The organism is Pseudoalteromonas sp. 23_GOM-1509m (assembly GCF_000518425.1).
Taxonomy (GTDB): Bacteria; Pseudomonadota; Gammaproteobacteria; order Enterobacterales; family Alteromonadaceae; genus Pseudoalteromonas; species Pseudoalteromonas tetraodonis.
The window spans coordinates 348,385-406,055 of sequence record NZ_JADO01000008.1; the positions used below are offsets into that span (position 1 = coordinate 348,385).

The 57,671-nt window shown below is 41.1% G+C and carries 53 protein-coding genes (2 of these 53 only partly in view); 32 read left to right on the forward strand and 21 right to left on the reverse strand.

Features of this window, described 5'->3' with window-relative positions:
* From N523_RS0101580 to N523_RS0101600, 5 genes are all read left to right on the forward strand, one after another.
* A protein-coding gene (locus N523_RS0101580) for an iron-containing alcohol dehydrogenase (RefSeq protein WP_028835704.1) crosses the window boundary here: on the forward strand, positions 1-333 show its end. Its footprint begins 813 nt before the window's first position; the window shows 333 of its 1,146 coding nt (coding positions 814-1,146); its start codon lies off the left edge, out of view; its stop codon occupies positions 331-333.
* Positions 334-523: 190 nt separating this feature from the next.
* The gene (locus tag N523_RS0101585) at positions 524-850 is read left to right on the forward strand and encodes a hypothetical protein (RefSeq protein WP_028835705.1); all 327 of its coding nucleotides are present in this window, start codon (positions 524-526) and stop codon (positions 848-850) included.
* Positions 851-1,023: 173 nt separating this feature from the next.
* Positions 1,024-2,277, forward strand: coding sequence for a TolC family protein (locus N523_RS0101590; protein ID WP_028835706.1), 1,254 nt, complete (start codon positions 1,024-1,026; stop codon positions 2,275-2,277).
* A complete protein-coding gene (locus N523_RS0101595) occupies positions 2,274-3,503 on the forward strand; it encodes an efflux RND transporter periplasmic adaptor subunit (protein ID WP_028835707.1) in 1,230 nt (409 codons plus the stop codon). The genes N523_RS0101590 and N523_RS0101595 overlap by 4 nt, the downstream gene beginning before the upstream one ends.
* 8 nt (positions 3,504-3,511) lie before the next feature.
* Positions 3,512-6,649 carry an efflux RND transporter permease subunit gene (locus N523_RS0101600; protein WP_028835708.1) on the forward strand — a complete coding sequence of 1,046 codons (3,138 nt, stop codon included), beginning with the start codon at positions 3,512-3,514 and terminating at the stop codon, positions 6,647-6,649.
* A gap of 347 nt (positions 6,650-6,996) precedes the next feature.
* On the opposite strand, the gene N523_RS0101605 is transcribed toward N523_RS0101600, so the two are convergent.
* Complete coding sequence (locus tag N523_RS0101605) at positions 6,997-8,232, reverse strand: TMEM143 family protein (protein WP_013465759.1); 1,236 nt, start codon at positions 8,230-8,232, stop codon at positions 6,997-6,999.
* A gap of 188 nt (positions 8,233-8,420) precedes the next feature.
* On the opposite strand from N523_RS0101605, the gene N523_RS0101610 reads away from it, so the two are divergent.
* From N523_RS0101610 to N523_RS0101620, 3 genes are all read left to right on the forward strand, one after another.
* Positions 8,421-9,005: a YqaA family protein gene (locus tag N523_RS0101610; protein ID WP_013465758.1), complete on the forward strand. Its 585-nt coding sequence runs from the start codon at positions 8,421-8,423 to the stop codon at positions 9,003-9,005.
* A gap of 71 nt (positions 9,006-9,076) precedes the next feature.
* Entirely contained in the window at positions 9,077-9,976 is a 900-nt protein-coding gene (locus N523_RS0101615; protein WP_024602348.1) for a GGDEF domain-containing protein, read from the forward strand.
* A gap of 76 nt (positions 9,977-10,052) precedes the next feature.
* Entirely contained in the window at positions 10,053-12,656 is a 2,604-nt protein-coding gene (locus N523_RS0101620) for a DUF2339 domain-containing protein (RefSeq protein ID WP_028835709.1), read from the forward strand.
* Between the two features lie 49 nt (positions 12,657-12,705).
* Here N523_RS0101620 and N523_RS0101625 read toward each other — a convergent pair whose 3' ends face one another.
* Entirely contained in the window at positions 12,706-16,146 is a 3,441-nt protein-coding gene (locus N523_RS0101625; protein WP_028835710.1) for a hybrid sensor histidine kinase/response regulator, read from the reverse strand.
* Between the two features lie 462 nt (positions 16,147-16,608).
* On the opposite strand from N523_RS0101625, the gene N523_RS0101630 reads away from it, so the two are divergent.
* The 11 genes from N523_RS0101630 (at position 16,609) to N523_RS0101680 (ending at position 29,559) form a co-directional block, all read left to right on the forward strand.
* Positions 16,609-16,872 carry a DUF4212 domain-containing protein gene (locus N523_RS0101630; protein ID WP_008464847.1) on the forward strand — a complete coding sequence of 88 codons (264 nt, stop codon included), beginning with the start codon at positions 16,609-16,611 and terminating at the stop codon, positions 16,870-16,872.
* A gap of 10 nt (positions 16,873-16,882) precedes the next feature.
* Positions 16,883-18,607 (forward strand): sodium:solute symporter family protein, encoded by a 1,725-nt coding sequence (locus N523_RS0101635; RefSeq protein WP_016900488.1) that lies wholly within the window; start codon positions 16,883-16,885, stop codon positions 18,605-18,607.
* A 110-nt stretch (positions 18,608-18,717) separates the two neighbouring features.
* Positions 18,718-20,556 carry a DUF294 nucleotidyltransferase-like domain-containing protein gene (locus tag N523_RS0101640; protein WP_013465753.1) on the forward strand — a complete coding sequence of 613 codons (1,839 nt, stop codon included), beginning with the start codon at positions 18,718-18,720 and terminating at the stop codon, positions 20,554-20,556.
* Between the two features lie 5 nt (positions 20,557-20,561).
* Entirely contained in the window at positions 20,562-21,185 is a 624-nt protein-coding gene (locus N523_RS0101645) for a 3'-5' exonuclease (RefSeq protein WP_028835711.1), read from the forward strand.
* Positions 21,186-21,315: 130 nt separating this feature from the next.
* Entirely contained in the window at positions 21,316-22,062 is a 747-nt protein-coding gene (locus N523_RS0101650) for an SIMPL domain-containing protein (RefSeq protein WP_028835712.1), read from the forward strand.
* Positions 22,063-22,245: 183 nt separating this feature from the next.
* Entirely contained in the window at positions 22,246-23,259 is a 1,014-nt protein-coding gene (epd, locus tag N523_RS0101655) for an erythrose-4-phosphate dehydrogenase (protein ID WP_028835713.1), read from the forward strand.
* Between the two features lie 50 nt (positions 23,260-23,309).
* Entirely contained in the window at positions 23,310-24,485 is a 1,176-nt protein-coding gene (locus N523_RS0101660; protein ID WP_016900480.1) for a phosphoglycerate kinase, read from the forward strand.
* A 211-nt stretch (positions 24,486-24,696) separates the two neighbouring features.
* Positions 24,697-25,761 carry a class II fructose-bisphosphate aldolase gene (gene fba / locus N523_RS0101665; protein ID WP_008111197.1) on the forward strand — a complete coding sequence of 355 codons (1,065 nt, stop codon included), beginning with the start codon at positions 24,697-24,699 and terminating at the stop codon, positions 25,759-25,761.
* Positions 25,762-26,381: 620 nt separating this feature from the next.
* Positions 26,382-27,071 carry a phosphate regulon transcriptional regulator PhoB gene (gene phoB, locus N523_RS0101670; RefSeq protein ID WP_013465747.1) on the forward strand — a complete coding sequence of 230 codons (690 nt, stop codon included), beginning with the start codon at positions 26,382-26,384 and terminating at the stop codon, positions 27,069-27,071.
* 93 nt (positions 27,072-27,164) lie between these two features.
* On the forward strand, positions 27,165-28,511 hold the full coding sequence (gene phoR, locus N523_RS0101675; protein ID WP_016900478.1) for a phosphate regulon sensor histidine kinase PhoR: 1,347 nt from the start codon (positions 27,165-27,167) through the stop codon (positions 28,509-28,511).
* Positions 28,512-28,590: 79 nt separating this feature from the next.
* Positions 28,591-29,559, forward strand: a complete 969-nt coding sequence (locus N523_RS0101680) for a PstS family phosphate ABC transporter substrate-binding protein (RefSeq protein ID WP_013465745.1) — start codon at positions 28,591-28,593, stop codon at positions 29,557-29,559.
* Positions 29,560-29,627: 68 nt separating this feature from the next.
* On the opposite strand, the gene N523_RS0101685 is transcribed toward N523_RS0101680, so the two are convergent.
* From N523_RS0101685 to sfsA, 8 genes are all read right to left on the reverse strand, one after another.
* The gene (locus N523_RS0101685) at positions 29,628-29,867 is read right to left on the reverse strand and encodes a hypothetical protein (protein WP_013465744.1); all 240 of its coding nucleotides are present in this window, start codon (positions 29,865-29,867) and stop codon (positions 29,628-29,630) included.
* A gap of 30 nt (positions 29,868-29,897) precedes the next feature.
* Positions 29,898-30,746, reverse strand: coding sequence for a pantoate--beta-alanine ligase (panC, locus tag N523_RS0101690; RefSeq protein ID WP_016900475.1), 849 nt, complete (start codon positions 30,744-30,746; stop codon positions 29,898-29,900).
* Positions 30,746-31,540, reverse strand: a complete 795-nt coding sequence (gene panB, locus N523_RS0101695; RefSeq protein ID WP_016900473.1) for a 3-methyl-2-oxobutanoate hydroxymethyltransferase — start codon at positions 31,538-31,540, stop codon at positions 30,746-30,748. Before panB ends, panC begins: the two co-directional genes overlap by 1 nt.
* A 30-nt stretch (positions 31,541-31,570) precedes the next feature.
* Complete coding sequence (gene folK, locus N523_RS0101700) at positions 31,571-32,056, reverse strand: 2-amino-4-hydroxy-6-hydroxymethyldihydropteridine diphosphokinase (protein ID WP_028835714.1); 486 nt, start codon at positions 32,054-32,056, stop codon at positions 31,571-31,573.
* Between the two features lie 3 nt (positions 32,057-32,059).
* Positions 32,060-33,358 carry a polynucleotide adenylyltransferase PcnB gene (gene pcnB / locus N523_RS0101705; RefSeq protein WP_028835715.1) on the reverse strand — a complete coding sequence of 433 codons (1,299 nt, stop codon included), beginning with the start codon at positions 33,356-33,358 and terminating at the stop codon, positions 32,060-32,062.
* Between the two features lie 305 nt (positions 33,359-33,663).
* Positions 33,664-34,560 carry a tRNA glutamyl-Q(34) synthetase GluQRS gene (gene gluQRS / locus N523_RS0101710; protein WP_028835716.1) on the reverse strand — a complete coding sequence of 299 codons (897 nt, stop codon included), beginning with the start codon at positions 34,558-34,560 and terminating at the stop codon, positions 33,664-33,666.
* A gap of 13 nt (positions 34,561-34,573) precedes the next feature.
* Complete coding sequence (gene dksA / locus N523_RS0101715; RefSeq protein ID WP_013465738.1) at positions 34,574-35,017, reverse strand: RNA polymerase-binding protein DksA; 444 nt, start codon at positions 35,015-35,017, stop codon at positions 34,574-34,576.
* A gap of 401 nt (positions 35,018-35,418) precedes the next feature.
* Positions 35,419-36,147, reverse strand: a complete 729-nt coding sequence (gene sfsA / locus N523_RS0101720) for a DNA/RNA nuclease SfsA (RefSeq protein WP_028835717.1) — start codon at positions 36,145-36,147, stop codon at positions 35,419-35,421.
* A 269-nt stretch (positions 36,148-36,416) separates the two neighbouring features.
* On the opposite strand from sfsA, the gene pepB reads away from it, so the two are divergent.
* Both pepB and N523_RS0101730 read left to right on the forward strand, forming a co-directional pair.
* Positions 36,417-37,715, forward strand: a complete 1,299-nt coding sequence (gene pepB / locus N523_RS0101725; RefSeq protein ID WP_028835718.1) for an aminopeptidase PepB — start codon at positions 36,417-36,419, stop codon at positions 37,713-37,715.
* 175 nt (positions 37,716-37,890) lie between these two features.
* Positions 37,891-38,457 carry a phosphoribosyltransferase gene (locus tag N523_RS0101730; RefSeq protein WP_008111161.1) on the forward strand — a complete coding sequence of 189 codons (567 nt, stop codon included), beginning with the start codon at positions 37,891-37,893 and terminating at the stop codon, positions 38,455-38,457.
* Positions 38,458-38,506: 49 nt separating this feature from the next.
* On the opposite strand, the gene N523_RS0101735 is transcribed toward N523_RS0101730, so the two are convergent.
* Positions 38,507-39,163 carry a Crp/Fnr family transcriptional regulator gene (locus N523_RS0101735; RefSeq protein ID WP_013465733.1) on the reverse strand — a complete coding sequence of 219 codons (657 nt, stop codon included), beginning with the start codon at positions 39,161-39,163 and terminating at the stop codon, positions 38,507-38,509.
* A 278-nt stretch (positions 39,164-39,441) separates the two neighbouring features.
* Between N523_RS0101735 and N523_RS0101740 the strand changes: the two genes are divergently transcribed.
* Complete coding sequence (locus N523_RS0101740; RefSeq protein WP_024602364.1) at positions 39,442-39,678, forward strand: YgjV family protein; 237 nt, start codon at positions 39,442-39,444, stop codon at positions 39,676-39,678.
* A 27-nt stretch (positions 39,679-39,705) separates the two neighbouring features.
* Here the strand turns inward: N523_RS0101740 and N523_RS0101745 are convergent, their stop codons facing one another.
* The 5 genes from N523_RS0101745 to N523_RS0101765 form a co-directional block, all read right to left on the reverse strand.
* Positions 39,706-41,394: an amidohydrolase gene (locus tag N523_RS0101745; RefSeq protein WP_028835719.1), complete on the reverse strand. Its 1,689-nt coding sequence runs from the start codon at positions 41,392-41,394 to the stop codon at positions 39,706-39,708.
* A 208-nt stretch (positions 41,395-41,602) separates the two neighbouring features.
* Positions 41,603-41,839 (reverse strand): calcium-binding protein, encoded by a 237-nt coding sequence (locus N523_RS0101750; RefSeq protein WP_028835720.1) that lies wholly within the window; start codon positions 41,837-41,839, stop codon positions 41,603-41,605.
* 8 nt (positions 41,840-41,847) lie between these two features.
* Entirely contained in the window at positions 41,848-42,084 is a 237-nt protein-coding gene (locus N523_RS0101755) for an EF-hand domain-containing protein (RefSeq protein ID WP_016900452.1), read from the reverse strand.
* A gap of 156 nt (positions 42,085-42,240) precedes the next feature.
* Positions 42,241-42,468, reverse strand: a complete 228-nt coding sequence (locus N523_RS0101760; protein ID WP_024602367.1) for a hypothetical protein — start codon at positions 42,466-42,468, stop codon at positions 42,241-42,243.
* 12 nt (positions 42,469-42,480) lie between these two features.
* Entirely contained in the window at positions 42,481-42,714 is a 234-nt protein-coding gene (locus tag N523_RS0101765) for a cag pathogenicity island protein Cag25 (RefSeq protein WP_028835721.1), read from the reverse strand.
* Positions 42,715-43,010: 296 nt separating this feature from the next.
* Here N523_RS0101765 and N523_RS0101770 point away from each other — a divergent pair, with 296 nt between their 5' ends.
* The 5 genes from N523_RS0101770 to N523_RS0101790 are packed head-to-tail and all read left to right on the forward strand — an operon-like array spanning position 43,011 to position 48,055.
* A complete protein-coding gene (locus N523_RS0101770) occupies positions 43,011-44,465 on the forward strand; it encodes a HAMP domain-containing sensor histidine kinase (protein ID WP_028835722.1) in 1,455 nt (484 codons plus the stop codon).
* Between the two features lies 1 nt (position 44,466).
* Positions 44,467-45,000 carry a hypothetical protein gene (locus N523_RS0101775; protein ID WP_028835723.1) on the forward strand — a complete coding sequence of 178 codons (534 nt, stop codon included), beginning with the start codon at positions 44,467-44,469 and terminating at the stop codon, positions 44,998-45,000.
* 2 nt (positions 45,001-45,002) lie between these two features.
* Entirely contained in the window at positions 45,003-46,352 is a 1,350-nt protein-coding gene (locus N523_RS0101780) for a sigma 54-interacting transcriptional regulator (protein ID WP_013465725.1), read from the forward strand.
* A gap of 24 nt (positions 46,353-46,376) precedes the next feature.
* Positions 46,377-46,877, forward strand: coding sequence for a DUF1543 domain-containing protein (locus N523_RS0101785; protein WP_028835724.1), 501 nt, complete (start codon positions 46,377-46,379; stop codon positions 46,875-46,877).
* Positions 46,878-46,903: 26 nt separating this feature from the next.
* On the forward strand, positions 46,904-48,055 hold the full coding sequence (locus tag N523_RS0101790; RefSeq protein ID WP_028835725.1) for a murein transglycosylase domain-containing protein: 1,152 nt from the start codon (positions 46,904-46,906) through the stop codon (positions 48,053-48,055).
* Positions 48,056-48,060: 5 nt separating this feature from the next.
* Here N523_RS0101790 and N523_RS0101795 read toward each other — a convergent pair whose 3' ends face one another.
* Positions 48,061-48,279, reverse strand: a complete 219-nt coding sequence (locus N523_RS0101795; RefSeq protein WP_024602373.1) for a hypothetical protein — start codon at positions 48,277-48,279, stop codon at positions 48,061-48,063.
* A 143-nt stretch (positions 48,280-48,422) separates the two neighbouring features.
* Here N523_RS0101795 and N523_RS0101805 point away from each other — a divergent pair, with 143 nt between their 5' ends.
* Positions 48,423-49,664, forward strand: a complete 1,242-nt coding sequence (locus N523_RS0101805) for a multifunctional CCA addition/repair protein (RefSeq protein ID WP_028835726.1) — start codon at positions 48,423-48,425, stop codon at positions 49,662-49,664.
* A gap of 18 nt (positions 49,665-49,682) precedes the next feature.
* Here the strand turns inward: N523_RS0101805 and N523_RS19505 are convergent, their stop codons facing one another.
* The 3 genes from N523_RS19505 to pdsR form a co-directional block, all read right to left on the reverse strand.
* A complete protein-coding gene (locus N523_RS19505; RefSeq protein ID WP_010387666.1) occupies positions 49,683-49,838 on the reverse strand; it encodes a hypothetical protein in 156 nt (51 codons plus the stop codon).
* Positions 49,839-49,970: 132 nt separating this feature from the next.
* Complete coding sequence (gene pdsS / locus N523_RS0101815) at positions 49,971-52,106, reverse strand: proteobacterial dedicated sortase system histidine kinase (protein ID WP_028835727.1); 2,136 nt, start codon at positions 52,104-52,106, stop codon at positions 49,971-49,973.
* Complete coding sequence (gene pdsR / locus N523_RS0101820) at positions 52,100-52,795, reverse strand: proteobacterial dedicated sortase system response regulator (RefSeq protein WP_028835728.1); 696 nt, start codon at positions 52,793-52,795, stop codon at positions 52,100-52,102. The genes pdsS and pdsR overlap by 7 nt, the downstream gene beginning before the upstream one ends.
* A 229-nt stretch (positions 52,796-53,024) precedes the next feature.
* Between pdsR and pdsO the strand changes: the two genes are divergently transcribed.
* Genes pdsO through N523_RS0101840 form a run of 3 tightly spaced genes read left to right on the forward strand, consistent with a single transcriptional unit; the run spans position 53,025 to position 56,378 of the window.
* On the forward strand, positions 53,025-53,750 hold the full coding sequence (gene pdsO / locus N523_RS0101830; RefSeq protein ID WP_016900447.1) for a sortase-associated OmpA-like protein PdsO: 726 nt from the start codon (positions 53,025-53,027) through the stop codon (positions 53,748-53,750).
* Positions 53,751-53,775: 25 nt separating this feature from the next.
* Entirely contained in the window at positions 53,776-55,776 is a 2,001-nt protein-coding gene (locus tag N523_RS0101835; protein ID WP_028835729.1) for a marine proteobacterial sortase target protein, read from the forward strand.
* A complete protein-coding gene (locus tag N523_RS0101840; protein WP_028835730.1) occupies positions 55,773-56,378 on the forward strand; it encodes a class GN sortase in 606 nt (201 codons plus the stop codon). The genes N523_RS0101835 and N523_RS0101840 overlap by 4 nt, the downstream gene beginning before the upstream one ends.
* Here N523_RS0101840 and N523_RS0101845 read toward each other — a convergent pair.
* Positions 56,273-57,232: a DMT family transporter gene (locus tag N523_RS0101845; protein ID WP_028835731.1), complete on the reverse strand. Its 960-nt coding sequence runs from the start codon at positions 57,230-57,232 to the stop codon at positions 56,273-56,275. The genes N523_RS0101840 and N523_RS0101845 overlap by 106 nt on opposite strands.
* Positions 57,233-57,363: 131 nt before the next feature.
* Between N523_RS0101845 and proB the strand changes: the two genes are divergently transcribed.
* Positions 57,364-57,671: the start of a glutamate 5-kinase gene (proB, locus tag N523_RS0101850; protein WP_028835732.1), read on the forward strand. The gene runs 796 nt beyond the window's last position; only the first 308 of its 1,104 coding nucleotides appear in the window; its start codon is at positions 57,364-57,366; the stop codon falls past the right edge of the window.

The window sequence follows — 57,671 nt, forward strand, 5'->3', positions numbered from 1 at the left end:
GGTGTTGACCATGCGCGTTCGCTTGCTATTGTTCAGCCTTCTTTATTGCGCAATCAATTTGCAGTTAAAAAAGCGAAACTAGAGCAAATGGGTAAAAACGTATTTGGCCTTGAGCAAACAGACGATTTAGCAGAGCAAACAATTCAAGCGATTGAATCATTTTACCACAGCCTTGAGGTTGCAACACAGCTAACTGAACATGGTGATGATAAAGCGGCTGCCATTGATAACATTATTGGCAAACTAGAAGCACATGGCATGGTTGCCCTTGGTGAAAACCAAGCGATTACGCTAAAAGAAAGCCGTGAAATTTTAGAACACGCGGTTGCTTAAGCGTTAATTTTAAAAAAACCACCGGCTATTAAAGCCGGTGGTTTTTTGTTTTATAGTTAACCTCAGTAAACGCAATTGGCGCCATTAATTGATAAAAAGCCCTTTATTGTCGTTTGCCGCTAATATACTATGTGGCTTCAATTGGTTAGGTTTATTTAAGTCAATTTTAGGCTGAGAAGATAGCTAAATTATGCGCTCAAATCGTTTGTTAATGGTCATGTTACTCGTGCTTGTGCACAGCTTTATAAGTTGTGATGGCGCTGCATACCATTTACAAGAAGACGTTGAGCATGTAAGTAACGCATCATCACAAAACACTATAACCGCTGATAATGATCAAGGACAAAGCGATAATCAGCCACCGGTTGAGATTCATGCACACCAACATTGTCACTGTGGCTATTACAGCACACTTAGTCACGCTATTATTCCTCAACAAAGTAAACCCTCAGTACTTGTGTATTACCATGGTTTAAATTATCCACCTGATGTACCCCCACCGAATTCATTTAGCTAGTTTTTAATTTAATTTCAATTAATTATTGTGCTTTTAGCTGCCTGCGCGTAAGCGTTCTATGGGCTGTTATAGGCATGTTTAAATTGCTAACTATTTTACACTGTCGCTATTTTTAGCGTAGGTTGTGAATGGTTTGCAAGTGAACTCTGTTTATTAAAAAATGGACAAGCTATATGAATAAAAAACCAATTATGCTGGTGGTGATGCTGTGCGCGCTACCTGCTTTTAGTGCGTTTGCAAATGTTAAAACGTTAACCCTAAAACAAGCGTTGATAAATACCGAGCAACAAAATCCGCTATTAAAGCGCTATCCTTATCATCAAAAAATACTCAGCGCGCTTAAATCTCAAGCGGCGCTTTCGCCTAACCCTGTAATAAATGTAGAAGCCGAAAACCTATTAGGAACTAACGATGCGCGTGGTGTGCAAGGGGCTGAAATAACCTTGGCATTTAGCCAGCTTATAGAGCTTGGAGATAAACGCCAAAGCCGTATAAATTACGCAACGGCGAACATTAAAGCCCAAGCAATACAATATCAAAATACTCGGTTAGCTTTATTAGCAACCACTGGTGAGCGATATTACGAGGCGCTTAAATTTCAAACCTTACTTACGCTTAACAGTGAGCGACAACACGTGGTGAGCCAAGCTCTCAAAGCAATAAAGCAACGGGCTAACGCCGGCGCTGTATCGCAAGCCGATGTAACCCGTATGCGTTATGCACTAAGCCAAGTTGAGCTTGAGACAGCTAAGCTAAATAGCGAATTTGAGCGAGCGCGTTTATCGCTCAATCAGCTGTGGAATGAGCAACATGACTACACGAATTTCGCAGGGAATATGGCTACCTTAATACCGCTTAAATCTGAGCAAGCGTTACTCAATGCAGTTAACCAAGCGCCTGAGTTTGCCATGTTGCAGCAACAATACTTACAGCAAGCGGCCAACTTAACGCTGCAAAAAGCTAACGGGCAAAGCGACATTAATGTAGGTGCGGGCCTGCGCTACAATCAGCAAAGCGATACCAGTTCGTTGCTGTTTTCGTTTTCTATGCCATTGCAATTGAGTAACCCAAATAGCGGTAATTTTGAAGCGGCTAACAGTCAGTTGGCATTGTTACGTGAGCAGCAAGGGCAATTACGGGTTCAGTTACGCCAACAAGTTCGTACCTTGTACGCCTATTACCAAGGCAAAACGTTACAGGCGCAGTTGTTATCAGGGCAGGTTATTCCACAAGCCCAAACACTCATTGAGCAAAGTTTAAAAAGCTATCAACGCGGACAAATTTCGGTGTTGCAATTGCTTGATGCCCAACAAGCCCTTTTTGATTCTAAACGCGCGCTTATCAATACCTATGCAGCGTTATATCAAACGCACCTTACTCTTGAGCGTTTAACTGGCCAATCTTTAACTGAGACTTTTCAATCATGAACAACACGTTTATCGCACTATTAATATTTCTTTCGTTTACAACGAGCGTTATAAGTACACATGTATTTGCCTCAGCAGAGCATGGGCAAATGCAGCAATCCCAAAAACAAGGTGCCCATGGCGGCTTTTTATTAACCAACGCAAAGCTCACTCTTGAGTTAAAGCTGCGAGAATTGGCAGGTAAAGTTGAGCTGCGCGTATATGGTTATGAGCAAAATCAGCCGATAGATATAAACGATTTAAGCATCGAAATGAACTTAAAACGATTAGTAGAAGCGCCGCAAAAAATACAATTTACGCGTGAGAATGAGTACCTTGTTAGCACGCAACCCATAAATGAGCCACATTCGTTTGCGCTTTTCATTACTGCCAATTATAAAGGTGAACACGTTAGTTTTGAGTACACCCAACACGAAGGCCGCACTATGCTTAGTGAGCGAGCCATTAAAGGTGCGGGTATTAAAACGCAGATAGCACAAAGTGGCGAAGTTGATATTTATGACACGCTGTTTGGTGTTATTGCACCGACACAGCACGGCACAGTAGAAGTGATGGCGCCATATACCGGATTGATCAGCGATATTTTTGTCAGCATTGGTCAAACGGTTCAAAAAGGTGAGGTACTGGCCAGTGTCACCAACCGTGAAACATTACAAAACTACAGTATTAAAAGCCCCATTAGCGGTGTGGTAACCGAGCAATATTTAAAGCGTGGCGAACTGGCAAGTACTCGCGCGCTTATGCAAGTCGTGAACCTTGATAAAGTATGGGTTGAGCTCTCAGCCTTTCCTGAAAACATCGAAAACCTAGCCATTGGTCAAAGCGCCACGGTGTACGATTTACATCATCATTTAACCGCCCAAGGTAAGGTGTTTTTTATAGCGCCTATGATGACCGGCGGGCACATTGCACGTGCCCGTATAGCGCTTAATAACCCTGATGGTCATTGGCGTCCGGGCATGCATGTTAATACTGATGTCAGTATCGATAAGGTTAATGCTAACGTGCGTGTAAAGCCTGAGGCTATTCAAGAGTTTAACGGCATGGCGAGTGTATTTGTGCGTAAAAATAATGTGTTTGAAGTACGCCCAGTTACTTTAGGCGCAAAAAATAGCGAGTGGGTTGAAGTCATCGCAGGTTTAAGCCCAGGTAGCGAGTACGTCACTGCCAATAGCTATGTGATCAAAGCCGATATTTTAAAAAGCGGCGCAAGTCACGCTCACTAGGAGGTACCATGATTAACTGGATTGTTTCTTTTGCGGTTAAACGCCGCATGATGGTGCTTGCGCTAACATTTTTATTTGCTGGGTTTGGTGTGTATAACATCCAAAACTTAGCGGTAGATGCTGTCCCCGATATTACCAACGTGCAAGTGCAAATTAATACTAAAGCGCCTGGTTTTACACCGCTTGAAGTCGAACAGCGTATCACTTACTTAGTCGAAACGGCGATGGCGGGTATTCCTAAGCTTGATTACACCCGTTCGCTTTCTCGCTATGGGCTTTCTCAAGTAACTGTTATTTTTGATGAAGGCACCGATATTTATTGGGCGCGTCAGCAAATTGGTGAACGTATTCAAAGTATTCGCGCCGATTTACCTAATAATATTGAGCCAAACCTTGGACCTATTGCCAGTGGTTTAGGTGAAATATTTACCTATAGCGTGCATGCAAAACCCGATGCGTTAAAAAGTGATGGTACGGCGTATAACGCCGAAGACTTACGTACTTTGCAAGACTGGGTTATTCGTCCGCAGCTTTTAAAAGTAAAAGGCGTAACCGAAATAAACAGCCAAGGTGGCTTTGAGCGCCAATACCAGGTTGCGCCTATGCCAGAAAAGCTTATTGCTTATAAGCTGACAATCAAGGATGTTATTAGTGCGCTTGAGCTTAATAACAGCAACCGTGGCGCTGGTTATATAGAGCGCTTTGACGGCCAATATTTAGTGCGCTCGCCTGGGCAATTAAAAACCTTAGCCGATATAGCAAACACCGTTATCGCTAAGCGTGATGATGCTCCTGTGCGAATTAAAGATGTGGCAAATGTGTATTTAGGAAAAGAACTCAGAACCGGCGCGGCTACCTATAATGGCGAAGAAACCGTACTAGGCACGGCAATGATGCTAATAGGTGAAAACAGCCGTGTGGTCGCCAAAGCCATGGCTGATAAGTTGATAGAGGTACAAAAAAGCTTACCTGCAGGGGTTATCGTTGAGCCTGTCTATGACCGTACCAACCTGGTTGATAAAACCATTGCCACAGTTCAAAAAAATCTGTTTGAAGGGGCGGTATTAGTTATCGTCATTTTACTGTTATTGCTCGGGAACATCACTGGTGCGCTTATTACCGCCATGGTTATTCCGCTGAGTATGCTATTTGCTATTACTGGTATGGTGGGCAATCGAGTCTCGGGTAACTTAATGAGCTTAGGCGCAATCGATTTTGGATTAATTGTAGATGGCGCGGTGATTGTGGTTGAAAACTGCCTTCGTCAATTAGGGATGGCTCAACATAAACATGGGCGCTTACTTACACTCAGTGAGCGTTTAAAGGTTGTCACTTCAGCCACCAAAGAAGTGTTTAGCCCCGCCGTATTTGGTATTTTAATTATTATGTTGGTGTATTTACCGCTATTTGCGCTCAGTGGTGTTGAGGGCAAAATGTTTCAGCCTATGGCGTTTACTGTTATTGCTGCGTTAATAGGTGCACTTATTTTTGCTGTTACCTTTGTGCCGGCGGCAATTGCCGTATTTGTGCGTGGTAAAGTAGATGAAAGCGAAAATGCAGTAATGCGTGGTGTTAAAAAAATCTACAAGCCACTGCTTAACTTATCGCTTAAATTACCGTGGGTGATGGTGAGCATTGCCACGGTTTTAGTACTAGTACTTGGCTTTAAAGTTAAAAATATGGGCGCCGAATTTTTACCCCAGCTAGATGAAGGTGATATTGCAATGCATGCGCTGCGTATTACTGGCACCGGTATTGAACAATCGGTGCAAATGCAAAAGCAGTTGGAGCAGGCTTTATTAGCACAACCCGAAATTGCGAACGTATTTTCGAAGATTGGTACTGCGGATGTAGCCAGCGATCCTATGCCGCCAAATGTTGCCGACACCTTTTTAATGTTAAAGCCGTCCGAGCAATGGCCAAACCCATCACTGAGTAAAGACGCGTTAGTGCAGCAAATTCGTCATCGCGTGAATGAGGTACCGGGTAATAACTATGAATTTACCCAGCCTATAGAAATGCGCTTTAATGAGTTAATTGCTGGTGTGCGTGCCGATGTAGCGCTGCGTATTTACGGTGACGATTTAGCCATACTTAAGCAGTTTGGCGAAAAAGCCACTGGTTTAATGCGAAATATTACCGGTGCTACCGATGTTCGTTTAGAGCAAATACAGGGGCTGCCTACACTTTCTGTTACTCCAATGCGAGACCACATGGCGCTATTAGGATTAACTGTAAACGACATTCAACAAACGCTTGCCGCTGCCGTTGGTGGAGTGCAAACAGGGCTCATTTATGAGGGCGATAAGCGCTTTTCGTTATTAGTACGCTTAGATAAGCGTTGGTCTGATGATGTCTCTGCGCTTGCGCGTTTACCTATTGCATTACCTAAAAGTAGTAACCCTGAGCTTGCATTTGTACCGCTTGGAGAAGTGGCTACAATCAGCATTGAAAAAGGGCCGAATCAAATAAACCGCGAAAGTGGTAAGCGTAATGTGGTAGTAACGGCCAATGTAGCGGGGCGCGATTTAGCAAGCTTTGTCAGTGATGCCCAAGCGAAAATGAACGCACAACTTAACCTACCTAGCGGTTACTGGCTTGAATACGGCGGTACGTTTGAGCAATTACAATCGGCGAGTAAACGTTTGTCGTTGGTTGTGCCTGTGACTTTATTGCTTATTTTTGGCTTACTTTATAGTGCTTTTGGCTCGCTGCGTGATTCACTCATTATATTCAGCGGTGTACCTCTGGCACTGACCGGTGGGGTATTGGCGTTATTGCTACGAGATATGCCGCTTTCTATTTCAGCGGGTGTGGGGTTTATTGCCCTAAGTGGTGTTGCGGTATTAAACGGTGTAGTGATGTTGTCGTTTATTAAGCAGTTACGAAACGAAGGGTTAAGTTTATACCATGCAATACACAGCGGCGCATTACAGCGATTACGCCCCGTGCTGATGACCGCGCTTGTGGCAAGTTTAGGCTTTATACCTATGGCGCTCAATACCGGTACCGGCTCTGAGGTGCAAAGGCCATTAGCAACCGTGGTTGTAGGCGGTATTATGTCATCTACCTTACTAACGCTATTAATTTTGCCAGCACTTTATAAGTTAGTGCATACAAAATTTAAAAAGCCGCAAACAGCTTAGGGTCTGTTGATCTTTGCGGATTAAAATTTGTTCAAACTAGGGGCTGTTTAATCGCGGCGCGAGGTTTGTAACCTAGTGGGCTAAGTAAAAACCGAGCAACAAAGAGTAAATCGCCCCTAGGCAGAACCCTTAGGGCAGCGCCTGTTTGGCATTGATGCTACGTTATCGCCTATTTATGGGGAATAACCACACCACATAGGCTCCGCCTTGCCTAAATACCAAACAAACTGCTGCAAATTCAACCTTGAAAGATCAACAGACCCTAGCTAATTACTAATTAGGTAATAACGTAAAAAGCAGCTTAAGTGTCAGCTGCTTTTTCGTTTTTATTAAGTAAAGCGTGCAGTTTAATTATATTGAAACAGGTTATCCCAGCGTTCATCTAATATGGCTTTTGCGTGCTCTAGATTTATCGCGTTATATAGGGTGTTTGTGCAGGTTACTAAATGCATACGTTCAAGTTTTTCAAGCGCATCACTAATTTCAAAATCTAGCTCGCATTGATACTTAGTTTTAAACCACGTCTCTATTTGCTCATCAAGCGCGTGTGCGCTTAAGCCATTTTTAGATTTTAGTAAAAACGTATACGCAAGCAGAGCTTCTTTAATGTCTTCTTCTTCGGCAGCGTCTATCAGAGTGTGGAATACACCGGCGTTGTTATCTAGGTTTTTAAAGTAGAGATTATCGCTCAACGCTTTCATAAATTTAATTTTGCGGTTTTTAAATTTACTCCACTCTTTAAAAACAAAACTACCAAATACCCCAATACCAATCGCTAATGTAATAAAGTGCTGCTGAGTCATGGTAACGGCTTCATCTCTAAACCCTCCCCAAAATGCAAACAAAGCAAACAATAAAAGTAATGAAGCGCCCAGTTTGGTAACTAACACCACCGCACCGCCAATAAGTGCAGATGAGCCAATAATAATTTTATCAATCGGGCGCATCCGCACTTCGCTATTCGGAAACAGCATTTCTAAGTCAGCTTTTGGCACATTTTGAAATAGTTTTACTATGGTAGAACTTGGCTCAAACCCCATAGGTAGTTTATTTTTTGATTCAAAATAGGCTTTATCTTTAAAGCGAATAAATACCGCTACGCGGTCGTAGTTGGTAAAATGCAGTGGCTTTTTACGTAAGCCCCAAAAGCTGGTTATGGTTTCGGTGAGTTGCGATTCGCCTCTGCGATAAAAGACCACTTCTTCAAAGTCGTCAAACTCTACCTCTAGGCGTACCTTAAAAAGCGATTCTTCGTTGAGTGCATCTTGTAGGTCTTCATTGGTGATCACTTCAAAATTAGCCGCATTTAATACGTTGGCAAAATCTTTAGCAAAATCGCGTTGGCACTGGGCTTTTTGCTCCTTCGAGACAGGAGCTAACGAGCGAGTGTCGCTATTAGGATCAAACGGTGCGTAATTGTTTTTTAGTGACTCAAGGGTTGAGTGGTAATTATAATGAATCAGGCTGGCGAGCACGTCGCAAAACTGTTTGAAAGAGGTTTGTTGTGCACTATCGGCAAGCTCTTGGCTGCACATGCCTATGATATCTTGCTTTCTAAAAGGAATAAAACGCGCAGTTTGCATAATTAATAATTGTCAGAAAAGTATAATGGCATTGAGCAATAATAAAGTACTCTGGGAAGTATTACTATTTTGCCAATGTTAAATCTATAAATAATAAGGCGTTATATTTTCAGGTTAGATTAACCTAACTGTGCGATGATGCCAGTACCCGCTAAAAATATTAATCTCAGTAGTTAAAAGGATGTTTAATGGCTATACAAAAAAAGCTCAAGCAAAAAACACGTCAGTTTATTGAGTCTAAAAATATGCTCAGCGGTATTACGTTTGCCTCATTTTTAGAATCCACCATAGTGCCCATTCCACTTGAAGCAGTACTGGTGCCATTAATGCAGGCAAGGCGTGAAAAACTGTGGCAAATTGCCCTTATGGCCACAATCGGCTGTGTTATTGGGGCGTTGTTTGGTTATGCGTTGGGTTATTATTTATTTGATGTAGTGGGCGATTGGATCATTAATACCTTTTCTAGTCCTGAACAGTTTGAAAACGTTAAGCAAAAAATGCAGGCACAAGGTTTTTGGTTTGTATTAAGCTTAGGTATTGTGCCTATTCCGTTTCAAATTGCGATGTTGGCCGCTGGTGCAACTAAGTATTCGCTGGCACTGTTTTTAGTGGCATCTGCGATTGCGCGCTCTATACGCTATTTTGGATTAGCGTTAGTGGTATATTATGCAGGCAATCAAGCTGAGCGACTTATCAGTAAACATAAAACTAAAACCATGATTGGGTTAACTATTTTAGTTGCTATTGGCTGGGTTGTTAGCACACTAATATAAATCAATCCGTTTTATAATTTGTGGTATAGTTTTTAATAGTAATTATAAAAATAATGTAAATATCGCCTATGATGAACCCGGAAAAAGTGAGTTTAAAGTTAAGCCATTTTGTTAAAATTACCAGATTAAATAAGCTGTTAATTTTGATGACGCTGGCGTTTATTATCGCTTTCTCAATTTTTTCGTTGATGTACTTTCCCCGATTAGACATAACCCAAAACCTCTATGGCTTTACCACTGACTTTATTAATTTAGTGGTGATTTTTGCTATTTTTTTTGTAGTGCAATGTTCACGGTTAGCTAAAAAAGCGTATTTATATGTCAGTATCGGTTTAATGCTATGGATTGTAGGCTCTACTGCCGATGTGCTTGATGAAGTAATACGTCAGCCTTTTTGGATAAGCAATTACGTAGAAGACTTATGTCGCACATTAGGTATGCTAATTACCGCTTATGGTTTATTTAAAACCATGCACTTTATGCAGCGAATGCACAACCGGTTAGCGCAAGAGTTTATTATGGATGATTTAACCAAAGTGTATAACCGTCGCTGCTTTTATCAGCATGTGAAGGGGGTTGTTAATAATCCTTACACTGTTTTAATTATAGATCTCGACCACTTTAAACGTATTAATGACGATTATGGCCACGATGTGGGCGATAAGGTGCTTAAACAGTTTGCTGATAAAGTGAACCGTCTTTTTAAAGATGAAAATATTTTTGCTCGTATAGGTGGTGAGGAGTTTGCCGCTTACCTGCCTAGTTATGAGCTTGATGAAGTACTTAACTTTTCGCAGACTATTCTAGAGACGGCTCGTACTATTACAGTACAAAATCAGCGTTCTTTAACGGTCAGTATCGGTATTGCACATCGTACAAGCGACCAGACCTTTGATAATGTAATGAAACGTGCTGATCAAGCATTATACCGCGCTAAAAAAGCAGGCCGTGATCGCCTTGAGGTTGCTTAACCATCGTAATTTTATGGTATAAGCTTTGTTTGAAATTTTTTTGGGTACTTGTTTTGTAAAATAAAAAAGGGACTGTATGGATGAGTTAATCGGATTAGCAATCATTATATCTATTGCGATTGTTGCAGGAGGCGTATGTGGTTTAGTTGCCTTAGTGCAATTAAACGGCTTAAAACAAGAGATTGCAGTATTAAAATTCAAGCTATCACAGTATGAGTTAAACCCAAATACAGTCCCTAGCGAATCCCCTGTAAACACACAACCAGATAACGCAAAATCTTTAAACCGCGCAGACATTCCTGATTCTGATTATAAACCTGCGAGCATTAAACATACGCCACTACCTAAAGTAGCAATTAAAAAGCCATCGAGTATTGAACTGCTTTTTAAACAATTACGTGCAGGCTTTGAACAAAACTGGATGACCTGGATTGGTGCTATTGCTTTGGCTTTAGGTGGCGTGTTTTTAGCCAAATACAGTTTAGAGGCGGGGCTACTTTCACCTGCAATGAGGCTCAGTGCCGGTGGATTATTTGGCATTGGCTTAATCGCAGCAGCGTATTATTTACATTATAAACGTATTGTTTTTGAAGGCTTTAATAATTACATTCCTGCAGCCCTTGCCAGTGGCGGCTTTATGACTTGCTTTGCCTTAATGTTTTTGGCCTATAACAGCTTTACCATGCTAAGTGCTGAGTGGGCATTTATTGGCTTAGCAGTGATTGCTCTTTGCGCCAGTGCAATGGCGATTAAGTTAGGTCCTTTACTTGCTGTAATTGGCATTATAGGCGCATACAGTGTTCCTATTTGGGTAAATACGGGCAGTGGTCAGTTATTTTCTTTACTTATTTATGTTGCACTTGTGAGTGTTGCCGCAGCGGTTGTGGCACATAAAGTACAGCGAGTGTGGTTGTGGTATTTACTATGGGTAGGGCATATAGGCTGGTACTTGGTTGGACTCACTCTATTTAACTACGACACAGTGTGGTTAATAGGCGCTTATGCGTTACTAAGTATTTTAGGCTTAATCGCTATTGCACGTTTAGGTTTGGGCTTTAATACCCTTGAAGTGCGCCCGCACAGCTTCAAACGATTAGTTAACTTATTTCCAGATCACGGATTATTACTGGCCTTTATGGCGCCTTTAATGATTGCCATGCTATTGAGTTTGTTTAATTTACAATGGCAAATCGTGGCGTTGTTAAGCATCGCTTTGTTACTCTTTTTAGTGTTAAAAAATAGCCGTTGGGATGCATGGCAAGGGGTTTCTTTAGTGATTGCGCTGTTACTAGTGATCAGTGCTAAACAAACTTATGCCTTTGATGATGCGTTATTTATTTTTAAAAACGAATATGGGCTAGGCTTATTACTTGCTCTGGGGTTAAGTGGCTATGGACTCTATTTTGGTAATAAATACTCAAAACGATTAGCTTTTCATTTGCTTGCTTCATTAAGTGTGTTTGCATTAGTTGGCACTTTGTATGCGATGATCCCAAATACGGCTTTAGCAACCGCTTATCCACTTTGGGCGGTATTGTTATGTTTAATGAGTGCGGTGTTAATTAAATTTACGCAAAATAATACAACCTTATGGCAGCGTTTTAGTTATTGGGTGGGAGCAAACGCCAATATCACTTTAGCAATTACTATGCTACTGAGCGATAGCGGCCTTACCATTGCACTGGCTGTTCAAGTATTACTGCTGAGCTTATTAATAAAAAAATACAGTGTGGCTATGCCACACTGGCCAATAAAAGCCCTTGTGGCGGCATTACTTTTACGCCTTACCTTATCGCCGTGGACGCCTAGTTATGATTCTCTAACTATCTTTGGTTTGCATTGGAGCTTAGTTGTTTACCCGCTGTGTATTGGGTTATTTTTTGCAGCGGCTAAATGTTTTAATACTTCAAAACTAAAAATATGGTTAGAGGGGGCAGCACTGCATTGTTTAGCGTTATTTGTGACAACCGAAACCAGTTATCAACTGGTAGGGCACTACCCTCAGTTGTTTTCTTTAAGTTTTTATGAGCAAGTTTTGCTCAGCTGTAACTTGCTTGCTTTAGGCTGCGTTTATTTATATCGCGCGCAAAGTGCAGGGCAGCTGGGTAAGTTATACCGCACTGCAGGTTTGATTTTATCAGCGTTAGCTGGCTTATTATTAATCAATACAACGTTGGATGATAATCCGTTATTAATGCGTCTTTATGTTGGTGAAACGCCAATATTTAACTGGGTGCTTTTAATCTGGTTTATTCCGAGCCTGCTGGCGTTATGGTTAGCGAGTTTAGTTAAATCGTTAAATGCTAAATTGAGTCAAATTACACTCGGTGTGTCTGGTTTATTAGCGGTATTAGCTATCAACACCTTGATCCGCCAATATTGGCAAGGCGGCTTTATTTACCTTGATAAGGCAACCAGTGACGCCGAGCTATATAGCTATTCGGTTATTTGGTTATTACTTGGCGCAATGGTGGTGATCGCCGGACATTTAAAACAGCTGCGGTTATTACAAAATGTCGGTTTGGGGATTCTTGGTGCGGTAATCGTTAAAGTATTTTTAATTGATATGGCTAATTTAACTGGGCTTTTAAAGGCATTATCGTTTATTGGCTTAGGGCTTTCGTTAGTCGGGCTTAGTTGGTTGTTCCAAAAACTAAGAAAGCGTAATTATAGCAATTAAGCATAGCTTTAAGCCCAGTATTTTACTGGGCTTAAGCGTTTATTGGTGGTTAAGTACTATGATTAAGCAGGGCCTTAAGTTTACCTGGTTTTACTGGTTTACTTAGGTAATGAATATTTTCAGCTTTGGTTGTTTGTTTTAGCTCGGTGTCACGCACCGCGGTAATTAAAATTGCCGGAATGTCGCTTTGCCAAGTCTCTCGCAGTGTTTTAATTAAAGTAATGCCATCCCAATCATTACCTAATTGATAATCCATTAAAATAACATCGGGCGCTGCATGCGCTTTAGCATACGCTAACACAGCATCAACTTTGTCGAATAAGGTGTAATTTGCCCGCCATTTTTTCAATAAGCTGGCCATCGCGGCTAAGTTTTCAGGATCGTCGTCAACGGCAACAATATTAATCGCAGCGCGGTTGTCTACGATATTTTGATTTGTTTGTTTTTGTTGCACTAATTGCGCATCACCATAAGGCACTTCTATACTAAATCGACTGCCTTTATTAGGTAAAGAAACCACATCAATCGGCAGGCTCAGTAAATCAGCCATACGTTTAACTACCCCTAGACCAAGGCCTACGCCTTTATTGTCGCCCGCTTCAATTCGGTAAAAGTCGTTAAATATTTTTGCCTGTTCAATATCGCTAATGCCTGGGCCTGTATCCCATACCTCTATGCGTAAACTGTGTTTACGATTTCTGCAGGCAATTAGCACTCGGCCATTTTCGGTGTATTTAATCGCATTAGACAGCAAGTTTTGTAGTATTCGGCGCAAGTAGGTAATGTCACTATGCACTATTTGCTTATTTGAGCGCACTGTAAATGACAGTCCTTTATCGCTTGATAAAATGGCATATTCACTTTTGAGAGGGTCTAAAATATCGTCAATACAAAAGTGACGTGGGCTTGGGGTCATTGCGCCTTGTTCTAATTTTGCAATTTCGAGTAAGGCCGACATTAAATGCACAGTTGAATCTAAACTGTCGCCAAGCTTATTAAAATTATTTTTATTCGTGGTGTCTAGTTGTGTTTCGTCAATCGCGGCAAGGTATAAACGTGCAGCATTTAATGGCTGTAAAATATCGTGACTGGCCAATGCTAAAAAGCGAGTTTTACTATCATTAGCTTGTTCTGCCTCACGCTTGGCTAAAGTAAGTGCTTGCTCGGTTTGTACGCGGCTATCTATTTGTGCTTGTAGATTACTATTAATCGTTTGTACTTCTTGGGTGCGCGCTTCAATACGGTTTTCTAAGTCCATATTAATTTCTTCTAGCGCATTTTGAGTACTAATGTGAGTAGTAATATCAGAAAAACTGGTTACAAATCCGCCATCAGGAAGTGGGTTACCGATCATTTCATACACTTGGCCGTTTCGACGATGGCGAATAAAGTGATGTGAACTACCATTTTTTAAATGCTGAACTCGCTTATCAACATGACGATCAATTTCACCTGGGCCACATTCACCGCGCTCTGCGTTATACCGGATTATTTCCTCAATAGGTTGGCCAACTTGTAAAAAGCCCTCGGGGTAGTTAAACATTTCACTGTAGCGCTTATTCCAAGCCACGAGGTTTAGGTCTTTATCAACAACGGATAGGCCATGGCTTAAGTTCTCTAACGAGGTAAACAATAAGTTTTGATTAAACTGCAGTGCTTGTGTGGTTTCATCAAAAAAGTTTACCACCTCTTCAAACGCCATGCGTTTGCCCGATGATACGGTATGAATAAGTGCTTGCGCCGACGAGGCACCTAATACCCCAGTAAGCGCACGTTCGCAGTAAGCAATAAAGTCAGCGCGAGGGTGCGCATTGTTGTCGTTTAAGTCGTGATGAAGCGCATAGTGTGATAATACTTGCTGGCTACGTTGAATGCCTAAAAAGGTCTGTAGCAGTATTTTGAAGTCGTATACCGTGGCTTTTACATTTTTATTTAATCGACGCGATAAAATAGCCTGATCTTTAGGATTAACAAAAGCAGCCGCTTGAATTTTGTCGATTAAGCGCTCTTCAGCCCCTAGCGAAAAACTAATATAGCAGCCAATATTGGCGAACAACGCGATAAGTGTGCCGCGTGTAATTAGGGTTTGTTGTAACTCACTGTCTAGTGGGTTGGGGGCATCTAAAATAGGCAGCATTAAAAACAATACCCAACAAATTACCCCAGCGAGTAGTCCAGCATAGACACCATAGGCATGGCCTTTTCGCCAATATAAGCCACCCACAATGGCAGGCAATAGTTGCGATACCAATGAAAAAGCAACCAATCCCATACTAGCCAGTGCACTGCCATTACCAAACCATTGCTGATAGAAGTAAGCTAAAATAAGCACCCCAGCAATGGTAAATCGACGCACCAGTAAAATACGAGACTTATAGCTGCTGGTAATTAAGTTACGTTTAAATTTACGACGTAACATTAACGGCAGTACCACATCATTTGAGATCATGGTACTTAACGTTAATGTGGCTACAACAATCATGGCTGTAGCTGCTGAAAGCCCCCCAATAAACACAAACGTAGTCAAAAAAGCATTATTGTGCAGCATAGGTAAGGCAAGTACAAAGCTGTCTGGTGATAAGCTGCGGCCTATTTCTGGGTGAATCGCAGCGGTGGCAATAGGTAAAATCATTGCTGCTGTTAGCAATAAATACAGTGGGAAGGCCCAACGCGCAGTGAATAAATGGCGCTTATCTTGGTTATCGACCACGGTTACATGAAATTGGCGTGGCAAACAAATAATAGCCGCTGCTGCCATAAGTGACTGGCCGATAAAATTAAAACTAAAAAAGTCAAAGTGTGTCCAGTGCATCCAAATAGACTCGGCAACTTGACTGCTACTTTGGGTAGGTAAATTAAATAAGCTGTATATCGCAAGCCCTGCAACGGCGGCTAAGGCAAACAGTTTAACTAGAGATTCAAACGCCACAGCGAGCATTAAACCTGAACGGTATTCGGTTACATCAACTTTGCGCGTACCAAAAAATATAGCAAATAGCGCCATCATTAACGTGGCCGATAGCGCTAAAATATCCCCTGATATCTGATTGCTGTTTTGTAGGAGTAAAAAGCTAGAGCTGAGTGCTTTTAATTGCAATGCAATGTACGGAATGGTGGCCAATAAGGCGATTATTGTCACCATAATGGCGGTGGTTTGACGCTTACCATAGCGGGCTGAAATAAAGTCGGCAATAGTGGTGATATTTTGTTTCTTACTCACCAGTACCAGTTTACGTAAAAAGCCTTGACCGAAAAAAAACAATAAAGCGGGGCCTAACAATATAGGTAAAAAACTCCAGCTGCTGGTCGCTGCTGTGCCTACTGAGCCGTAGTAAGTCCATGAAGTGCAATAGATACCTAGTGCAAATGAATACACAAACGGGTGATGACTAATACGCTTGGCAAGTGGCGTGGTTTTATCCCCCCAATTAGCCAGCCAAAACAGCACGCCTATGTAGCCAAAGGCAACAATGAGTAGTACAGCCGTCATGTTTATTTAACCTTGTAGAATATTTTTATAATTTGCCATAACTATACCCAAACTATTTCAAGATGCGAGCGTCAGTTGGCGTTTGAGGTAGTTTGGGTTTTTACGATATTTGGTTGCGGGTTAAATAGGGGGGTATACATTTTATTTATATTATCTATAAATAAAATAAAATGTTGATTTTTAATGATTTATTTTAAATTGGTTATTTAGTTAGACTAATGTCTTATTCCCACGCTTTACTCAAAAATTGGCGTAAACACCTCGCAAATAAATTAATTAACTTACTGAAATTAAAGTAGTTCACTTGTTGTTTACTAATTAAGCGCCTACAGTTTACGAAAACGTTAACATGTTGTTACGACTATTGTCGCAATTCAATATTTGAGTAGCGTTGCTAAATTGATTAACGAATATAAAAAACCACCCATCGTAATCTTGCGATGTTTAAAGGGGAAAATAAAAATGGCTTTTAAAAATGAAGAACAAGCAAAAGCTTATTGGGCAGAAAACATTTCATTACTGTTTAAGTTATTAGCGGTATGGTTTGTGGTCTCTTTTGGCTTTGGCATATTACTTGTAGATGTACTAAATGAAGTACGTTTTTTTGGGTTTAAACTTGGCTTCTGGTTCGCCCAGCAAGGCGCGATTTATACCTTTGTAGCTTTGATTTTTGTGTACGTTTTCAAAATGAATACGTTAGATAAAAAATATGGCGTAGACGAATAGGAGCTAAGCAATGGATGTTCAAATACTCACTTTTATAATCGTCGGTTTAAGCTTTGCGCTTTATATCGGCATTGCAATCTGGGCTCGTGCAGGGTCAACAAATGAATTCTATGTTGCCGGTGGTGGTGTACCTCCACTAGCCAATGGTATGGCAACTGCTGCGGATTGGATGAGTGCTGCGTCATTTATTTCAATGGCAGGTATTATTTCGTTTGCTGGCTATGACGGTAGTGTTTACTTAATGGGGTGGACGGGTGGTTATGTACTACTGGCCATGTGTTTAGCGCCTTACTTACGTAAATTCGGCAAGTTTACTGTGCCAGACTTTATCGGGGATCGTTACTACTCACGTACTGCGCGTTTAGTGGCTATTTTATGTGCCATCTTTATTTGTTTTACTTACATTGCGGGTCAAATGCGTGGTGTGGGTGTGGTGTTCTCTCGTTTCTTAGAAGTTGAAATTGAAACCGGCGTTTACATCGGCATGATTATTGTTTTCTTTTATGCTGTACTTGGTGGCATGAAAGGCATTACTTACACGCAAGTTGCGCAGTACTGTGTACTGGTATTTGCTTATTTAGTACCGGCTATTTTCATCTCTATGATGGCAACCGGTCACTTTTTCCCACAAACGGGGTTTGGTGCCACGCTAAGTGATGGTTCAGGCATGTATGTATTGGATAAATTAGATGGTTTAAGTACTGAGTTGGGCTTTGGTCAATACACTGAAGGCTCGAAGAGCATGATTGATGTATTTGCAATCACAGGTGCTCTTATGGTGGGTACTGCTGGTTTACCACATGTAATTGTTCGCTTTTTCACTGTACCTCGCGTAAAGGACACACGTATTTCAGCGGCGTGGACACTGGTGTTCATTGCTATTGTTTACACAACAGCACCTGCAGTAGCTTCGTTTGCCCGTGTAAACATGATTGACACCATTAATGGTAAAGACGGTAGCGGCACAGCGTATGCAGATGCGCCTGCATGGATCAAAAACTGGGAACGTACGGGCCTAATTACCTTTAATGACAAAAATGGTGACGGCAAAATGTTTTACACATCAGGTAAAATCACTGACCCTAATAGCGCGAACGAAGTAAACGTTGACCGCGATATTATGGTACTAGCGAACCCTGAAATTGCCGACTTACCAGCATGGGTTATTGCACTCGTTGCTGCTGGTGGTATTGCCGCGGCACTATCGACTACAGCGGGCTTACTATTGGTTATTTCAACCTCAGTATCGCACGATTTGCTAAAACGGACACTCAAACCGGATATAACCGACAAGCAAGAATTACTTGCAGCGAGGTTAGCAGCGATGATTGCTATTGTAATATCCGCCTACTTTGGGATTAACCCGCCAGGATTTGTGGCCTCGGTTGTAGCCTTTGCCTTCGGCTTAGCAGCAGCGAGCTTCTTCCCTGCAATTATTATGGGTATTTTCTCTAAATCAATGAACAAATTTGGTGCGATTGCAGGCATGGTAACGGGTATTACCTTTACTGCGGCTTACATCATCTACTTTAAGTTTGTGAGCCCTGAGCTTAATAGCCCAGAAAATTGGTTCCTAGGTATTTCACCTGAAGGGATTGGTCTAATCGGTATGATGATCAACTTTGCAGTAGCAGCAGTTGTAATGAAAATGACTAAACCAACACCAATTGAAATCCAAGAAATGGTGGAAGGCATTCGTAATCCTAAAGGGTCTAGTGAAGCACATGCTCACTAATCCATATAGCTAATGATATAACGCATCAAAGCCCGACTTAAGTCGGGCTTTTTATTTGTTTAAAAAATGACTACATTTCAGGTTAAGTCGCTTTTTATTGAGGATGATTTATGAGTAGTGAGCAACAGGAAGTCGCGCAGTTTATTAACAAGCAAGCACCATTTTCAATGTTACAAGACAGTGCCTGCAGTTATTTTGTAAACCATCTCGATAGTATTTATTTGACCCGAGAAAACCAAACGCAATGGCTTAACAGTGAACAGCCTAAGTTATTTTTAATCCGCTCCGGGTTATACGATTTAGTCGATGCCAAAGGCGATACGGTGACGCGTTTAACTCAAGGTGATTACTTTGGTTACCCCTCTTTACTAACGGGAGATGCAATTCAAAACAGTTTAGAAGTACAAAAAGAGGGCATAGTGTATATGCTCGACCAAACGCATTTTGATTATTTACGCCGAGAATATAAAGCCTTTGAGCAATACTTTGTCCGTGCACATGCAAATCGATTACTTTCATCGCATTATAAGAGCAACAACGACAGCTGGTCTGAGCGTAAAATATCAGAGATCATGACTCGCAAAGCGATAACGCTGCCCCCCGATGCCAGCATCCGTCATAGTGCTAAAAAAATGCAAGAGCATGGGGTTTCTTCAATAATGATCACCGAAAACTCGCACCTTGTTGGGGTGGTTACTGACCGCGATTTACGTAATCGAGTGCTTGCTGATGAGGTGGACCCCGCGCAAGCTATCAATAGTATTATGACCAATAAGCCTAAGTTTATATTTGAAAATAATCGTGTGTTTTCAGCGCTACACTTAATGCTTAAGCATAATATTCATCATTTACCTGTGCTTGATGAAAATCATAAACCGCTAGGTATGATCACTAGTACAGACTTACTACGTCAACAAAAAAGCGACCCTGTCCAGCTCATTGGTCGTATTTATAAAGCGCATAATGTCGCTGATTTAAAGCGTTACGCTAAAGAAATTCCTGAGTTATTAAAGGGGTTTTCTAATAATATTGATGATATTTCACTGATTGGAAAACTACTCAGCGGTTTAACCGATGCGCTAACCTCGCGGCTAATATTTTTATTTCAACAACAACATGGTGTTGCACCTACGAGCTTTAGCTTTATTTGTTTTGGCTCTCAAGCGCGCGAAGAGCAAACACTGCATTCTGATCAAGATAACGGCTTGTTATTACCCGATGGTCTAAACGATGAGCAGCACGCGTACTTTAAACAAATGGGTGAATTTGTTTGTGAAAACTTAGTTGAATGCGGTATTCGTCGTTGCCCTGGTAACATTATGGCCAGCAGTGATGCGTGTCGAATGAGTGTAAGTGATTGGCGGGCGAAGTTTTTAAAGTGGATCACCAGCCCCACACCCCAGGCAATGCTCAACTGTAAAATATTTTTTGATCTGCGTTTTATTGAAGGATCAACCACGCTTTATAGCCAGTTTTGTGAAGAGTTAACCCATATTTCTCGCAACGATCTTTTTTATGCGGCAATGGCCAGCGATGTGAATACCAACAGCGCGCCGATTGGTTTATTCAATAACTTTAAAACCGAGAAAACCGAGCAGCACCACAAATACATCGATCTTAAAAAGCGCGGGGTTGTGATCATTAACGATCTGGCAAGGCTGTATGCATTAAAAGTAGGCATCCGCCGTGCTAACACCCAAGAGCGATTAGACGCCTTATTAAAGTATTCATTGTTAAGCAAAGAAGATATTTATAATTTAAAAGATTGTTGGCGATTTTTAACCCAACTTAGGTTGCGCACACAAATAAACGAAGAGGGGTTACCCAGCAATTGTATAAACCCAGATAAGCTCAATTCGTTAGAGCGTCATCAGCTTAAAGAAGCGTTTTACCTAGTAAAACAGGCGCAGCAAGGCGCGGCGTTTAAATTTGCGCGTGGGAGTTTGTAACAACAATGGTTAAGCAGCTTATTACTCGTTATTTAAAGCGTCGCCATTTGCTTGCGCAAAGTGCTTTAAAGCAACGTTACTTAGTAATTGATTTGGAATTAACAGGGCTTGATCCTAAACAACATGAAATTGTTTCGGTTGCTTGGGTACTTATTGATAACGAATGTATCAAAAACAGTCAGTCGCAGCATATCGTTAATAAAGAGGTGAAAAGTCTAGAGCAGAGCCCCGTTTTTCATGGCATTAGTACTGAATCGGTGGCACAAGGGCAAAGTCTACAAAGCATTATAACGTCTTTAAGCGCTCACTTTAGTGACTGTATTTTAGTATTTCATAATGCCATGCTCGATTGGGGTTTTTTAAAGTTAGCACTAAAAAATGCAGGGATCACCCAGCGCCCCAAGTTGATTATCGATACCTTACAAATAGAAAAAAAGCGTCTGCTAAAACATAGCTCAGATATAAAATTAGACGATTTAACTCTTAATGAATGTCGTAAACGCTACGACTTACCAAGCTATCATTGTCATCACGCCCTTACCGATGCACAAGCTACTGCTGAGTTGTTATTAGCCCAATGCCATCAAATAAGCGCCGGTAAGGAGCTCAAAGTAGGCGAGTTGACGTAGGTTGGGCAGAGCGAAGCGAAACCCAACCTATAAAGAATGCATAAATACTTGGTTAATGAGGCAGTTTACTTTTGTTTTTATTTGTATAATTATGGGAACGTATGATTTATTATGAATTCAAGGAACGAATATGAAACTTATCATCGCTATTTTTATTACCTTATTCCCTCTTATTACTTTTGCTAATTCAAGCGTGCCAGCTAATCGTCATATTGCAGTGCAGGGGTCAGCTGAGGTATTTGTTGAGCCAGATATGGCTCAAATTATATTTGAAGTAAAAAGCACTGAAGATACATTACTTGAGGCTAAACGTGAGCTTGATGGCCGGATTAGCTTGCTACTTGAACAATCAGACAAATACGGTTTTGGCCAAGACGATGTTTATATATCTGGTTTAAAAAGCAAGGTATACACTATGATTGGTACAGAATCTGGGACTGTTTCAGGCGATAAGTATTTAGCCCTGAAAACAGTTAAAGTCACATTAAAAGATATTAAAAAAGTCGATGAATTTATTAATTTTGCTCAAAGCTTAAAAATAGACAATATCGAAAAAATTAATGGTTTATCCTCTAAAGTTAATCAGTTAGAGGCAGAAGCAACACAATTAGCAATCGATAATGCAAAAGCGAAGGGAAATAAGCTCGCTCAAGCTTTTGGCGCTGAACTTGGCAACGTTTACAGTATCAGTGCAAATTCCGGCAGCTCAGATTACGATTATGACGAGGGCGGTGTTAAGCACATTATTTTATCTAGCCACAGAAATAGTATGGTTGCTAGTAATAACGAGAATCCATTTATGCAGCAGCAATATTTAGGCGCAACAATAAGCGTTAAAGCATCAATAAAGGTGGTGTTTGATTTAAAACTAAAATAGCAAACAGTGCAAATACCCACTAGCAGGACTAAAAGTAAAAGTGCAGTGTGTGTTGATTATGACGTTAATTTAAAGTTTCTAATGCTTGGCTCTTATAATCACAAGCAAGGTCGATTACAATACCGCCATCTAAAAGGCGACGCTGCCTTTCTCTGTACGTAACTAGAGTGGATTTTATATTTCATGGCAATCAAACTTGCAATTAATGGTTTTGGTCGTATTGGTCGAAATATTGTCCGTGCACTATACGAATCAGGCTTAAGCGACGAGATCAAAATTGTTGCAATTAACGAACTAGCCGACCCTGAAGCTATTGCCCATTTATTAAAATACGACACCTCTCATGGTCGTTTTGCTTTTCCAGTTAAACTAAGTGAAGACACCATTAGCGTAGCTGATGACACCATTGCGTTATTTTGTGAACAAAATCCAGTTGAATTACCGTGGCAAACGTTAGATGTTGATGTGGTGCTTGAATGTACGGGTGTTTATCACTCGCGTGAACACGCGCAATTACATTTGACTGCGGGCGCAAAAAAGGTGCTGTTTTCACATCCTGCGGATAATGATGTTGATGCCACTATTGTTTACGGTATTAATGACGATGAGCTTAAAAGCGAGCATACTATTGTCTCTAATGGCTCGTGTACAACTAACTGCGTCGTTCCTGTTATTAAAGTACTCGATGATGCCTTTGGCATTGAATCAGGTGCTATTACGACCATTCATGCGTCAATGAACGATCAGCAAGTAATTGATGCGTATCATCATGATTTACGCCGTACGCGTGCCGCCAGCCAGTCTATTATTCCTGTAGATACAAAATTAGCACGTGGTATAGACCGTATTTTACCTAAATTTAAAGGTCGCTTTGAGGCCATTGCGGTCCGTGTACCGACCATTAATGTGACGGCGATGGATTTAAGTGTCACGGTTAATGCAGATGTAGATTTAAGTGCGGTTAATAATGCCCTTAAAGCACAAGCTAAAGACCGCCTTGAAGGTATTTTAAGTTACACCGAAGAGCCGTTGGTATCGGTTGATTTTAACCATGACCCACATTCTTGTATCATAGATGGCACACAGACACGTGTTAGTCATAAACGACTGATAAAGTTATTAGTTTGGTGTGATAACGAGTGGGGGTTTGCGAATCGCATGCTCGATACCGCGCGTGCTATGATGGCATTTAAGTAATATTTAAAACGTATTTTTCAGGTTCAGTATCGTTAACTAAGGAGATGTTCATGTCGGTCATTAAAATGGCAGATTTAGATTTAAACGGCAAACGCGTATTAATTCGTGAAGATTTAAATGTACCCGTTAAAGCAGGAAAAGTGACGTCAGATGCACGTATTCGTGCTGCGTTACCTACTATCAAACTAGCGTTAGAGAAAGGCGCGAAAGTGATGGTTATGTCACACCTTGGCCGTCCTACGGAAGGGCAATACGAAGAAGAGTTTTCATTGGCTCCGGTTGTCGATTACTTAAATGATGCACTTGAGCAAACAGTTCGCCTAGAAAAAGATTACCTAAACGGCGTTGATGTTGCAGATAACGAAGTCGTTGTTTTTGAAAACGTGCGTTTTAATAAAGGCGAGAAAAAAGACGACGAAACCTTATCAAAGCAATTAGCTGCATTATGTGACGTGTACGTAATGGATGCCTTTGGTACTGCGCATCGCGCACAAGCATCAACGCATGGTGTAGGTTTATTTGCTGATGTAGCGTGTGCCGGTCCATTATTATCGGCTGAACTTGAAGCGCTAGGCAAAGCACTTGATAACCCAGCACGCCCGCTCGTGGCGATTGTGGGTGGCTCTAAAGTGTCAACTAAGTTAACTGTACTTGATTCGTTATCTAAAATTGTTGACCAGCTTGTTACGGGTGGCGGTATTGCTAATACCTTTATTGCAGCTGCAGGTTACCCTGTAGGTAAGTCACTTTTTGAGGCTGACTTAATGGACGAAGCTAATCGCTTATGTGCAGCAGCAAAAGCTAACAATGGTGAAATTCCAGTACCGACTGATGTCGTCGTGGGTAATGAATTCTCAGAATCAGCTGTAGCAACACTTAAAGATGTAAGCGAAGTTACCAGCGACGATATGATTTTTGATATTGGCCCTGATACAGCAAACAAACTTGCAAAAATTATTGCTAATGCGGGCACCGTTGTATGGAATGGCCCAGTCGGTGTTTTTGAATTTGATCAGTTCGGTAATGGTACACGTGCTATTGCCCAAGCAATTGCTGATTCAAAAGCGTTTTCAATTGCAGGCGGTGGTGACACTTTAGCAGCAATTGACAAGTACGGCATTAGTGACAAAGTTTCGTATATTTCTACCGGTGGTGGTGCTTTCTTAGAGTTTTTAGAAGGTAAAAAACTGCCAGCAGTAGTGATGTTAGAATCACGTGCTAAGTAATACGTAAAGTATTAGCTAGCCGTTAGGCAGATGTGGAGTGTCCGCATCTGCTACACTTAACTGATAAATACCTCTCACTTTTATTTATTAGTTATTTAATTCGAATTTTAGGCATTGAGCTTTAAGGTTCGAGGTGCAGTTATTGCACCAAACTAACAAATCCGTTCAAACTAGATAGTTAAATGACTATCGATAAATTGGAGAATACCCAATGGCTTTAATCAGTATGCGACAACTTCTGGATCATGCCGCTGAGCATGGTTACGGTGTACCCGCGTTTAATGTAAATAACCAAGAGCAAATGCGCGCAATTATGGAAGCGGCTGATAAAACAAACAGCCCTGTTATTGTGCAAGGTTCTGCGGGCGCACGTGCGTATGCCGGTGCACCTTTTATTCGTCATATGATTTTAGCGGCAGTTGAAGAATGGCCACATATCCCCGTGGTTATGCATCAGGATCACGGTACATCACCAGGTGTATGTCAACGTTCAATTCAGTTAGGTTTTTCATCAGTAATGATGGATGGCTCGTTAATGAGCGATGGTAAAACTCCGTCAAGCTACGATTACAACGTTGATGTAACACGTAAAACAGTTGAAATGGCACACGCATGTGGTGTTTCAGTTGAGGGTGAGCTAGGTGTATTAGGTTCACTTGAAACCGGTGAAGCGGGTGAAGAAGACGGCGTTGGCGCTGAGGGTAAACTTACCACTGAGCAAATGCTAACGAATCCAGAAGAAGCGGCAGATTTTGTAAATAAAACCCATGTTGATGCGCTGGCTATTGCCTGTGGTACATCACACGGTGCCTACAAATTTACGCGTCCACCAACCGACGATATTTTAGCGATTGATCGTATTAAAGAAATTCATGCGCGTATTCCAAACACGCACTTAGTAATGCATGGCTCGTCTTCTGTACCACAAGAGTGGTTAGAAGTGATTAACCAATACGGTGGCGAAATTCCTGAAACATACGGTGTGCCAGTTGAGCAAATTGTTGAAGGTATTAAATACGGTGTGCGTAAGGTAAACATTGATACTGACTTACGTTTAGCGTCTACCGGTGCGATTCGTCGTCACTTAGCAATGAACCCGTCTAACTTCGACCCACGTAAGTTCTTAGCCGCTGCAACGCAAGCAATGACTGACATTTGTATTGCCCGTTACGAAGCGTTTGGTACTGCGGGTCAAGCAAGTAAAATTAAGCCAATTTCATTGGATGAAATGCACCTTAAATACTTAAGCGGTGAGTTAAATCCAAAAATAAAATAATGAGCCAATAACGGCGATACTCTCGCACTCATTATAAAAAGCCAGTTGCTTACGCACTGGCTTTTTTGATCTGTAAGAGATCAGTATTTTACTTACCAGATAAATCTGGGATCACTCGATTACTAACTAACCTTATCTGGGATCATTACTTTACTAAGTGAAGGGCTTAAAGTGACGCATTTTGTACTTTTAAGTGTCGAATATCATAATGAATGGATAAAAATCACACAGTAAATCATTGGTTTAGCTTTGTTAGTGGGTAAAATAGTGATCCGAAAAGGGATCTGCTTGATAAAACTCTGATCCTTGTATTTAAGATCATAATAAACCTGATCTAAATAGGTGCCGACTTTTATTATTAAGCCTAAAAATAGCGGCTAGTTAGTAATTTGATGATCCCAAGTTAATATCATAAATAATGCTTTTAATAACGACTCACTTTACTGCAAACCACTTTTTTATTTACTGCTTAAGATGATAAAAATATGACATATTCAATTTTTTGTTACTATTTTGTGTTTTTTTTAGTCTCATTTTAATTTAGACGTTACACTTTAATAAAAATGTCATACTTAGTCATAATAATGAAACCTACTCAATAGCCTAAGAGATAAATTGGAATGTCACGTAAAGTATTAGTCGTTGATGACGAAGCACCTATCAGGGAAATGTTGGTTTTTGTTTTAGAACAAAATGGCTTTCAAGCCATTGAGGCAGAAGATTATGATTCTGCAATAGCCGCAATGGTTGAACCTTATCCAGATATGGTGTTACTCGATTGGATGCTACCTGGTGGTAGTGGAATTCAAATTGCTAAAAAATTCAAACAAAATGAACACACACGCCAAATCCCTATCATTATGCTGACTGCTCGCGGCGAAGAAGAAGACAAAATACGCGGTTTAGAAGTGGGCGCTGATGATTACGTTACTAAGCCGTTTTCACCTAAAGAGTTAATGGCGCGTATTAAAGCGGTTATTCGCCGAGTAGCACCTACCTCTTTAGAAGAAGCAATTGAAGTGCATGGCCTGCGCTTGGACCCTATTTCGCATCGTGTTACCTCAGGGGGCAGTGAGCTTGATATGGGGCCAACCGAATTTAGACTGTTACACTTTTTTATGACCCATCCAGAGCGTGTTTACAGCCGTGAGCAACTGCTTGATCATGTATGGGGCACGAATGTGTATGTTGAAGACAGAACCGTAGATGTTCATATTCGTCGCTTGCGTAAAGCGATTGCTACGCTTGGACACGACCGCTTAGTACAAACGGTACGCGGAGCTGGTTATCGCTTTTCGAGTAAATTATAGTGTGCTTACAATTAAGCTTACTTAGTTAAGTAGCAATCTATTAACCTAGCTCAGTCAACTTGTCTGCTAGCGTTTATAAGGTAAAGAGCGTGTATGTATCGAGTTATTAACAAGCAGGCGCTAACAAAGCGGCTGTTTGTCTATTTTATACCTTTACTTTTAATTGGGGTGCTTATTGGTGCCCCATTTTTGATGTTGTTTTTGGGCGCTTTTTCGCTACTTATGTGGCATTACCATCAACTTTATCGTTTAAGTGATTGGCTGCATAATCAGCGCAGCTTTAACCCACCTGAAGGTGAGGGGTCGTGGGAGCAAGTATTTGAAGGCATCTATCAGCTGCAACATCGTAATCGTAAAAAGCGTAACGAGCTGGCAGAGCTGATACGCCGTTTTCGTGACGGTGCTGAGGCGGTGCCCGATGCCGTTGTTGTATTGCAAAACGATTTATCAATTGTGTGGTGTAATCAACTTGCACTCAAAGTGTTAGGGTTACAATGGCCGGTTGATCATGGTCAGCGTTTAGATAACCTCATTCGCGATCCTAAATTTGCTAAATATATGCGCCGTAAAGAGTTTAGTGATGCACTGGAGCTTGAAAGTGGCCACAGTGTAGAGCAAGTACTTGAGTTTAGGGTGATGCCTTATGCTAACACTCAGTTATTGGTGGTAGTACGCGATGTCACCCGTTTAAAGCAGCTTGAGCAGATGCGTAAAGACTTTGTTGCTAATGTGTCTCATGAGCTCAGAACCCCTTTAACGGTTGTTACCGGCTACCTTGAAATGCTCGACAGTGATTCGCTTCCTCCGCCTGCAATGTGGAATAAGGCACAAACTACCATGCTAGAACAATGTAAACGCATGGATAGTTTAGTGAACCAGTTACTTTCGTTATCACGTATTGAAGGCGCAAAACGCCACAGTAATGATAAGGCAGTAAAGGTACCGCAATTGCTAAAACTGATTGAAACTGAAGCACAGTCTATAAATCAAGATAAAGGCCATCAACTTATTTTTAATATTGATGCGTCACTTGATATTACCGGTGCTGAGGATGAGCTCAGAAGTGCGTTTTCAAACTTAGTATTTAATGCCATTCATTATACTAAGCCAGGTGGTAAAATTGAGGTGTGTTGGCAGCGCAACAATGAACAGGCATGTTTTAGTGTTACCGATAATGGTGATGGTATTGCACCAGAGCATATAAATCGCTTAACTGAGCGTTTTTATCGGGTCGATAAAGCCAGAAGCCGCACCACAGGTGGCTCAGGATTAGGCTTAGCAATTACTAAACATGTACTTACTCGCCATGGTAGCCAATTAAAAATTAACAGTGAACTGGGTAAAGGCTCCTGTTTTTCTTTTGCGTTTTCAAGCGATAGGCTGATCTCTATTTCGCCATTAGTGACGAGTAATACTGCTAGTCATAAAAGTGTCATTTAAGAGTCACACCATTGTCATGTACTCACTTTAGAGTGAACCGCAGTTAGGAAATGGGACGAACAAACTGGAGAACCCCAAAATGAAATTTAAAAACTTAGTTGCCGCAATGGGTGTGGCTGTTACAACATTTGTATCTGCGCAAGCAGTAGCATTAGAAGACGGTATGCCTGAGTATCAAAAAATTAGCGGTGTATCAGGTAACTTTTCATCGGTAGGGTCTGATACGTTAGCCAACATGATGACCTTTTGGGCTGAAGAATATAAGCGTATTTACCCAAATGTAAATATTCAAATCCAAGCAGCAGGTTCGTCTACTGCGCCACCAGCATTAACAGAAGGTACGGCAAATTTAGGTCCAATGAGCCGTGCTATGAAGTCGAAAGAAATTGAAGCATTTGAAAAGCGCTATGGCTATAAGCCAACACAAGTACGTGTAGCAATTGATGCATTGGCGGTATTTGTTCATAAAGATAACCCAATTGAAGGGCTGCGTATTGACCAAATCGATGCTATTTTCTCATCAACACGTAAATGTGGCGCACCAGAGCAAGTAAACCGCTGGAGTGATGTTGGTCTAGAAGGTGATTGGGCTGCAAAAGACGTGCAATTATATGGACGTAACTCAGTATCAGGGACTTACGGTTACTTTAAAAAGAAAGCCTTATGTAAAGGCGATTTTCGTAATAACGTGAACGAGCAACCGGGTTCAGCTTCTGTTGTACAGTCAATTTCAGCATCACTAAATGCCATTGGTTATTCTGGCATTGGTTATAAAACATCGGGTGTGCGTACTGTTCCGTTATCTAAAAAAGGTACTAACTTTGTTGATGCCACGCTTGAAAACGTAGCTCAAGGTAAATACCCACTTTCACGTTTCTTATATGTTTATGTAAATAAACACCCAAATAAGCCACTTGGCCCAGTTGAAGCTGAGTTTTTAAAGATGGTACTTTCGCAAGAAGGTCAAAAAATTGTAGAAAAAGATGGTTATGTGCCACTTTCTGCAAAGCTAGTTGAAGTTGAGTTGAAAAAGTTAGGCTTAAAATAAACCGCTAATAATTAAAAAACCGCTCAAATGAGCGGTTTTTTTTGGTTTACAATTTATGCCGATTGATATTAGTCAGCTTTACTTAAGTTTTCAGCTTGTACTTTGCATTGATTATACGCTTCGATGCATTTAGATGAGCAAACCTGTGACTTAAGGCTGTCGGTGGTTGTTTGTTGTTCACAGCTGGTTTCGCATTGATAACTTTGCTGAGCGCATTGGTTAAGTGCTGGATTACCTGCTTGGCTTTGGCACCCTGCCAATGCTGCAAAAGAAAAAGCCACTAGAGTGGTTTTAATAAAAGTTTTCATACTTATCCTTAAAGTGAGGCTACACCAGTATTAAACTTCAACCTGTATATTGTCGATTAATCTAACACTTCCTAAAAAGGCGGCAGCTAAAATAACAAATCGTGTATCTTCGAGTGTAGCAGCTTTTAATGTATCTCGTTGAGCTATCGAAAAATAATCTGGTTTTAGCCCTGCGCTTTCTAAAGTCGCTTTAGCATCAGCTTCAAGAGTAGCAAACGCTTTATTTCCGCTTTTTAGTTGCTGCGCACAGTGATTTAAAGTGTTGAATAAAATCGTAGCGGTTTGCTTTTCATCACTTGATAAATACCCATTGCGTGAGCTCATGGCAAGGCCGCTAACTTCACGCATCGTTGGCACACCAATAATTTCTACTGGTATCGACAAATCACGGGCCATTGTTTTAACAACTTGCAGCTGCTGAAAGTCTTTTTCACCAAAGCAGGCGTAATCAGGTTGGACTAAGTTAAATAGTTTAGTGACAACTGTTGCTACACCTTTAAAATGACCAGGACGTGAGCCGCCGCAATAGCCCATCGAAATACCTGGTACATCAACAAAACTTTGCACCCCTAAGCCATTTGGGTAAATAGCCTCTACACTGGGGATAAACAAAATATCCGTTTCAAGATCGGCTAAACCTTGTTTATCGGCATCTAAGGTACGCGGATAATTGTCTAGATCTTCGTTAGCACCAAATTGCATGGGGTTAACAAAAATACTAACAACGACTTTGTCGGCCAGTGTTTTTGCTTTTTCTACCAACGAAAAGTGACCGCGGTGCAGGTTACCCATAGTAGGTACTAGTGCAACACTTAAACCCGCTTGGCGCCAAGCTCTTATTTGACTGCGTAATGATTTAATTTCAGTGATTGACTGCATTATTTAAACTCGTGTTCAGCGCTTGGAAAAACGCCGCTTTTAACATCGTTACAATACTTTTTAACAGCGGCAGGCATGTTGCCTGTTTCGAGTAAAAAGTTTTTTGAAAATTTAGGAATGTAGCCTGCAGAAATACCGACTAAATCGTGCATAACCAAAATTTGGCCATCGGTTACATTGCCCGCACCAATCCCTATAGTCGGAATGCTTAATGAGTCAGTAATACGTTTTGCTAAGGCACTTGGAATACACTCAAGCACGAGTAGTTGAGCACCCGCTGCCTCTAATGCTTTTGCATCGGCAATAATTTTTTGTGCTTGTGCTTCTTCACGGCCTTGAATTTTAAAACCACCAAATACGTGCACAGATTGCGGCGTAAGCCCTAAATGCCCACACACCGGAATACCTTGCTGAGTAAGTGATTTAATGCTGTCATGCAACCATTCGCCACCTTCAAGCTTGATCATATTAGCACCTGCGCGCATCAACTCTGCGGCATTTTTACACGCATCATTTGGATTTGCATAGGTCATAAACGGTAGGTCGGCAATAACAAATAGGTCACGGCTTCCAGCGCGAACACAGCGAGTATGGTACGCAATTTCTTGGTTTGTCACAGCGAGTGTGTCATCGCCACCTTGTAATACCATTCCCAAAGAATCACCGACTAAAACAACTTCAACGCCATTCTCATGAAATAACTTAGCAAAACTGGCATCATAAGCTGTTAACGCAGTGATTTTATTACTTTCAGCCTTCATTTTATTCAAAGTTGAAACGGTTATTTTAGACATAATATTCTCGCAGACATAAGCCTTAGTTAATTACAGCGGTAATTGTTGTAAGTCGTTAAGCGGTAGGTTATTTGCTATCTGTTTGATAGATGCGCCGCTTGGTAAAATAAGTTCGGGTGCAATTTCTTGCAGCGGGTAAACAACAAACTCTCTCTCGTTTAATCCGTAATGAGGCACCGTTAAACGTTTAGTATTTATAACCTGCTCACCAAATAATAAAATATCAATATCCAGTGTGCGTGCGCCCCAACGCTCAGCCTTTCTGACTCGACCATGCTCCAGCTCTATGGCTTGCGTTAAATCAAGTAACTGCTCTGGCTGTAGGAAGGTATTGATACAGGCAACCGCGTTCACATAATCGGGTTGATCTTGTGGCCCCATAGGCTTGCTCGCATAATAATGTGAGCAAGCGATAAACTCGCTGTTAGGCAAGTTTTTAAGTGCAACAACAGCATCATCAAGTTGTTTTTTAGGTGTATTAAGGTTGGCACCTAAGCCTAAATAGACACGTTGCATTATTTACTCAGCTGGTTTTTTAGTGGTGCGCCGACGAGGACGCTTTCGTGGTTTTGGTCCACCTTGATGACCTAGCTCTCGCACCATTTCTTTTTGGCCATTAATATCTTGACTCAAGTACTGTGTCCACCACTGTGCAAGCTCTGTATGCTCAGTTTCACCGGCATCAACACGCAGTAGTAAAAAGTCATAAGCGGCTTTAAAACGAGGCTGCTGTGTTAAGCGATAGGCACGTTGGCCTGCACGTTTGTCTAAACGTTGTTGAATATGCCAAATATCACGGGCGCCTAACGTAAAGCGTTTTGGCACTGCAATATGCTGAGCGTTCTCACTAAGTACTTTATTAATTGCTTGGGCAAAGGCATCGTATTCAGAGAGTTGTTCTTGACGTCGAATTTTTTCAGTACGTTCAACCAATGGAAACCACAGCAACGCTGCAAATACAAACGCAGGGGTGACTTTTTTCTCTGCATTAATGCGGATGTCAGTGTTTGCAAACATTTGCTTGATGAAGATTTCTTCAAGCCCGCCTGGGTTTTTATCCAAAATGCGGTCAAGTTCTGGGAACAACGATTTAAATAACCCGTATTTGCGCAGCATTAAAAAGTTTTGTTGTGCTTTGCCGTTTAAAAACAGCTTGAGTATTTCTTCAAACAAACGTGCTGGTGGAATGTTATCAAGCAAGCTAGCTAGAGCGGTTATTGGCTTTTCGCTTGCAGGTGCTATTTGCATATCTAACTTGGTGGCAAAGCGCACTGCACGAAGCATACGCACGGGGTCTTCACGATAGCGTGTTTCAGGGTCGCCAATTAACTCAATTTGTTTTGCCTTTATGGCCGCTAAACCATTGGCGTAATCATAAATACAAAAATCATTGATTGAGTAATATAAGGCATTGATTGAAAAATCACGACGCTCGGCATCTTCTTCAATGCTGCCAAATACGTTGTCGCGAAGTAGCTGCCCATGTTCACTTGACTGGCTAATTTGATTTTTATCTTCTTGTGCTTCGTGATGGCCGCGCATGGTGGCCACTTCAATAATCTCACGGCCAAAAACAATGTGCGCCAAACGAAAGCGGCGGCCAATTAAACGGCAGTTACGAAACAGTTTTTTAACTTGCTCAGGGGTTGCATTGGTTACAACATCAAAATCTTTGGGTTGTTGACCTAACAATACATCGCGAATGCAACCACCAACTAAGTAGGCATCATAGCCACCATCTTTTAGGCGATAGAGTACTTTGATTGCATTTGGGCTAAATTGTTTGCGAGAAATACCATGCTCACCTCGAGGGATCACCAACGGTTCACTGCTGATTGCGACATCTTCGGCACTGGCATTCGGGCCGATAATTTGTCGACAAAATTGAAAAAGCTTGGAAATAATAGTCTGTCTCCTAGAGAAGCGGTTGATTGACTCGCCATTGCAATCAAAATGACAACAAGTACCTTCTCATAGAGCTGTACTTACTGTTTTATGTAATTAGCATATATTTAGGCGGCTATCATATACCAGCAAGGTGGAAAAATTAAGTTGCAGTGCTGAAATTAAGCCATTTTTAACGATTTTATTTGAATTTGTTATACCCAATCCGCGAAAGAGCGTTAAATCTGTATTTCACGCGTAGTGGGAACGCGGCTTAAGTTAAAATGTGCCACGCCCCAAGCAAGTAATTGCTCTGTGGTTAAATCCATAAGTTGGTCGTGGGTTGGCAAACCTAAAAAGTTAAATACCGCTATCAAAGTTGGTTTGGGATTTTGTTTGCAAATAGCGGGGGCGTAATTTTGTTTAGAGAGTTTAAATCCAGGTTTTGCTACCGCTAAAGGTAAATGAGCAAATTCTGGAATAGGGTTATTAAGTTGCTTAAACAGACTTATTTGACGGGCGGTAGGTTCAAGTAGATCAGCGCCTCGTACAATTCGATTGATCCCTTGCTCAATGTCATCAATAACCACCACCAGTTGATAGGCAAATAAACCGTCGCTACGTTTTATAATGTAATCTTCATGGGCCAGAGCAGGGTCAACGTCAATACGCCCCTGAATAAGGTCGTTATAAGTCACGGTTGCATGGCATTGAGTTAAGCGAAGGGCATGACCCTGTTCACTGAGTTGGCTATGTTTACATTGCCCTTGATAAATTCCACCTAGCGCTTTTATTTGCTTACGAGAGCATTGGCAGGCATAAATAAGGTGTTGTTTTGACAGTGAGTTTACTGCATCTTGATAAATAGTAAGACGCTGTGTTTGATACACAACGTTTTCATCCCAATTAAGGCAGTAGGCGTCTAAGGTATTTAGGATATCGGTGGCTGCGCCTTTAACAACGCGAGTGGTGTCTATATCTTCAACGCGTACTAACCATTTCCCTTGGTTAACTTTTGCATCTAGGTAGCTACCTACAGCCGCCACAAGTGAGCCAAAATGTAACGGCCCCGAAGGAGACGGTGCAAATCGGCCGCGATAGTCAGATACTTGCGCGGTAACGGCTGTAGAAGACATGACTATAACTTAATTAGCCGCGTCCAGCTTGCTTTTCTTTAATTTCGGCAAGTGTTTTACAGTCTACGCATAAATCGGCAGTAGGACGTGCTTCTAAACGACGAATGCCAATTTCAATGCCACAAGACTCACAAAAACCAAACTCGTCTTCTTTAATTAAGTTGATTGTTTTTTCAATTTTCTTAATTAATTTGCGTTCGCGGTCACGAGTACGAAGCTCTAATGAGAACTCTTCTTCTTGTGCTGCGCGGTCAACGGGATCAGGAAAGTTAGCTGCTTCGTCTTGCATGTGTGACTTAGTACGATCAACTTCGTTCCGTAAATCATTACGCCAAGTTTCTAAAATTGTTTTAAAATGAGCACGTTGTGCTTCATTCATGTACTCTTCACCCGGTTTTTCTTGGTATGGTTCTAAACCGGCTTGAGCCAATAAACCATGTCTTTTTTGGTCTGGCATAACTCTCTCCTAAATCCTTAATTTAATGCCTCAGCATTAGCCGGCGGTATAAATAACAGAAACTCATACCCTAGGCAAATTTATTTTTAAATAATCGAATTAGCTTCAACCCTGTTTACCCATATAAAAGTAGCAAAAGCAGTGTTTATACTTTTTTATTACAGTATCGGTTTATAAACTGGCGTTGTTATGTGGGCAAAAATAATAAAAACAACTTATCTTTTACTTTTCGGTTAAGTATTTTTTAGGCGTAATACAATACCAGCGTTTAAAAGCACGCTGTTCAGAAAAGCCCAGCAAAGTGCATATTTAACAAATTGCACTCTTATTTTAGTAATATTAATTGCGCTTTAAGAGCTTATTAGTGAATTGAGCAAATTAATCAGATTTTATTCATACGCTTAATTTGGCGATTCAACAAAGTTTATTTTTTCAATTAAAGTAACTTCACTCGCTGAAATGTGTGCTTTATAAGCTAATACGTCTACGCCTTGCTCAATGGCCTCGCTAAGCAATTGTGCATAGGTTGGGTCAATATGCGCTGCTGCACTGACTTGTGTGATGCCTTGGTGCAGCACTGCAAATAGTAATACCGCTCGATGCCCTTGTTTTACCATGTCGATTAATTCACGAATATGCTTTTGCCCACGAACAGTTTGGGCGTCAGGGAAGTAGCCTTGACCACTTTGTGGACGATCTTCGCTCAGCAGCGTGACTGATTTAACTTCAACATAGCAATTGGCTTTGCTGCTGTGGGTAAGTAAAAAGTCGATGCGGCTGTTTTCACTGCCATACTTCACTTCACTTTGTATGTGTTGATAGCCTGTAAGCTCATCAATAACCCCATTATTAAGTGCTTCTTCGACCACTTTATTGGCGATAGCGGTATTTACACAAATAAGCTGTGATACATTATTTTGCGTCAGCTCTAATGACTGCGGGTACTTTCGCTTGGTATTACTGCTGGTGGAATAAAAGGCAGTAAAACCGGCATCGGCACAGCCCGTCATCTTACCCGTATTAGCACAGTGAGCGGTAAAAGTAGTGCCATCACTGAGCTCTAAATCAGCTAAAAAGCGTTTGTAACGCTTTAATAAAGTGGCAGATTGTAATGGCGGGGTGTACTTCATTTATGACTTCCTTATGTAACCTGAGCGCTGGATAATAAGTTTATTTCAAGTAGTTGTTTTAGCGCTAACTGCGTTGAGTTCATTTTTTCTAGAGATAATAAACTTAAATATTTTTATAGCTCAATATGTTAGCAAACTTAATAACCTGAGTTTAGGGTAAGTGAAATCGAGGTTTACAGGCCGGTTGAGGTTATTCACCTCAAGCAGTTGGGAACTTAAGCGCTCTATAGTAAACTCAACCGCACATTTAAGTGCAAGGATATTCTAACATGAGTGAAAAATTTGTTGTTCAATTAAGCGAGCAGTTGGCACCAGGGCATTGGGGCGAAAGTGCGTCATTATCTTTTAACGAACACGGCGCAACGGTTCATTTATCTGAGCAAGAAACATTAAAAAATGTGCAAAAAGCGGGTCGTACAATTGCAAATCAAGGCATTAAAAATGTTGTTCTTGAAGGTGATGTATGGTGCACAGAGAGCCAATGGGCTTTTTACCAAGGCTTTGTATCACCAAAAGTACTAAACGGTGTTGAGTTTGTTGATAACGCACAATCTGATCTTAAAGAACTCGCTGATTTAAAAGCATCGGCAACGTGGGCGCGCGAAATGATCAATGGCACCGCCGATGACATTTACCCAGAAAGCTTAGCTGAAAAAGCCGCTGAATTTATTCAATCACTTGCACCAGAGCATGTTAGCTATCAAATCATAAAAGGCGATGCGCTATTAGAACAGCAGTGGATTGGTATTCATGCCGTTGGTCGTGGTAGTGAGCGTCCGCCAGTATTACTTGAGCTTGATTACAACCCAACTGGCGATGAGAACGCACCGGTAAGCGCAGCACTTGTTGGTAAAGGTATTACGTTTGACTCAGGTGGTTACTCAATTAAACCAAGCGAAGGTATGTTGGGTATGAAGTGCGACATGGGTGGTGCAGCAACGGTAACCGCAGGTTTGGCACTGGCAATTAGCCGTGGCGTAGAAAAGCGTATTAAGTTGTTTTTATGTTGTGCAGAGAACTTAATTTCGGGTAATGCATACAAACTAGGTGACATTCTTACTTACAAAAATGGCACAACCGTTGAAATTGTAAATACCGATGCTGAAGGGCGTTTAGTATTGGCTGATGGCTTAATGGCCGCAGGCGAGACAGGCGCTCCACTTATTATTGATGCGGCAACCCTTACTGGTGCCGCCCTTGTTGCTGTTGGTCAAGAGTACAACGCATTGTTTGCCCTTGATAAAGAGCTAGTGCGTGAAGTGGAAGACTTTGCGTCACAAGAAATGGAAGCCGCATGGCCATTACCACTTGAAAAATGGCATCAACAAAACTGCCCATCGCCGTATGCGGATACAGCAAATAGCCGCGCCCAAAAAGGCGGTGGTTTCGGTGGCGCATCTAACGCCGCTGGTTTCTTATCTCGCTTTGTGCCAAACGATGGCAAAGGCTGGGTACACATCGATTTAGCTGCTGCATTTAATATGGGTGGTAGCACAAGTCAATGGGCTTCAGGTGCAACTACACAAGGTATGCGCACCGTAGCACGTACCCTACTTGAAAAGGCATAATCTACTGAGATTACGCATTAGTTAAAAAATAGGTACCTTAGGGTGCCTATTTTTTTATCCGCCAAACAAGCAATTTTGTTTTATTTACGGTAAAATCCTTCGCCATTACGTGTTTGGGCATCTATTTTTATTTAAACCTCGCTCAAATATTATACATACCACTGGGATCCTTACTATGTCAGAAAAGTGCTATATCACGGCTCAACAATTACTTGAAGATTCATTCCGCGTAGCGGCACAAGTGTATAAAGATGGCTTTCGTCCAGATTTTATTATTGGTATATGGCGCGGTGGTGCTCCAATTGGGATTGCGGTTCAGGAATATTATGATTACAAAGGCATAGAAACGGATCACATTGCGGTTCGTACCTCGTCTTATTACGGTATTGGTAAGCAATCAAAAGAAATCAAAGTACATGGTTTACACTACATAGTTGAAAACGCAAATGCAGGTGACTCTTTACTGATTGTTGACGATGTTTTTGACTCAGGTCGTAGTATTGTAGCGTTAAAAGAGAAGCTCTCTGAGCTAATGCGTTTAAACTTACCACGTGATATTCGTATTGCTTGTCCATACTACAAGCCAAAAAATTCAAAAGTTGATACAGTGCCTGATTACTACATTCATGAATCTGAAGAGTGGTTAGTATTTCCGCATGAATTATCAGGTTTAACGCCGGATGAAATTATTGAAGGTAAATCTGATTTAGCTAAAATCCACGATATTTTACTTGAAAAGTAAATGTGATTTTGCTCAATAAAAAAGGCCTAAATGGCCTTTTTTATTGTCTTTAAAGCTGTGCAAAGCTATCTACATAGTCACTTAATTTAGGAATATCGACAGCTTGTAGTCCTTGTGTGCTTCTTTGCACTAAGTTTTTCTCTACTAACTCACTCACTACACGCCTGTATGCACGCTCAGTGGTTGCAAAGCGCTCAGCTTCTGCATTTACCGTAGGGTAAGCACGTAACAAGGTGGGATTGTTATTCTCTGCACGTAATAAGCAGTCTTTGGCAATATTGTAGCTCAACGGCAGTAACAGCTTATCTAAATTAATTTTTTGATTTTCTTGAAACTTAGCCGCAATCGTTTGCGCCGTATATAAGCTTAGCTCGGGTTTATCGAGCAATAATGCGCGCCAATGTTTTAATTCAATCAAGTTATACGTGACATCACTAAAGCAGGTTACCGTGTAAATGCAGGGGTTATTATTAAGTGCTTCAATTTCGCCAATTAGGGTATTGTTACAGTCTAGTTGGCCAAGAAGCAGGCGCCTGCCATTACCTACATCGTAACTAAACGATACAGTTCCACTTCGCACTAACACCAACTTAGTTAACGGTTGGTCTTGCTGTATTAATATTTCTTTTTTTGATTGCTGAAAACTACTGCCGGCAAACGTCAGCAGTTGATCAACAAGGTAACTGGAAAAATGGTATTGAAACATCAATCATGCTCTTCGGACAATTGTCCTATTTATTACACCTTAATGACGATAGCATTAAGATTAAGAATTTATGCTAACTTGCCCACGCCGTTAATATAATTAATAGCGTTAAATGACCTTCATTCTTCCGTGTAATGATTAAAAATTGTGGTATTAACCAGTATATTTTAAGGTTTTATTGGTAAGTTAGCTTTTTTATTTTAACTACTGCGTAGCGTAGCTTAATAATGTACTAAAATTTAACGCGTAATACTAACCTAAAGCCTAGGAGAGAACAATTGAGTTGGGAATATTTAGGTTATTTAGCATCCGTCTTATTAGTCATATCATTAACCATGACTGATGTAACCAAACTACGTTGGTTTAATTTATTGGGCTGTATTGCGTTTACTTTTTACGGTGCGGCTATAGGCTCAGTGCCGGTGGCTTTTACCAACGGCTTGTTGGCTTTGGTTAATATTTATCACATTATTAAGCTATATCGTCAGTCAAAAGTTGATACAAAAAAGGGTTAACGCAAGTTAACCCTTTTTTGTTTTTAATTACTCCGCTTTTGTGGCATCTTTTTCGTAGCGTAACGTACCCGCAATCCACGTTTGCAGCACCTGAGTTTTGTATAGCTGCTCAATGGGGACTTTAAAGTAGTCTTGATCAACCAGTATAAAGTCAGCCCATTTACCTTGCTCTAAACTCCCTAGCTTAAACTCTTGATGCGCTGCATACGCGCCGCCAAGGGTAAACGCACGCAATGCATCTTCTCTGCTTAACACTTCACTGGCGCGCCAACCGTTTTCAGGCAATTGATTATGATCCATACGTGTAATTGCAGAATATAAGCCATCAAACGGGTTCGCTAGCTCGACAGGGTAATCAGAACCCGCTGCAATAGTCGACCCCTGCTCTAAGAATGTTTGCCAAGCGTATGCGCCTTGGAGTTGTTTATCGGTTAAACGCTGCTCTGCCATATGCATGTCAGATGTAGCATGCACAGGTTGCATTGATGGAATTATTTTCAGGGTTTTAAAGCGCGGTATATCCTCTGGCGAAACTATTTGTGCATGCTCCATGCGATTACGCAGTAGTATACCACCGGTTTGCTTAAATACATTTTGATAGGCATCGAGCACAATTTTATTTGCTCTATCGCCAATGGCGTGGGTATTTGCACTAAACCCGCTTTTAAAAGTGAGTGTAAATAATTGTTCTAGCTTTTGTTGGGTTTCAAGCATTAGGCCAAAGTGGTTTGCTCTGTCTGCGTATTCTTCAATAAGCGCGGCACCGCGTGACCCTAAGGCTCCATCAGCATAAATTTTTACACTGCGAATAGATAAAAAATCTTGAGCATCTTGATACCGACCCGCTTTAAGCATCATGTTTAAATCTGGGCTTGCTGCACTTAACATCGCTACAATTCTAAGCGGTAATGTACCTAACTCAGCGCGCTGTTTATAAACTTGCCACGTGGTTTTATCAATACCTGCATCGTGGGTTGAGGTAATGCCTAAGCTTAATAAATGTTTACCTGCGGCATCTAATGCATTGCTAACCGATTGCGCAGATGTTGCAGGCATATGTTGAGTAACCAAGGTTTCTGCTTTATCTATAAAAATACCGGTTGGTTTGCCAAACTCATCTTTTATAATTTCTCCACCTACTGGGGCTGGTGTGTCAGCATTAATATTGGCAAGTTCTAGTGCTTTTGAATTAACCCAAATAGCATGGCTATCTACTCGCGATAAAATAACAGGGCGGTCGCTGACGACTTTGTCTAAATCAGCAGCGGTAGGGAAACGCGTGTCGGACCATAGCTCTTGGTTCCAGCCCCGACCAATAATCCAACCTTCTTTGCCTTTGGCAAATTCGTTGAGCTTAGCGGTTATTTCATCTACCGATTTTGCGCCGCGCACATCCAGCTGTGACAAGTTTGCACCCAGGCCAATTACGTGTCCGTGGGCATCAATTAGCCCTGGTAATAAGGTTTTTCCATTGGCGTCAATTAGGGTTGCGCCCGGGAAGCTATTTTTTAAGCTGTCAGGACCTGTTTTTACAACTTTGCCATCTTTTATGACTAAGGTTGTAAATGTATTTACTTCGCCGTGGCGCATTTTTCCTTTGTATAAAGGGGTGTAGCCATTGGCATTATATATTACTTTCGTTTGTGCAATTGCCACACTAGATAAGGCGCAGAGGCTTGCTAGTAATACCGGTTTAATTAATTTATTGAGTCGCATAAGAGGTATGTTGTTATTATTTGTACTATCACAGTAGCAAACTCAAATTTAGAATACCAATAGCATAATTTATTAATAGTCGAATAAGCCCAGCTTTTAGCTAGAGCAAGCAAATTCAGGGTAGGATAGGCTGCGTGTTAACAGGAAAGAATTTGTTTAATCTTCTCAAATAAAGCCTAATTAACTAGGCTTTATTTGAGGGAGCTATTTATTTACTGGCGTACAAACTATATTCGCTTAATGACAATTGTGCGTCTTTGTCACGGTCGTAGCTGCCAAAGCGTGACCATAAAGCAGGATCACTGGCAGTTTCCGAACGAGTTAAAAAACCATCTTGATTACGGTCAAGTTTTTCAAATTCTGAGGCAATATAGCTATTTGTCGCAAAGCTCATGCAGCTAACAATAGTAAGCGTTAGTAAAATAATATGGCGGATAGGTTTCATCTAAATACTCAGTACAAATTGGTGGTTAAATAGTTTTTAAACTCAGTTAAAGAAATTCTGTTGTCTTGATTTTCATCCCAATTTGAAAATGAGTTTAATAGCTGAGGCTGAGCAGCAAGCTCGCTATGGGTTAAATACCCGTCGTTGTTGGTGTCTAGATGTTCAAAGCGTTGCTTTACATCAAGTGCACATGCACTATGGCTAACAAATAGTAAAGCACCAATAAGGAGAAGCTGTATTTTCATGGTTGGCGTTCCAAGGCATATTTTAATTGCTGGCAGTAATGAAATAAAGCACTTGCCATAATTTAAATCCCAACATTAAATCCGTTTACACACTCCCTCAGGGATTATGGCAAGTGCTTTTAACTCTATACTAATAGATTAAACTTGAATCTAAACTTAAGGTTTAAAGTTTTGGAATTCTTTTTTAGAAATCATCTCGTTATTATCTTTGTCTAAATCGGCAAACTGCTTAAGTAATTGTTTATCTTGCTTTGCCTCAACAAGCGATATTTGGTCATCCATATTTTTATCTAAATGCATAAAACGTACATTTAATGGCGATGCCAGTGCGGTGGCACTAATAGCTAAAAATAGGAGCGAAAAAGCACCAATTAGTTGTTTCATGAATGTACTCCTTTATTTTATAAACAGCTTAAATTCGTTTAGAGATATGAGCCCGTTTTCATCGGTGTCTATCTGTGCAAAGTTCTCATGTAATAAAGCATCTTCACCTGCTTCAGCTTCACTCAATGCGCCATTACTGTCTTTGTCTAAACGATTAAATTCAGCATCTACATCAAGGGCGAACAAATGAGTACTGGTTAGGCACAAACCGATAAGTGCAGCGTTCTGTAAATTGTTTTTGAACATTCCTTGGCTCTTTTTAGATTAATATTAATGTTCTCGTAACAAAAATGATGCCAATATTTATTTTTATTAATAATCAGTGAGTTATGTTTTTTTGTGATGGTTGGTGCGTAATTTTTACAAGTAACTGTGTGTTTTATGCAACAATTTTGCAGTTATAAGCGTTTAAAATTTTTTAAATCAATTGCTTAACTTGTCGCTATTTAGAGACAGCAGGGGTTTTTATCCTTGATGGTTCAGCGAGTGTATAAGTTGAGCGCTTAATAATAGAACGTTTAAAAATAGCAAAGGACTTTTGTATGCCCGCAGTCATGGCTGAAAAATATAAAGCATTGATAAATTGGCGCCCCAATTTAATTGGCCAATTTGTAATGAGCATGCTGTTGTCGCTGTTGCCCTTATCTATAGTGGTTATTGTGTTTTTAAATGTATTAAATAAGCAATTAGCGGTCACTCAGCAAATTGTGAGTAATAATTACCAAGTAACTAAGTCGTTTAATCTGCTTAAGCAAGAGCTTAATAGTTTAGAAAGGGCAACAAGACAAAACTGGGTATTAAAGAGCGACTCACTCGATAAGCTAATCGTAGATAAATGGCAATCATCATTGCAAAACATCAATGAGCTAAAACAGCTTTCAAATAACCAAGCAAATACACACCAATGGCAACGGCTAACGGATACTTTGCAAACGGCGCATACTCAACTTGTGGTTGAAGCGCGTCAACAAGCTGAGTTATTTGTGCCAATCAGCGAAATATTAGCGGAGCTAACATTGTGGTTACGTGAGGAAAATGAAGCCAAAATCACTCAAAACCAAATTAAGCTCACAAATTTACAAGCTTCCTTTATAAACTGGTTGATTGCACTTACGCCTTTAACGCTGCTTGTTGGCGGCGGTTTTTTGTGGCGCATAAGCGGGCGCTTAAAAAGCTTAACCTCAGTGATTGATAAATTAGGCCAAGGAGATTGGCAGCAAAAAATATCGGTGCAGGGATCAGCTGAACTCATAGAGTTAGGTAACAAGTTGCAGTGGGTGCAAGCGCAGCTGCATATGTTAGAACAACAAAAAGATACATTTTTACGCCACGTTACTCACGAATTAAAAACCCCTTTGGCTTCTATGGTTGAGGGCACTGAATTACTAGCCGATGAAATCGTTGGCCCCATCAATAACGAGCAAAAAGCGGTACTTGGGCTGATCAGTCAATCGATGGTGAGGCTACGTACTATGATAGACAGTTTATTGAGTTATAACGCCATTCGCACCAGTAAAGACAACGTCAGTGAAGTGGAATTTAATCAGCTAATAAAAAAGGTAAATAACCACTTTGAGCACCGCTTAAATGCGCGAGAACAATCGCTTATTTGGCACAATAGTTTACCTAATATTTCTCTTAGTTTGCCACGGGAGTTAATTGAAATGATTTTAATTCAGTTAATTTCCAATGGCTTAAAGTTTTCTCAGCCAAACCAAGTCGTTACTATTAGCTTAAGTCTAGAAAATAACGGCCTAAATATGCAAGTAGCAGATGAGGGTTGTGGCATTAAAGAGCATGAAAGAGATCATGTTTTTGGGGCGTTTTATCAAGGTAAACATACCAAAGAGATTAGCTTACAAGGCAGTGGTTTAGGCCTTACTATAGTCAAAGAGTCAGTTGAACAGTTACATGGGCAACTAAAAATTGAGCATAATGAGCCGCAAGGCTGTCGATTTAACATTGTCATCCCCTATAAAAATAAAGGAGTTAAATAATATGTCTGCGCGTTTAATGGCTATTGTATGGCTAACCAGCAGTCTTGTTTTTTTATCTGGGTGTGAAATAACAAACACTCAAACACAGGGGGAATCAGCATTAAATGTACCCTCTCAGCCAGGTAGCAAAACGAATCAGCCAAATCCCAAACCTCGGCCAAAATCAGAGCCAATATATCCCTCTGCAGCGCAAGTTATTGCTTGGCATGCCAATCAGTGCGGTGGTTTTAAATTAGCGCCTAGCAATGAAACCTACTTAGGGGAGCAAGCACTGAAAGCGTTTTTTAGTACAGCATGTTTAAAGCTTAGTAGTGACCCCAATACTGTGATGAGTCAATTACTTAAGCTGGATCAGGCGTACTATTGGCCCGATGATATAAAGCACTATTTATGGCTGCAAAAACAGCACGTATTAATGCAAATAGATGCAAAAAAACAACAGCAAGCATTGAACGCCAAAATGCAAAAAACCTTGTCGTCATTAGCCGCAATTGAACAGCAACTTTTACTACGTGAAGAAACCAAGGAGCAGTAACTATGTCAGTCACACTTCCATCAAGTGCTAAAGTTTTACTCGTTGATGATGATGCCAGCTTGCTGCAATTACTGGCGATTCGAATTCAATCAAAGGGTTATGAAGTAACGACCTGTGATAGTGGTATGAACGCATTACAACTACTTAAAAACCAAGTGTTTGATGCGGTGATCACCGATTTAAGAATGGATGAAATGGACGGCATGGCGCTGCACCGACAATTGCAAAACCGCTACCCTGCGTTGCCTGTTATTATGATGACGGCTCATGGATCTATCCCTGATGCGGTAGAGGCCACCAAGCAAGGTATTTTTGCCTTTATCACAAAACCCGTTGATAAAGATGAGCTGTTTGACAGCCTAGCTAAAGCCATTGAGATACATGGGGTTAATAATGATGAAGTCGCCCCGCAAAGTAATATTGTCACCCGCAGTGGCGCTATGCTGCATTTGTTGGAGCAAGTGAAACTATTAGGGCCTACACAAGTTAACGTGCTTATTTCTGGTGCCAGCGGTACCGGTAAAGAGCTGCTTGCGCAGGCGATTCATCAGCATAGCCATGTTAGTGATGGTCCATTTGTGGCAATAAACTGTGGGGCAGTGCCTGGTGAGCTATTAGAATCAGAGCTATTTGGTCACAAAAAAGGGGCATTTACAGGAGCTGTAAAAGATCACCAAGGCTTATTTCAGCAAGCGCAAGGCGGTACCTTATTTTTAGATGAGATTGGTGATATGCCGCTTAATTTACAAGTTAAGTTGTTGCGTGTGCTGCAAGAAAAAACCATTCGCCCAGTGGGCTTTCAAGAAGAAATTCCTATTAATGTGCGAATTGTTTCTGCAACCCACAAAAACCTGCCTGAAGCGATTAGTAATCAACAGTTTAGAGAAGATTTATACTACCGGTTAAACGTCGTAAACTTAAAGCTGCCCCCGCTGTGTGAACGCCGTGAAGATATTAGCTTATTAGCCAACTTTTTTAGTGCCAACATCGCAAAGCGTATGGAGCAAAAAGAAAAGCGCTTTGCAAACGATGCCATGCATGCCCTAGTAAGGTATGATTGGCCAGGGAATATACGTCAATTACAAAATGTAGTGGAGCAAGTGGTTGCGTTGACTCCTAGTGAGGTTATATCTGAACATTTAGTGCTTAGTGCCCTAAACAGTAATGAAAGCAACGTTGAGCCATTATCACTTAATGAAGCTAAAAAAGAGTTTGAACGAGACTATGTAATTAATACCCTGAAAATGGCAGGAGGCAATGTGGCAGAAGGCGCCAAGCTTGCCAAGCGTAATCGTTCTGATTTTTATAAGTTGATTAAAAAGCATGAGATTGACGTAGATAGTTTAATTTAATTTGGTTTTTAAAAGGAAGTTAGCATGCAGTTATTCATGGTGTATTTAGGTGGACGCATTCAAGGTTGTCACATAGAAATGCACGACGTACGTTTTGTGGTAGGCCAAAATATTGAGCAAACCTATACCAAACTAAAAAGCCAATGGGTGGGTGATAAAAACAGTGTACACATGGATAGCTACATGGCGGTTAATCACATTGATGGTTATAAAATCGAGGTGGTTGATAGTTATGTAGAGCAAAATAAGCAACTTTATTTTGTTAACTTAGGTGCTTACAGAAGCGACTCAATGGCAGAGCAACACGACTTTGCTTTGTATGTTGCCAGTAGTAGTGAAGAAGCGAAACAACGCGCTAAAAATGACTTATTAGGAGGGCTGAGTCATCTTCATAAAGATGATTTATATGATGTTGATGACTGCTTTGCGATTGATTTACTCGATAGTCAGCTTAATATTAAGCTAACCCCAAGCGGCCAAGCACAACCAATTAAACCTGACTGGTTTGGTTATCATGTATTATAGTTGCTAAGCATTTGTTTGGATATTGTGTGAAAAAGTATGCGTTTATACTTTTGCTAGTTGGCTTAAGTGGCTGTAAATCACTGTCGGGTTTACCGCCCGTTGTTGATTTAAATAAACTGGTAAAGCAAGTAAAAAACGACCCTACCAATGTGGTTGCAATTCACAAGCAAGCACAAAAAACACAGCGCTCTATTAAAGCACAGGTTGGTAGCGTAAAACAGCTTTTAGCCGCATTAGAAAGCGTTGTTGGGCGCAAGTGGGGTAAGCAAAATACGCAACAGCCTAGTGCAAAAAAATACGTCAAATACAGTAATGATTACCAAGCTCGTGCCATTATTGATTTTGAGCAAGGCACTGTAAAAGTAGAAACCATCGCGTTAAAAAATACAATAAGCTTGTTACAGCAGGCCATTGTTATGACCCTACTGACCTCCAGCGACCCCGATAAAACCGATATTTTTACCAGCGAGGCCCCCATATTAGAAGGCGAACCGTTTTTATATCAACAAGTACTCGACCAAGATAAGTTACCAATAAAATACATTTGGCGAGCGAACCGGTTTGCGCGTTATTTAGTAAATAATAACTTAAAAAAGCAACGACAATATGGGCATCTTATTTCGTCGGTTAGCTTTGATTTAGTGGAGCAAAACACCCATTTAAGAAAGCAAAAGTACAGTGATTATGTGCTGGCGGCTGCAAAAAAATATCAAATATCGGCAGCGCTTATTTATGCCATTATTGAAACCGAAAGTAGCTTTAATCCACATGCGGTGAGCTCATCAAACGCATATGGATTAATGCAAGTGATCCCCGCAACTGCAGGGAGGGATGTGTATCAAAAAATTAAAAAAGTACCTGGGCAGCCAACCAAAGCGGTGTTGTTTAATCCAAAACATAATATTGATATTGGCAGCGCGTATTTAAGTATTTTAAAAAATAATTACTTACATAAAATTAATACCGATAAAAGTAAACACTTTGCAATGATCTCGTCTTATAACGGTGGGGCGGGTAATGTATTGCGTATATTTAATAAAAATAGAAGTGTGGCGTTTTCACAAATAAATCAGCTTACTTCAAGCCAGTTTTATAACATTCTCACCACTAAGCACTCACGTTCGGAATCAAGACGCTATTTATATAAAGTCACTAAAGCAGAAAAAAACTATCAGTAACTTATTTACTCATCACTTTCTTGTTGTTCACTTTTAGCGGCCATTTTAAAGGCCACTATCACTAAGCCAAACATAGCAAATGGAATCGCGGCTAATAGGTATTCGACCAAATGACTGTCTTGAAAATTAGCTTGCAGCAAAAAATGCCCCGCAACACACATAATAATAACGATCAAAAGGATGGGCAGTAACCTAAGTTCTTTTTTTGCTGAGTGTTTTTTCATTAGTTAAGATGAGTTGAGGTATAAAAAAATAATGCACTATTGTAATGAGCTTACTAAAGCTTGGCAAACAACACTGATTTTTAAATTGCGATTAGGTATGATTAACATCAAAGAAAACCTTAAAAGTAGTGGTTGGGGATAAAGTGCAACAAAGCTTAAAGCAAGTTTACCTAGTTGGCGGAGCAGTACGAGATAAACTGTTAAACATACAATCAAAAGATAACGATTACGTTGTTATTGGTGAAACGCCAGAGGTTATGGAAGCGCTTGGCTTTTTACCCATTGGCAGCGATTTTCCCGTTTACTTACACCCACACACTAAAGAAGAATATGCACTAGGGCGCACTGAGCGTAAAAGTGGTAAAGGTTATACCGGCTTTGTAGTGGATGCGAGCCCCAATGTTACGCTTGAAGAAGACTTAGCACGCCGAGATTTAAGCATAAACTCTATGGCGCTAGACGAAAACGGCACTGTTATTGACCCGTTTAATGGTCAAGATGATTTAAAAAATAAAATACTGCGCCACACCACACACGCATTTGTAGAAGACCCGGTTCGGGTATTACGTATTGCCCGTTTTTTAGCCCGTTATGGTAGTGATTGGTCTATTCATCCAAGTACTACTGCATTAATGCATGAGCTTAAAAATAAAGGCGAACTGGAACATTTAGTGCCAGAGCGAGTATGGCTTGAAACAGAAAAAGCGCTTGGTGAAAAACACCCAGAGCTTTATTTTCAAGCATTAGATGGCTTAGGTATTTTTCCTGAAATAGAACAGATGAAAAACACCCCACAGCCGGCAAATCATCATCCCGAGGGCGATGTGTTCGTCCATACTATGTTAGTCCTTAGGCGAGCAGCCGATTTAGGCTTTAACCTAGAAACCCGGTTTGCTGCTTTAACTCATGATTTTGGTAAAGCGCTCAGTTACAAAAAACAGGGGAATTTACGCGGCCATGAACGTGAAGGGGTTGCGGTGGTTGAGGCCTTTTGTGAACGGCTAAAAGTACCTAATCGCTTTCGCGATATCGGCGTGCTTACCAGTGATAACCATACGCTTTGCCACACGCTTGAACAATTAAGGCCGCAAACCATTCATAAATTAATCGTCACTAATTTAAATGCATTAGTGCACCCAGAGCGTTTTATTGCATTTACTCAAGCGTGCCAGTGTGATGCACAAGGGCGAGGCGAAACGCTGGTAGATAAGCCTTATCCACAAGCCGCTAAATTACGTGCAATTCACAATGAACTACAAAAAATGGATAAAAAACAAATTGTGCAACATGCACTTAAAAGCGGTAAAAAAGGCCCTGAAATAGGCGAAACGGTCAAGCAGGCAGAAATAGACTGTATTAAAGCGTTTTTACAGCTTAATGGCTAACTTGTAAGGTTTGTGTAGTTAAGCACTACGAGCTAAAGCCTCAGCTTGCATGGCTTGTTTATTACTTACCTTGTGTTTTTTAGTCGCGCCCTGTTGAGCATGGTTATTGGCTGCATTAGGACGATATAAATCGAGAATAAACTCTATTTCTTCGGGTTCTAGTAACTCTTTCATTTTGACTCCTCCTAGGTGAGTAGACTAAGACTGAGCGAATGAATTAAAAGTGAATCGTTACACTTGAGTGTGAATTAAATTGTAACTGCAAAGCTTTAAAATAAAGCGGTTTATAATTAAACCGCTTTTTGTTTAATTATTTAAAGGCAGGTTCACGGTAAACACCACTCCATTGCCTTGCTCATTATTGTGTGCTGTTACTGTGCCGTTATGGTAATCACACACCAGCCTGACAATATAAAGTCCTAAACCTAAATGCGGTTGTTGCTGCATTTGTTGGCTGCGCACCGATACCATAGAATCAAAAATATGTTCAGTAAGCCCCTCAGGGAGCAAAGAGCCGGTATTGCCTACGGTTAAAACAGCTTTGCTATCGTGTTTTACAAGGCTGACTTCAATCGCGGTGTTGGCTTCACTAAATTCCAAGGCATTATTTATTAGCTTATCGAGCAGTTGGGCTATAAATTCAGGGGCACCTTGCATTGGCAGTGTGCATTGGCAAATGTTGAGTGTAAATAACTGGTTAGGATAAGTAAGTTGGTAGCCCTGCATACAGCCACTAATTACTTTTTGTAAATCAAACGGCTCTGGCTCATTACTTTGAATGCTTTGCTCAAGTCGGGTTGCTTCACTCATAGTGGTAATTATTTTACCTAAACGCTCAACTCCTTCACTGGCACGCTCAAGGTATTTTTGACTCAGTTCACTTTGCTGCAAGCTTTGTAAGTTCTCAAGTGATGAACGGACAACCGCAACCGGCGTGCGCAGCTCGTGAGATAAGCGCGACGACATATTTTCTAAATAATCGGTATACCCTCCAAGGCGGCTCACTATATTTGAAAAGCTACGCGATAAATCGCCTATTTCGTCATTGGCATCGCTGTAATTTATATGGCCTGTTACCCGCCCTTGGGCATCAATGGCTTGCTCTGCTGTATCGCGTAGTCGCCTAATACGACTTGATATACGCGAAGCAAAAAAGAACAAAGTGACTGTGCCAATTAACATGACCGCTAAAATCACATTAAACAGTTTTTCCAGCGATTTATTACGCAGTGTGCGCACGCCATTGGTGGTTTCTTCGGCTATAACTGCGCCAATAATCTTATCCTCAATCCAAATAGGATACGCGGCCGATAAAATCACCGCTTTATTGTCGGGGGTGAGTCGCCACGACGATGCGGGTTGGCCTTTCAGTGCTTTGGCTAAATGAGTACCTTGCATTGAGGCGACATCGTGCAGGGTGTCTATAAACTCATCTTCGGGACGGGTTAAAATTTTATAGTACAAAGGATGCAAATAGGTTTGTTCAAAGCGTTGCCATGCGGTTTTTGGCGCTTGATTTTTTAGCCCATCAGCCCATACGCCATCGGCATTTTGAATACTGCCCGATTGCGCTAAAACACGGTGATGATTATCGACCACCCAAATGCGACTGCCGCTGTGGCCCATGCCTTTTAATATACGGTTTATCTCAGGGGAGGGCACCAGTACTGAGCCTAAATCATTTGGGTTATTTAAGTTGGATGTAGACATGATATTAGGTGTTTGGTTTGGTTGTTTACTATCAACATCGGCAATGGCAAACCCCAGTTTATTGCCAAGCATACTCAAAGGAAAGCGCAGCTCAAGGTTGTAACCTGTTTCAGTTTGTTTAAAAAAGCCCTGAATTTTAGTAAAAGGCATTTTACTGTAGGCATCAAATGCGTTGACCCAGCCATCTTGGCGCGGAGCAATAATATAAGTATTAAATTGTCCATCAGGATTTTTTAGGCCAATTTTTATGTAATCGTTATTTGTAATGCTGAGGCTGTTTTTAGCACGGTAAATTACAGTGTCATCTGTGACTTTAAATACAGCATATAAGTAATTATCAAACTTACCTACCATATGCTCAAATGATAAGTTGCTCAGTTGATGGTTATCATTGGCTGTTTGTAAGTAGCGTTTATCATAAAGCCAAAACAGCGATTGATAAGCGTCCCAGTCGTTGAGTTTGCCATCGAGTTGAATCGGGCTTTTTAAATTATAAGCATAGAGATCGCGACCTTTTACCACCTGATCTAAAAAGTTGGTTTGTTCGTCAAATAAAGCGGGGCGTTCATGCAGGGCCGTGGCCAGTGCGCGTGTAGTGCCTACCAACGTTTTTTCTTGGCCTTGGCGTAAAAACTTTTCCATTTCCCATACATATTCGTAGCCAAGCCATGGCAACAAAAACAAAAAGCACGAAAGTAGGATAAATTTACTGCGTAGGCCAAATCTCAGCATGTGGGTTGCTCCCACCTATAGCCCATGCCATACACGGTATCTATACAGTCAAACTGGCTATCGAGTGCTATAAACTTTTTACGAATACGTTTTACATGCGAGGTAATGGTGCTGTCATCTACATAAATTTTAGCATCACTCATTAAATCGTTACGGCTTTTAACGTGCCCTGGTCGCTGAGCGAGTGAATGCAGCATCCAAAATTCAGTCACGGTTAAATCAACTAATTGGTGTTGCCAAAGCACCTGCATACGTTGCGTGTCGAGTGTTAGTTGGCCGCGTGTTATCAGTGCGTTAGCATCGGCGGGTTGCTCTAATGCTTCCATACGGCGAAATAGCGCGCCAATACGCGCAGCTAAATGGGCTAAGCTAATGTCTTTGGTTAAGTAGTCGTCGGCGCCCATGCGCAGGCCACATACGGTGTCTATTTCGCTGTCGCGAGCGGTTAAAAAAATAATCGGTAAGGTTTTAGACAGTGAACGCAGTGTTTGGCACAGTAAAAAGCCGCCATCTATTTCATGGCCTAAACCAATATCAACAATGGCTAAATCGGGAAGCGCTTCTTTAAAGGCCGCTTCTGCTTGAGGGCGGTTTTCATAACCACTCACCTGATAGCCTTGAGCGCTCAGCATTTCTATGTAGTTTTCGCGGATTGCGGTTTCATCTTCAATGATGGCTATTTTCTTCATTTTTATTAATTACTCATATTGACTTAGGCGCACTATAGCGAAGTTTTTGCGCTAAGTACGGTTAAAAACACAATTGCCATTTTTTTGCCACAATTGCTCAGCAGTTTGCCATTTTTGATCCCCTTTGTTGCCACTTCATGCTGTTTTAATACAACTATTGAAATTATAGATACAACGCAAGTGCCAACCAATAGCTTGCCAACCCATTACCAATAGTAAGGAATAAATCATGAAGAAAACATTAATCGCACTCACACTCGTTAGTACTTTTTGCGCTCCTGCTTTTGCCGCGGATACTCCATCGAAAGAAGCAAAAAAGGAAACCATAGTCGGCCTAAGCACAGGTGCCATTATCGGTGGCGTTGTTGGTGGGCCTATTGGCGCGTTTGTAGGTGCATTTGCTGGTGGCTTAATTGGCGATGCCAAGGTGGCTGAGCAAACTATTGCCGAGCAGCAACAAGCTTTAACAGTTATGGCAGAGAAAACCAACGACTACCAACATGTTCTTAATCATAACAGCCACTTAGAAGCGCAACTTGAGCTACTGGCTCAGCAAAATGAGCAACTAACGCAATCACAGCTTAATAATTTATTGGCGATGACAGTGCAATTTAAAACAGGCTCTAGCGATATTGCTCCTCATTTTGCCAAGCAGCTTGATCAATTAGTTGCGTTATTAAAAAGCCAACCGCAACTCGCGCTTGATTTGAGTGGCTTTGCCGATCAGCGTGGTGAAGAGCAAGCAAACTTATTACTTTCAAAAGCCAGAGTAAACGCCGTACAAAGTTACTTAATTAAACAGGGGGTTAGCCATACACGTTTAAGCGCACAAGCATTTGGCGAGCAGCAAAGCATAGCAAACAGTAACACCCTTGAAGATAACTTTTTTGATAGACGCGTTACTCTCACTACCCGTGCGCTAAATCAGTCAAGTAATCAAACAGCAAGCAATTAACAACGTGCGTTCGATGGAGTGATTTATGTTGAGTAAACCCACCAAAGTGCTTACCAAGGTAAGCCTTTTTATTTTTATTATTATCGTGCTTTTAGCCAGCTTTAAAAGCCATGCACAGTCGCCAAAACTATCCTTGTTTGATAGCCAAGGAGTGGCGGTTAATCCTGGGGTTATTTTAAAAAGCGATGCAAAAATGACTCTAACAGGGCTAATTAATCATGTTGTAGTAACGCAGCACTACATAAATGAAAACCCTTTTGCCGTAAATGCACGTTATGTATTTCCTTTACCCGATGAAAGCGCCGTGCAAGCAATGACCATGCGCATTGGCGAGCGAGTGATTCACGGTAAAATAGCAAAAAAACACCAAGCAGAAAAACAGTATCAAGCTGCCAAGCAAGCAGGGAAACAGGCCTCTTTGGTTCGTCAGCAGCGTGCAAATATGTTTATTACAAATGTAGCGAATATAGGGCCTGGTGAAGAGATTGTTATAACGCTTGAATATCAAGAGATTATTGATTACCAGCATGGAACCTTTGCGATTCATTTTCCAACCACAATAACGCCACGCTATCATGCAACAACAGGGAAACTGAACGAAGAGCAAGATAAGCGTACGGTAAAAAGTGATCATACATCTTCGTTTACTCCACAAGGATGGTTAAGCCCTATTTATACAAAGCAAACCAATGAGGCAGCTAATGCCAGCGATTTAAGCTTAACAATTAACATGGATATAGGCTTAGAATTGGTTGATATAAACGCTAAGTACCATCAGGTAAATATTGAAAACTCTGCGTTTGGGCAATACAGCATTGTGCTAAAACCACAGCAAGCAATAAATAAAGATTTTGTACTGGAGTTTAAGCCACTACAAAAAGCGCAAGCTCAAGCCGCACTTTTTACTCAGCAAGCAAAAAATGGTGAGCAGTTTGCGTTAGCGATGTTAATGCCGCCAAGCGATAGCTTTACTCAATCTCAGCGTTTACCGCGTGAGATGGTGTTTGTGGTTGATACCTCGGGCTCTATGCATGGGCAGTCTATGGAGCAAGCTAAAAAAGCATTGTTTTACGCACTCTCGTTACTTGATAGTGATGATAGCTTTAATATTATTGGCTTTAATAATCAGGTTACTGCCATGAGTGATACCCCTTTGGTTGCTAGTGACTTTAATTTACGCCGTGCAAGGCGTTTTATTTATAACTTGCAAGCCGACGGTGGTACTGAAATTCAAGGTGCGCTTGATGCCGTACTTAATGGTGCGCAGTTTGAGGGTTTTGTACGCCAAGTGGTGTTTTTAACCGATGGTAGCGTGAGTAACGAAGATGAGTTATTTAAAAGTATTGCGCGCACTTTAGGTGACAGCCGCTTATTTACCGTCGGCATTGGTAGCGCACCTAATCGCTTTTTTATGCGCCGCGCTGCTGATATAGGTAAGGGGTCTTATACCTTTATTGGTAGCACCTTTGATGTGCAGCCAAAAATGCAGCAGTTGTTTGATAAACTCGCTCACCCGGCGATGACTAATTTAGCGTTAACAAATACAAATGGAGACAGCTTAGATTTTTGGCCCTCCCCATTACCGGATCTGTATTTTGCTGAGCCTATTATGGTGGCTATTAAATTAGATAATACCGATACAATTACTTTTACTGGGCAAACAACGCATGGGGAGTTTAAGGTTAAGCTTAATTCGCAAGCAAGCTCAAAAGCCACAGGAATTGATAAGCTTTGGGCACGTCAAAAAATAAAGTCATTATTGCTATACAACCAACAAAGTGAAGTAAAACAGCAAGTGCAGCAACTTGCGCTTGAGCATCAGTTACTTAGCCCATTTACTGCGTTTATTGCCATAGAAGAGAGCACCATTAAAGAAGTTGCCAAACAAACTACACAAGTGGCTAATTCAATGCCGCAAGGAATGAGTATGCGCTTGCCGCAAACTGATGGGCAAAGCAAAATGCATATTGTGTTTGGAGCTTTAATGCTACTAGGTGGCCTGTTGTTAGTAAGGCGCTGTAAATGAAAAAGTGGTTGAGCATAGGTTTACTAGCCTTAGGACTGACCTTATTTGGCCATGGTGCATATATGCAGGCAAAGGCATGGCTTGCACAAGTGTTAATAGAGCAAGCATGGCAAACAGCCCTTAAATCACCCAATAAAAAAATTAAGCCGTGGTTTTATGCTGATAGTTACCCAGTGGCACAAATAATATGGCCAAAGCATAATAAACGACTAACCGTGCTCGATGGCGCAAGTGGTAGAAATTTAGCGTTTGCGCCGAGTCATTTTTTAGCTGCGGGGGAATTGGGTGGGGCTGATTTTGGTAATTCGCAAGGAGCACTTATTGCCGGGCACAACGATACCCACTTTGCGTTTTTAAAAAACGCTAAAGTGGGGGAGCAATTTTCTCTGCAATTACAAAATGGCAAAGTGCAGCATTATTCAGTGACACATGTTGAGGTGATTAATCAGTACAACACCGATTTTTTGCATCAAGCAGGGCTGTATTTACTGACCTGTTACCCTTTTGATTCGCTGGCCTCGGGGACCGATTTAAGGTGGCTAGTGTCGGCTGAAATATCCTCACCCGAGGTGGCGTTAGGAATATCGACCACTAGTTCTTGATGGCGTTGGCTTATCATTACGCCTATAAACACCACAAATATGCTGATCCACTGGCCAAGTGTCAGTACTTCGTTAAGAATAATGGCTGACAAAATTAAAGTGAAAATTGGAATTAAATTAGAGTAAGCCGCTGCGGTTAACACCGACACTTTACTAATCGCGTAGTTGTACATGCCGTACCCACCCAAAGTGACACAAGAGCCTAAGTACAAAATGCTCATTAGTGCGGTTAAATCGTGTTGGTTTTCGCTGGGAAGGTCAATAAATAATAAAAACGGAGCAAAAAACAAACTACCACTCACACCTTGCAGAGCAATCAATGTGAGTGGGGAGTAGCGGTTAGCTAAATGCTTTATACACACGGTATAAAATGCCGCGCACACCATGGCCATTAATTCTAAAAAGTTACCCAGTAACGGGTTTGGTGCTTGGCTTGAACTGGGTGAGAGCAAGGTCAATAAAATACTGCCGCCAATGCACAGTGTAAAACCCACCACAATAGCTTTACTAATGTATTCTTTGAGCATAAAAAAGGCTAATAACGCCACAATAATAGGTAAGCAAGACACAATAACCCCCGCCTGAGAGGCTGAGGTGTACTCCATTGCGTGGCCTTCAAATAAAAAGTACAAGCAAGGCTCTGCCAGCGACATACCTAATAAATACTTCCAATCGCCTTTTAAATATTCAAAACGAATTACGTAACGCCACAAACATAACGAAATCAGTAAAGTGGTGAGCATACGTAAAAATATCACCAAGGCCGGATCATAAATCGCAATCGCGTATTTAAGTGCAATAAAGGAGCTACCCCATAAAAAGGTGGCAATAATTAAACATAAACTGGCAGGCATAAGGTGTAATTTAATCGGTTGAATATAGTGCGATCCTAGCACGGCGACGGTGTGATTGAATATTTTTTACTTGTTCAAAAATACCGAACTGGTATAAATAAATTCATCATTTATTGCGCTAAGTAAAAAACATGCAAAGGGATCAGGTCGTAGTTGTAAAGCTAGGTACAAGCGTACTCACTGGCGGTACCGATAAGTTAGACAAAGCACACATGGTAGAACTGGTTCGCCAATGCTGTGAGCTAAAAAAGCAAGGTCACCAGGTTATTTTAGTTTCTAGTGGTGCGGTTGCGGCCGGTCGCGAACAGTTATTAAAACCCTGTGGGCGCACATTAATAGACAAACAAATGTTGGCCGCCATTGGACAGGGGCAGCTCATTCATATTTGGCAAAGTTTATTTGCGTTGTATGGTGTTAACGTGGGGCAAATGCTACTAAC

What these genes read in the sequence shown, in the direction of transcription:
- N523_RS0101585 (WP_028835705.1), top strand. Translation starts at nt 524, where the DNA reads ATGCGCTCAAATCGTTTGTTAATGGTCATGTTACTCGTGCTTGTGCAC.
- N523_RS0101590 (WP_028835706.1), top strand. Translation starts at nt 1,024, where the DNA reads ATGAATAAAAAACCAATTATGCTGGTGGTGATGCTGTGCGCGCTACCT.
- N523_RS0101595 (WP_028835707.1), top strand. Translation starts at nt 2,274, where the DNA reads ATGAACAACACGTTTATCGCACTATTAATATTTCTTTCGTTTACAACG.
- N523_RS0101600 (WP_028835708.1), top strand. Translation starts at nt 3,512, where the DNA reads ATGATTAACTGGATTGTTTCTTTTGCGGTTAAACGCCGCATGATGGTG.
- N523_RS0101605 (WP_013465759.1), bottom strand. Translation starts at nt 8,232, where the DNA reads ATGCAAACTGCGCGTTTTATTCCTTTTAGAAAGCAAGATATCATAGGC.
- N523_RS0101610 (WP_013465758.1), top strand. Translation starts at nt 8,421, where the DNA reads ATGGCTATACAAAAAAAGCTCAAGCAAAAAACACGTCAGTTTATTGAG.
- N523_RS0101615 (WP_024602348.1), top strand. Translation starts at nt 9,077, where the DNA reads ATGAACCCGGAAAAAGTGAGTTTAAAGTTAAGCCATTTTGTTAAAATT.
- N523_RS0101620 (WP_028835709.1), top strand. Translation starts at nt 10,053, where the DNA reads ATGGATGAGTTAATCGGATTAGCAATCATTATATCTATTGCGATTGTT.
- N523_RS0101625 (WP_028835710.1), bottom strand. Translation starts at nt 16,146, where the DNA reads ATGACGGCTGTACTACTCATTGTTGCCTTTGGCTACATAGGCGTGCTG.
- N523_RS0101630 (WP_008464847.1), top strand. Translation starts at nt 16,609, where the DNA reads ATGGCTTTTAAAAATGAAGAACAAGCAAAAGCTTATTGGGCAGAAAAC.
- N523_RS0101635 (WP_016900488.1), top strand. Translation starts at nt 16,883, where the DNA reads ATGGATGTTCAAATACTCACTTTTATAATCGTCGGTTTAAGCTTTGCG.
- N523_RS0101640 (WP_013465753.1), top strand. Translation starts at nt 18,718, where the DNA reads ATGAGTAGTGAGCAACAGGAAGTCGCGCAGTTTATTAACAAGCAAGCA.
- N523_RS0101645 (WP_028835711.1), top strand. Translation starts at nt 20,562, where the DNA reads ATGGTTAAGCAGCTTATTACTCGTTATTTAAAGCGTCGCCATTTGCTT.
- N523_RS0101650 (WP_028835712.1), top strand. Translation starts at nt 21,316, where the DNA reads ATGAAACTTATCATCGCTATTTTTATTACCTTATTCCCTCTTATTACT.
- epd (WP_028835713.1), top strand. Translation starts at nt 22,246, where the DNA reads ATGGCAATCAAACTTGCAATTAATGGTTTTGGTCGTATTGGTCGAAAT.
- N523_RS0101660 (WP_016900480.1), top strand. Translation starts at nt 23,310, where the DNA reads ATGTCGGTCATTAAAATGGCAGATTTAGATTTAAACGGCAAACGCGTA.
- fba (WP_008111197.1), top strand. Translation starts at nt 24,697, where the DNA reads ATGGCTTTAATCAGTATGCGACAACTTCTGGATCATGCCGCTGAGCAT.
- phoB (WP_013465747.1), top strand. Translation starts at nt 26,382, where the DNA reads ATGTCACGTAAAGTATTAGTCGTTGATGACGAAGCACCTATCAGGGAA.
- phoR (WP_016900478.1), top strand. Translation starts at nt 27,165, where the DNA reads ATGTATCGAGTTATTAACAAGCAGGCGCTAACAAAGCGGCTGTTTGTC.
- N523_RS0101680 (WP_013465745.1), top strand. Translation starts at nt 28,591, where the DNA reads ATGAAATTTAAAAACTTAGTTGCCGCAATGGGTGTGGCTGTTACAACA.
- N523_RS0101685 (WP_013465744.1), bottom strand. Translation starts at nt 29,867, where the DNA reads ATGAAAACTTTTATTAAAACCACTCTAGTGGCTTTTTCTTTTGCAGCA.
- panC (WP_016900475.1), bottom strand. Translation starts at nt 30,746, where the DNA reads ATGCAGTCAATCACTGAAATTAAATCATTACGCAGTCAAATAAGAGCT.
- panB (WP_016900473.1), bottom strand. Translation starts at nt 31,540, where the DNA reads ATGTCTAAAATAACCGTTTCAACTTTGAATAAAATGAAGGCTGAAAGT.
- folK (WP_028835714.1), bottom strand. Translation starts at nt 32,056, where the DNA reads ATGCAACGTGTCTATTTAGGCTTAGGTGCCAACCTTAATACACCTAAA.
- gluQRS (WP_028835716.1), bottom strand. Translation starts at nt 34,560, where the DNA reads ATGTCTTCTACAGCCGTTACCGCGCAAGTATCTGACTATCGCGGCCGA.
- dksA (WP_013465738.1), bottom strand. Translation starts at nt 35,017, where the DNA reads ATGCCAGACCAAAAAAGACATGGTTTATTGGCTCAAGCCGGTTTAGAA.
- sfsA (WP_028835717.1), bottom strand. Translation starts at nt 36,147, where the DNA reads ATGAAGTACACCCCGCCATTACAATCTGCCACTTTATTAAAGCGTTAC.
- pepB (WP_028835718.1), top strand. Translation starts at nt 36,417, where the DNA reads ATGAGTGAAAAATTTGTTGTTCAATTAAGCGAGCAGTTGGCACCAGGG.
- N523_RS0101730 (WP_008111161.1), top strand. Translation starts at nt 37,891, where the DNA reads ATGTCAGAAAAGTGCTATATCACGGCTCAACAATTACTTGAAGATTCA.
- N523_RS0101735 (WP_013465733.1), bottom strand. Translation starts at nt 39,163, where the DNA reads ATGTTTCAATACCATTTTTCCAGTTACCTTGTTGATCAACTGCTGACG.
- N523_RS0101745 (WP_028835719.1), bottom strand. Translation starts at nt 41,394, where the DNA reads ATGCGACTCAATAAATTAATTAAACCGGTATTACTAGCAAGCCTCTGC.
- N523_RS0101750 (WP_028835720.1), bottom strand. Translation starts at nt 41,839, where the DNA reads ATGAAACCTATCCGCCATATTATTTTACTAACGCTTACTATTGTTAGC.
- N523_RS0101755 (WP_016900452.1), bottom strand. Translation starts at nt 42,084, where the DNA reads ATGAAAATACAGCTTCTCCTTATTGGTGCTTTACTATTTGTTAGCCAT.
- N523_RS0101760 (WP_024602367.1), bottom strand. Translation starts at nt 42,468, where the DNA reads ATGAAACAACTAATTGGTGCTTTTTCGCTCCTATTTTTAGCTATTAGT.
- N523_RS0101765 (WP_028835721.1), bottom strand. Translation starts at nt 42,714, where the DNA reads ATGTTCAAAAACAATTTACAGAACGCTGCACTTATCGGTTTGTGCCTA.
- N523_RS0101770 (WP_028835722.1), top strand. Translation starts at nt 43,011, where the DNA reads ATGCCCGCAGTCATGGCTGAAAAATATAAAGCATTGATAAATTGGCGC.
- N523_RS0101775 (WP_028835723.1), top strand. Translation starts at nt 44,467, where the DNA reads ATGTCTGCGCGTTTAATGGCTATTGTATGGCTAACCAGCAGTCTTGTT.
- N523_RS0101780 (WP_013465725.1), top strand. Translation starts at nt 45,003, where the DNA reads ATGTCAGTCACACTTCCATCAAGTGCTAAAGTTTTACTCGTTGATGAT.
- N523_RS0101785 (WP_028835724.1), top strand. Translation starts at nt 46,377, where the DNA reads ATGCAGTTATTCATGGTGTATTTAGGTGGACGCATTCAAGGTTGTCAC.
- N523_RS0101795 (WP_024602373.1), bottom strand. Translation starts at nt 48,279, where the DNA reads ATGAAAAAACACTCAGCAAAAAAAGAACTTAGGTTACTGCCCATCCTT.
- N523_RS19505 (WP_010387666.1), bottom strand. Translation starts at nt 49,838, where the DNA reads ATGAAAGAGTTACTAGAACCCGAAGAAATAGAGTTTATTCTCGATTTA.
- pdsS (WP_028835727.1), bottom strand. Translation starts at nt 52,106, where the DNA reads ATGCTGAGATTTGGCCTACGCAGTAAATTTATCCTACTTTCGTGCTTT.
- pdsR (WP_028835728.1), bottom strand. Translation starts at nt 52,795, where the DNA reads ATGAAGAAAATAGCCATCATTGAAGATGAAACCGCAATCCGCGAAAAC.
- pdsO (WP_016900447.1), top strand. Translation starts at nt 53,025, where the DNA reads ATGAAGAAAACATTAATCGCACTCACACTCGTTAGTACTTTTTGCGCT.
- N523_RS0101835 (WP_028835729.1), top strand. Translation starts at nt 53,776, where the DNA reads ATGTTGAGTAAACCCACCAAAGTGCTTACCAAGGTAAGCCTTTTTATT.
- N523_RS0101840 (WP_028835730.1), top strand. Translation starts at nt 55,773, where the DNA reads ATGAAAAAGTGGTTGAGCATAGGTTTACTAGCCTTAGGACTGACCTTA.
- N523_RS0101845 (WP_028835731.1), bottom strand. Translation starts at nt 57,232, where the DNA reads ATGCCTGCCAGTTTATGTTTAATTATTGCCACCTTTTTATGGGGTAGC.